The sequence below is a fragment of the uncultured Caldilinea sp. genome, assembly GCF_937128415.1.
Lineage (GTDB): Bacteria > Chloroflexota > Anaerolineae > Caldilineales > Caldilineaceae > Caldilinea.
This window is the reverse complement of record NZ_CAKZMJ010000095.1, coordinates 1-57671: the sequence shown is the minus strand read 5'-3', so window position 1 is coordinate 57671 and position 57671 is coordinate 1. Positions and strand designations below refer to the sequence as shown.

The 57671-nt window shown below is 62.2% G+C and carries 52 protein-coding genes, 1 pseudogene and 1 riboswitch (1 of these 54 running past the window's edge); of the genes and pseudogenes, 42 read left to right on the top strand and 11 right to left on the bottom strand.

The features are described from left to right. Window positions 1-368: the 5' portion of a RidA family protein gene (locus tag Q0367_RS18015; RefSeq protein WP_298983957.1), read on the bottom strand. Its footprint begins 85 nt before the window's first position; 368 of the gene's 453 nt are visible here — the first part of the coding sequence; its start codon is at window positions 366-368; the stop codon falls past the left edge of the window. 18 nt (window positions 369-386) lie between these two features. Next, window positions 387-2282: a formate--tetrahydrofolate ligase gene (locus Q0367_RS18010; protein WP_298983955.1), complete on the bottom strand. Its 1896-nt coding sequence runs from the start codon at window positions 2280-2282 to the stop codon at window positions 387-389. Between the two features lie 591 nt (window positions 2283-2873). On the opposite strand from Q0367_RS18010, the gene Q0367_RS18005 reads away from it, so the two are divergent. The 7 genes from Q0367_RS18005 to Q0367_RS17975 all read left to right on the top strand — a co-directional run bounded on the left by Q0367_RS18005 (window position 2874) and on the right by Q0367_RS17975 (window position 9205). Further along, window positions 2874-4598: a right-handed parallel beta-helix repeat-containing protein gene (locus tag Q0367_RS18005; protein ID WP_298983953.1), complete on the top strand. Its 1725-nt coding sequence runs from the start codon at window positions 2874-2876 to the stop codon at window positions 4596-4598. Between the two features lie 75 nt (window positions 4599-4673). Next, window positions 4674-5030 carry a hypothetical protein gene (locus Q0367_RS18000; RefSeq protein WP_298983951.1) on the top strand — a complete coding sequence of 119 codons (357 nt, stop codon included), beginning with the start codon at window positions 4674-4676 and terminating at the stop codon, window positions 5028-5030. A 259-nt stretch (window positions 5031-5289) separates the two neighbouring features. Continuing rightward, the gene (locus Q0367_RS17995) at window positions 5290-6372 is read left to right on the top strand and encodes a DUF4432 family protein (protein ID WP_298983949.1); all 1083 of its coding nucleotides are present in this window, start codon (window positions 5290-5292) and stop codon (window positions 6370-6372) included. Between the two features lie 132 nt (window positions 6373-6504). Further along, a complete protein-coding gene (gene aroE, locus Q0367_RS17990; RefSeq protein ID WP_298983947.1) occupies window positions 6505-7368 on the top strand; it encodes a shikimate dehydrogenase in 864 nt (287 codons plus the stop codon). A 146-nt stretch (window positions 7369-7514) separates the two neighbouring features. After that, the gene (locus Q0367_RS17985) at window positions 7515-8384 is read left to right on the top strand and encodes an intradiol ring-cleavage dioxygenase (RefSeq protein WP_298983945.1); all 870 of its coding nucleotides are present in this window, start codon (window positions 7515-7517) and stop codon (window positions 8382-8384) included. Between the two features lie 155 nt (window positions 8385-8539). Beyond that, window positions 8540-8776 (top strand): type II toxin-antitoxin system Phd/YefM family antitoxin, encoded by a 237-nt coding sequence (locus Q0367_RS17980; RefSeq protein ID WP_298983943.1) that lies wholly within the window; start codon window positions 8540-8542, stop codon window positions 8774-8776. Between the two features lie 3 nt (window positions 8777-8779). Beyond that, the gene (locus Q0367_RS17975) at window positions 8780-9205 is read left to right on the top strand and encodes a type II toxin-antitoxin system VapC family toxin (protein WP_298983941.1); all 426 of its coding nucleotides are present in this window, start codon (window positions 8780-8782) and stop codon (window positions 9203-9205) included. A gap of 77 nt (window positions 9206-9282) precedes the next feature. Here the strand turns inward: Q0367_RS17975 and Q0367_RS17970 are convergent, their stop codons facing one another. Further along, window positions 9283-10215 carry an AraC family transcriptional regulator gene (locus Q0367_RS17970; protein WP_298983939.1) on the bottom strand — a complete coding sequence of 311 codons (933 nt, stop codon included), beginning with the start codon at window positions 10213-10215 and terminating at the stop codon, window positions 9283-9285. 278 nt (window positions 10216-10493) lie between these two features. Here Q0367_RS17970 and Q0367_RS17965 point away from each other — a divergent pair, with 278 nt between their 5' ends. The 20 genes and pseudogenes from Q0367_RS17965 (at window position 10494) to Q0367_RS17865 (ending at window position 31591) form a co-directional block, all read left to right on the top strand. After that, complete coding sequence (locus tag Q0367_RS17965; RefSeq protein WP_298983937.1) at window positions 10494-10889, top strand: cupin domain-containing protein; 396 nt, start codon at window positions 10494-10496, stop codon at window positions 10887-10889. Between the two features lie 43 nt (window positions 10890-10932). Then, a pseudogene (locus tag Q0367_RS17955) lies at window positions 10933-11809 on the top strand (aldo/keto reductase). Window positions 11810-11835: 26 nt separating this feature from the next. After that, window positions 11836-12159 (top strand): carboxymuconolactone decarboxylase family protein, encoded by a 324-nt coding sequence (locus tag Q0367_RS17950; RefSeq protein ID WP_298983931.1) that lies wholly within the window; start codon window positions 11836-11838, stop codon window positions 12157-12159. Window positions 12160-12171: 12 nt separating this feature from the next. After that, window positions 12172-12918, top strand: a complete 747-nt coding sequence (locus Q0367_RS17945; RefSeq protein ID WP_297636420.1) for an SDR family oxidoreductase — start codon at window positions 12172-12174, stop codon at window positions 12916-12918. A gap of 389 nt (window positions 12919-13307) precedes the next feature. After that, window positions 13308-14276, top strand: coding sequence for an aldo/keto reductase (locus tag Q0367_RS17940; RefSeq protein ID WP_298983929.1), 969 nt, complete (start codon window positions 13308-13310; stop codon window positions 14274-14276). A 212-nt stretch (window positions 14277-14488) separates the two neighbouring features. After that, window positions 14489-15643, top strand: coding sequence for an MFS transporter (locus Q0367_RS17935; protein ID WP_298983927.1), 1155 nt, complete (start codon window positions 14489-14491; stop codon window positions 15641-15643). A gap of 56 nt (window positions 15644-15699) precedes the next feature. Next, window positions 15700-16389: a RibD family protein gene (locus Q0367_RS17930; protein WP_298983926.1), complete on the top strand. Its 690-nt coding sequence runs from the start codon at window positions 15700-15702 to the stop codon at window positions 16387-16389. A gap of 10 nt (window positions 16390-16399) precedes the next feature. Continuing rightward, a complete protein-coding gene (locus Q0367_RS17925; RefSeq protein WP_298983924.1) occupies window positions 16400-17032 on the top strand; it encodes a dihydrofolate reductase family protein in 633 nt (210 codons plus the stop codon). A gap of 22 nt (window positions 17033-17054) precedes the next feature. Further along, window positions 17055-19547, top strand: coding sequence for a family 78 glycoside hydrolase catalytic domain (locus tag Q0367_RS17920; protein ID WP_298983922.1), 2493 nt, complete (start codon window positions 17055-17057; stop codon window positions 19545-19547). 22 nt (window positions 19548-19569) lie between these two features. Then, window positions 19570-20211, top strand: coding sequence for a cyclophilin-like fold protein (locus tag Q0367_RS17915; protein WP_297636438.1), 642 nt, complete (start codon window positions 19570-19572; stop codon window positions 20209-20211). Between the two features lie 30 nt (window positions 20212-20241). Continuing rightward, the gene (locus tag Q0367_RS17910) at window positions 20242-21132 is read left to right on the top strand and encodes a TIGR03560 family F420-dependent LLM class oxidoreductase (protein WP_297636441.1); all 891 of its coding nucleotides are present in this window, start codon (window positions 20242-20244) and stop codon (window positions 21130-21132) included. 151 nt (window positions 21133-21283) lie between these two features. Next, on the top strand, window positions 21284-22321 hold the full coding sequence (locus Q0367_RS17905) for a zinc-dependent alcohol dehydrogenase family protein (protein ID WP_297636444.1): 1038 nt from the start codon (window positions 21284-21286) through the stop codon (window positions 22319-22321). 13 nt (window positions 22322-22334) lie between these two features. Continuing rightward, window positions 22335-23069 carry an SDR family NAD(P)-dependent oxidoreductase gene (locus Q0367_RS17900; protein WP_297636447.1) on the top strand — a complete coding sequence of 245 codons (735 nt, stop codon included), beginning with the start codon at window positions 22335-22337 and terminating at the stop codon, window positions 23067-23069. 611 nt (window positions 23070-23680) lie between these two features. Next, the gene (locus tag Q0367_RS17895; protein WP_297636450.1) at window positions 23681-24055 is read left to right on the top strand and encodes a DUF2255 family protein; all 375 of its coding nucleotides are present in this window, start codon (window positions 23681-23683) and stop codon (window positions 24053-24055) included. Window positions 24056-24201: 146 nt separating this feature from the next. Then, a complete protein-coding gene (locus Q0367_RS17890; RefSeq protein WP_297636453.1) occupies window positions 24202-25185 on the top strand; it encodes an aldo/keto reductase in 984 nt (327 codons plus the stop codon). Between the two features lie 103 nt (window positions 25186-25288). Next, window positions 25289-26863, top strand: a complete 1575-nt coding sequence (locus tag Q0367_RS17885; RefSeq protein WP_297636456.1) for a carboxylesterase/lipase family protein — start codon at window positions 25289-25291, stop codon at window positions 26861-26863. Between the two features lie 320 nt (window positions 26864-27183). Further along, on the top strand, window positions 27184-27837 hold the full coding sequence (locus Q0367_RS17880; protein WP_298983918.1) for an alpha/beta hydrolase: 654 nt from the start codon (window positions 27184-27186) through the stop codon (window positions 27835-27837). A gap of 54 nt (window positions 27838-27891) precedes the next feature. Beyond that, window positions 27892-29604: a CocE/NonD family hydrolase gene (locus Q0367_RS17875; RefSeq protein ID WP_297636471.1), complete on the top strand. Its 1713-nt coding sequence runs from the start codon at window positions 27892-27894 to the stop codon at window positions 29602-29604. A gap of 9 nt (window positions 29605-29613) precedes the next feature. Then, window positions 29614-30561 (top strand): DMT family transporter, encoded by a 948-nt coding sequence (locus Q0367_RS17870; protein WP_297636474.1) that lies wholly within the window; start codon window positions 29614-29616, stop codon window positions 30559-30561. Window positions 30562-30709: 148 nt separating this feature from the next. Next, complete coding sequence (locus Q0367_RS17865) at window positions 30710-31591, top strand: hypothetical protein (RefSeq protein WP_298983915.1); 882 nt, start codon at window positions 30710-30712, stop codon at window positions 31589-31591. 135 nt (window positions 31592-31726) lie between these two features. Here the strand turns inward: Q0367_RS17865 and Q0367_RS17860 are convergent, their stop codons facing one another. Continuing rightward, window positions 31727-33001 (bottom strand): hypothetical protein, encoded by a 1275-nt coding sequence (locus Q0367_RS17860; protein ID WP_298983913.1) that lies wholly within the window; start codon window positions 32999-33001, stop codon window positions 31727-31729. Window positions 33002-33365: 364 nt separating this feature from the next. Further along, window positions 33366-33525: riboswitch (cobalamin riboswitch) on the top strand. 199 nt (window positions 33526-33724) lie between these two features. Between Q0367_RS17860 and Q0367_RS17855 the strand changes: the two genes are divergently transcribed. The 15 genes from Q0367_RS17855 to Q0367_RS17785 all read left to right on the top strand — a co-directional run bounded on the left by Q0367_RS17855 (window position 33725) and on the right by Q0367_RS17785 (window position 51268). Further along, window positions 33725-34447 carry an energy-coupling factor ABC transporter permease gene (locus Q0367_RS17855; RefSeq protein ID WP_363325887.1) on the top strand — a complete coding sequence of 241 codons (723 nt, stop codon included), beginning with the start codon at window positions 33725-33727 and terminating at the stop codon, window positions 34445-34447. Continuing rightward, a complete protein-coding gene (locus Q0367_RS17850) occupies window positions 34444-34779 on the top strand; it encodes an energy-coupling factor ABC transporter substrate-binding protein (RefSeq protein WP_298983909.1) in 336 nt (111 codons plus the stop codon). Before Q0367_RS17855 ends, Q0367_RS17850 begins: the two co-directional genes overlap by 4 nt. A 48-nt stretch (window positions 34780-34827) precedes the next feature. Continuing rightward, window positions 34828-35574 (top strand): cobalt ECF transporter T component CbiQ, encoded by a 747-nt coding sequence (cbiQ, locus tag Q0367_RS17845; protein ID WP_298983907.1) that lies wholly within the window; start codon window positions 34828-34830, stop codon window positions 35572-35574. After that, the gene (locus tag Q0367_RS17840) at window positions 35571-36353 is read left to right on the top strand and encodes an energy-coupling factor ABC transporter ATP-binding protein (protein WP_298983905.1); all 783 of its coding nucleotides are present in this window, start codon (window positions 35571-35573) and stop codon (window positions 36351-36353) included. Before cbiQ ends, Q0367_RS17840 begins: the two co-directional genes overlap by 4 nt. 20 nt (window positions 36354-36373) lie before the next feature. Then, window positions 36374-37831 carry a sirohydrochlorin chelatase gene (locus tag Q0367_RS17835; protein ID WP_298983903.1) on the top strand — a complete coding sequence of 486 codons (1458 nt, stop codon included), beginning with the start codon at window positions 36374-36376 and terminating at the stop codon, window positions 37829-37831. Then, window positions 37828-38478 carry a precorrin-8X methylmutase gene (locus Q0367_RS17830; protein ID WP_297636519.1) on the top strand — a complete coding sequence of 217 codons (651 nt, stop codon included), beginning with the start codon at window positions 37828-37830 and terminating at the stop codon, window positions 38476-38478. The genes Q0367_RS17835 and Q0367_RS17830 overlap by 4 nt, the downstream gene beginning before the upstream one ends. Beyond that, on the top strand, window positions 38475-39728 hold the full coding sequence (locus tag Q0367_RS17825; protein WP_298983901.1) for a cobalt-precorrin-5B (C(1))-methyltransferase: 1254 nt from the start codon (window positions 38475-38477) through the stop codon (window positions 39726-39728). Before Q0367_RS17830 ends, Q0367_RS17825 begins: the two co-directional genes overlap by 4 nt. After that, on the top strand, window positions 39725-40942 hold the full coding sequence (gene cbiE, locus Q0367_RS17820; protein ID WP_298983899.1) for a precorrin-6y C5,15-methyltransferase (decarboxylating) subunit CbiE: 1218 nt from the start codon (window positions 39725-39727) through the stop codon (window positions 40940-40942). Before Q0367_RS17825 ends, cbiE begins: the two co-directional genes overlap by 4 nt. Then, entirely contained in the window at window positions 40939-41769 is an 831-nt protein-coding gene (gene cobI, locus Q0367_RS17815) for a precorrin-2 C(20)-methyltransferase (protein WP_298983895.1), read from the top strand. Before cbiE ends, cobI begins: the two co-directional genes overlap by 4 nt. Beyond that, entirely contained in the window at window positions 41766-43718 is a 1953-nt protein-coding gene (gene cobM / locus Q0367_RS17810; RefSeq protein ID WP_298983893.1) for a precorrin-4 C(11)-methyltransferase, read from the top strand. The genes cobI and cobM overlap by 4 nt, the downstream gene beginning before the upstream one ends. Next, the gene (cobJ, locus tag Q0367_RS17805; protein ID WP_298983890.1) at window positions 43715-45031 is read left to right on the top strand and encodes a precorrin-3B C(17)-methyltransferase; all 1317 of its coding nucleotides are present in this window, start codon (window positions 43715-43717) and stop codon (window positions 45029-45031) included. The genes cobM and cobJ overlap by 4 nt, the downstream gene beginning before the upstream one ends. Next, a complete protein-coding gene (gene cobA, locus Q0367_RS17800; RefSeq protein ID WP_298983888.1) occupies window positions 45028-45822 on the top strand; it encodes a uroporphyrinogen-III C-methyltransferase in 795 nt (264 codons plus the stop codon). The genes cobJ and cobA overlap by 4 nt, the downstream gene beginning before the upstream one ends. Before the next feature lie 4 nt (window positions 45823-45826). After that, a complete protein-coding gene (locus tag Q0367_RS17795; protein WP_298983886.1) occupies window positions 45827-48553 on the top strand; it encodes a cobyric acid synthase in 2727 nt (908 codons plus the stop codon). A 2-nt stretch (window positions 48554-48555) separates the two neighbouring features. After that, window positions 48556-49539 (top strand): adenosylcobinamide-phosphate synthase CbiB, encoded by a 984-nt coding sequence (gene cbiB / locus Q0367_RS17790; RefSeq protein ID WP_298983885.1) that lies wholly within the window; start codon window positions 48556-48558, stop codon window positions 49537-49539. Window positions 49540-49822: 283 nt separating this feature from the next. Further along, window positions 49823-51268, top strand: a complete 1446-nt coding sequence (locus Q0367_RS17785; RefSeq protein WP_298983883.1) for an anion permease — start codon at window positions 49823-49825, stop codon at window positions 51266-51268. A 100-nt stretch (window positions 51269-51368) separates the two neighbouring features. Here Q0367_RS17785 and Q0367_RS17780 read toward each other — a convergent pair whose 3' ends face one another. From Q0367_RS17780 to Q0367_RS17750, 7 genes are all read right to left on the bottom strand, one after another. Next, window positions 51369-51788, bottom strand: a complete 420-nt coding sequence (locus tag Q0367_RS17780; protein WP_298983881.1) for a secondary thiamine-phosphate synthase enzyme YjbQ — start codon at window positions 51786-51788, stop codon at window positions 51369-51371. A gap of 38 nt (window positions 51789-51826) precedes the next feature. Then, a complete protein-coding gene (locus Q0367_RS17775; protein ID WP_298983879.1) occupies window positions 51827-53281 on the bottom strand; it encodes a cell wall metabolism sensor histidine kinase WalK in 1455 nt (484 codons plus the stop codon). Then, window positions 53265-53984, bottom strand: coding sequence for a response regulator transcription factor (locus Q0367_RS17770; protein ID WP_297636557.1), 720 nt, complete (start codon window positions 53982-53984; stop codon window positions 53265-53267). Before Q0367_RS17770 ends, Q0367_RS17775 begins: the two co-directional genes overlap by 17 nt. Window positions 53985-54157: 173 nt before the next feature. Next, the gene (locus tag Q0367_RS17765; RefSeq protein ID WP_298983877.1) at window positions 54158-54730 is read right to left on the bottom strand and encodes a hypothetical protein; all 573 of its coding nucleotides are present in this window, start codon (window positions 54728-54730) and stop codon (window positions 54158-54160) included. Between the two features lie 97 nt (window positions 54731-54827). Further along, window positions 54828-55154, bottom strand: coding sequence for a hypothetical protein (locus Q0367_RS17760; protein WP_298983875.1), 327 nt, complete (start codon window positions 55152-55154; stop codon window positions 54828-54830). 440 nt (window positions 55155-55594) lie between these two features. After that, on the bottom strand, window positions 55595-57163 hold the full coding sequence (locus tag Q0367_RS17755; RefSeq protein ID WP_298983873.1) for an alkaline phosphatase: 1569 nt from the start codon (window positions 57161-57163) through the stop codon (window positions 55595-55597). Between the two features lie 185 nt (window positions 57164-57348). Further along, a partial coding sequence (locus Q0367_RS17750; RefSeq protein WP_298983871.1) for an exodeoxyribonuclease VII large subunit occupies window positions 57349-57671 on the bottom strand: 323 nt, incomplete at its 5' end.

Below are 57671 nucleotides of genomic sequence, written 5' to 3'. Positions count from 1 at the left end.
GCTTCCACCTCGACGAGCCAGAGGGGGTCGACGAAACGGCTCACCTCCACTACAGTGGAGGCCGGTCGCACGTCGCCCAAAAATTCGCCGTGAACGCGTCCCACCGCTTCCCAGTCTTCAATGTGCGTGAGAAAAACCCGGGTGCGCACGACATGCGCCAGCGAAGCGCCCGCCTGCTCCAAAGCAGCCTGAATAATCTCAAAACAGCGCCGGGCTTGGCCGGCGGCATCGCCAGGTGCGGCTACCGAGCCATCGGGTGCAATGGGCGCTGTACCGGCGACAAAGACATGCGAGCCCACCCGCACGGCGCGTGAAAAGCCGATGCGTGGTTCATAGGGACTGCCGCTGGAGATCAACTGTCGAGACATGGATCCTCCGTGGCGCAGTTACGAAAGGCCGATCACCCTTCCGGTCTCCGGATCAATATCGATGTCAAAAAAGGCTGGCCGCGCCGGCAGCCCCGGCATGGTGCTCATCGTTCCCAGCAAGGGATAGAGGAAGCCGGCGCCGACGCTGGCGCGCACCTCGCGCACGGGCACGATGAAGCCGGTCGGCGCGCCTTTCAGCTCCGGATCATGGCTGATGCTCAGGTGCGTCTTGGCCATACAGATCGGCAGTTTGTCGAAGCCGGCGCGCGTGTAAGCGGCGATCTGCTCCTCCGCCTTTGGGGAGTATTCTACGCCGGCGCCGCCATAGATCTCGCGCACGATGGTCTCGATCTTTTCTTTGATGGGCATTTCAAGCGGATAAAGAAACTGGAACTGGGACGGCTGTTGACAGGCTTCGATCACCGCTTTTCCCAGGGCGACTGCGCCGGCCCCGCCCTCCGCCCAGTGGTTGGAGGGGACGGCGTCAAGCGCGCCGGCCTCGATAGCTTTGCGTCGCACCAGCTCGATCTCGGCCTCGGTGTCGGTGTGGAAGCGGTTGATCGCCACGACGACCGGCACGCCGAAGCGCCGGGCGTTGCGCACGTGCGCCGTCAGATTGCTGCAGCCGGCTTCCAGCAATTCAAGGTTCTCCTGCGTGTAGGCGGGATCGAGCGCCTTGCCCGCCACGACTTTGGGGCCGCCGCCGTGCATTTTGAGCGCGCGCACCGTCGCCACCAGGACGACGCAATTCGGAATCAATCCGCTGTAGCGGCATTTGATATTGAAGAACTTCTCCATGCCGATGTCGGCGCCGAAGCCCGCCTCGGTGAGCACGTAGCCCTCCGGCCCGACCAGCTTGAGCGCAATCTGGTCGGCGACGATCGAGGAGTTGCCATGCGCAATGTTGGCGAAAGGCCCTGCGTGCACCAGAGCAGGCGTGCCTTCGAGCGTCTGCATCAGGTTCGGCTTGATGGCGTCTTTCATCAGCACGGCCAACGCGCCGGCGCAGCCGATGTCCTCCGCCGTCACCGGCTCTCCTTTGCGGTCGAGGCCGATCACCATGCGGCCCAGGCGCTCGCGCATGTCCTGCAGACAGGTGGTCAAGGCCAGGATCGCCATGATTTCGCTCGCCACGGTGATATCGAAGCCGGTGCAGCGCGTGCGTCCTTTCTCCTGTGGGCCCTGGCCGATCGTGATCTCGCGCAGCATGCGGTCGTTGGTGTCGATGACGCGTCGCCAGGTGATCGTCTCCGGGTCGATGTCGAGGCGCACGAAACGACTGATCTCCTCCGGCGTCAGATCGTCCGGGTTGGTTTTGTCGATGCCCAGCTTTTTCAGTCTGCGCAGCATCGTTCCGGTGAAGAAACGCTTGCCATTTTTGGGCGGGCAGAGACGCTTGAACAGCGTTGCATCGTCCATGTCCGCCTCGTGAAACATGCGGGCGTCGATGGCGGCGGCCAGGAGGTTGTTGGCGGCGGTGATGGCGTGGATGTCGCCCGTCAGGTGCAGATTGAAGTCCTCCATTGGGATAATCTGCGAGTAGCCGCCGCCGGCTGCACCGCCCTTGATGCCGAAGGTCGGCCCCTGGCTGGGTTGGCGGATGCAGGTGAAAACATTTTTGCCCAGATGCGCGCCCAGCGCCTGGCTGAGACCGACGGTGGTCGTGGTTTTGCCTTCACCGAGAGGGGTCGGCGTGATGGCGGTGACGACGATATAGTGGCCGTTCGGACGATCTTTTAATCGTTCGCGCACATCCAGCGAGACTTTCGCCTTGTACGGGCCATAGAGCTCCAACTCCTCGGCCAGGATGCCGACCTCTTCTGCGATCTGCTGGATCGGCAAAGGCGTCACCGACTGAGCGATCTCCAGATCGCTGGGCACAGGGCGTTTGAGATTGCGCAATGGATGGGGCATTCCACATCTCTCCTCGTTGAGTGTTTGCAAAGCCGGATAATTGAGTCTGGATGCGCTGTCGTTCTCTGCGAATCCAAGTTCATGCGCAGAAGTATACCAAAGCTGAAGTGCATTGCCCACGATGGGCAGTGAACAGTGCGCTCTGCGTCGTTCTCGAACACAGAGCAATAACAACTTTACAAACCCAAACGGCGCAAACGATTGCGCCCAGATGGCGTCAGCATGAATTTATTCACTGATGCTGCGCAGTTCGCTGCTGTGCTTTCTTGAATTCACCAAGACCTTGCGGGCCATCAAGAGCCTGCGGCTGCGAGCCGCAGCTACGGTGAATCCAAAAGACCTGCGGCTACGGCGCCCCTTCTCCCCCTCTCCCAGCCTTGGGAGGGGGGCCAGGGGTGAGGGTCTTCTCCCCCTCTCCCACCCTTGGGAGAGGGGCCAGAGGTGAGGGCCTCTACGGTGAACCCCAAAGACCTACGGCGCTCCCTCTTCCTACCATCTGCGTAAGGTGTATTATGCAATAGTTCCAGAATTTCTTCTTCAGTTATAATTTGACTCAGCAATCGCCCATGCAGGTGAGGAGTGTTTATAGTCATGCGAAAACCTTTGCTCCGGCCGCTCGCCGTCCTCTTTTGGGTTGTGTTTGCAGGCTGCGCCTCGCAATCCTCTTTGCCTACGCCCGTTCTCTCGTCTGCTCAACCGATGGTTTCCGCTGCTCCACCGCTGACGTTTGAACCCGTTCCCCTGCCGACGCAAGAACTGCCTGCAAGCGAACACGCCGGCGTGCAGTCGCCAGGAGAAGCGCAGGTTTATGCGCCGTTTGTGGCCCAACAAACTCCCCACACTCAGACGGCCACAAGTCTGTACGATCCTGGAACTCCTGCACTACGCGAGGTGTGGGTGGACCCTCTCCGCGGCGACGACGCCAACGATGGGACAACGCCTGCGAACGCGCTTCGCACCCTCGCCGCCGCATGGCAGGGCATCCCGATGAACGTCCCTTTGACCGAAGGGGTGCGAATCAATTTGCAACCTGGCCTTTATCCAGAGAGCGCGCTGCCGAACTACTGGGAATCGCGACAAGGGACATTCGCCGCGCCGATTTGGATTCGCGGGAACGGCAATGAGCGCGGAGAGGTCATGCTCCAGGGCAACATGAACATTTTCGACACCGATTATATCTACTTTGAAAACTTGACCATCCAATTCAAGGGCGATGTATTTCACTGTGAACAATGCAACCACGTGCTGCTCCGCAACGTCTCCTTCGATGGAGAGGGTGCGGCCCAGGAGACCGTGAAAGTGAATCAATCTCAGCACATCTACATCGAAAACAGCCATCTCGCCGGCGCATGGGACAACGTCGTTGACTTCGTGGCGGTGCAGCACGGACATCTCGTCCACAACCAGATTCACGGCGGCGGCGATTGGTGCGCCTACGTCAAAGGGGGATCGGCTTATATTCGCGTTGAAGCGAATGAGATCTACGATTGCGGCACGGGTGGATTCACTGCAGGCCAGGGGACCGGTTTTCAATTTATGACGCCTCCCTGGCTCCAATATGAAGCCTACGACGTCAAGGTTGTGAACAACCTGATCTACGACGCAGAAGGCGCCGGGTTGGGCGTCAACGGCGGCTACAACATTCTTTTGGCTTATAACACGCTCGTGCGCGTGGGCAGCCGTTCGCATATTATTGAAGTGGTCTTCGGAGGACGCTCCTGCGACGGTCAACCCGGCGATCCAGGACGCGAACGCTGTCAGCTTTATCTGGATCAAGGCGGCTGGGGAACGACTGAGATAGACAACGGCTCGAACGCCGTGGCGATCCCCAATAAAAACGTATACATCTACAACAACCTTGTATATAACCCACCGGGCCGCCAGAGCTTGTGGCAACATTTCGCCATTTACGACTCTCGGGTCAACCCAACTTCGAGCAACATCCCCCTCGCCCATGCAGATGACAATCTTCAGATCCGCGGGAATGTCCTCTGGAACGGCGACGCATCCATGCCGCTGGGCATCGAAGGCAATAGCGACGCCTGCACTTCTGACAATCTCACCTGCAACGAAAGGCAGCTGCGCGCCGACAACGCTATCAACGCTCTCCAGCCAGTTCTGGCGAACGCAGCGGCCAACGACTTCCATCCTGTTGGGGATTGGGTCCAGAATGCACCCTTGTTCAAGATTCCCAATTTCACGTGGGAGTTGAGCGTTCCGCCCGGTGAGAACAGCAATTTCGTCCTGTTCGACCGAGACGGCGTCAGCCGCGCCGAACGCGACGCTCCCGGCGCCTATGCGCCATTTTCCAGGTGACGCCGCTCTGGCCATTCGACGGAAACAAAATTGAATCTTTCTATAAGTTCTCGTCCGACAAGAAGGAGTTTCCTGATGCAATCTCGCCTGATGGTTTTTCTGAGTGCACTGGGTGGCGCAATTCTATTGGGAGCGGCGGGCTACGCCCTGGGCGCTCTCATCGGCCGATTCACCGGCGGCGGAATGGCCGACCTGGCGTTAGGCGTGGCCGGCATGATGCTGGGAATTGCTCTGGGCAACGGCCTGGGGGCCTCCTGGGCGGCGAAGCGAGAGAAGCGGGGACGCACAGCATGGGTCTTCTGGGTGCTCGGCGCGGGAGCGGTCGTCTTCGTTCTCTTGCTGGCGGAACCGCTAGGATTGAATCAACACCCGGCAGGGATGCTTGTCGCCCTGCTAGGATTTCCGGCGCTGGTGGAGGCCTTAGCGGCCTGATTCTCGCATATTTTCTTTCTATATGAGATTGTTCCTACTTGAGGTTGGCATGGCGAACAAAAGACCATCCACAAGACGGCTTACTTTCGACGCCGTGCGCTTCCACTGTCATCAAGGCGACGCATACGCATATACTCGCCTGCACGCAGTAAGTATGGTAAAGTACGTTAGAGCACGCTCCATACGGTGCGGCGCTCATAGATGAATTCCACCAGATCCCAAAAAGCTATTCCAACATCTTTTGGAGTCGAGGATTTTTATGACAACTTATTTTCATCTCACCGAATCGATGTTCGGCGAACGGGAGCGCCTTCTGGTCGAGGCCGATGCGCTGGAGGCGAGCGCCTTCCGTTTTGAAAGCGGCGTGGCGGCGCTGCGACTGCGCAACGAGTTGGGCGAGCTGGTGTTGCTGCCGTTCCAGGGCCAACAGATCTGGTCGGCCAGCTTTCGCGGGCGCAACATCACGATGCGCTCGATGTTCGACCAACCGCGGCCCACGCGCGTTTATCTGGAGACCTACGGCGGCTTTTTGCTTCACTGCGGCTTTACGGCGATGGGCGTGCCTGCCGCAGGCGACGCCCATCCGTTGCACGGCGAGCTGCCCAATGCGCCGTACAAAAGCGCCTATCTGGTCGTCGGCAAGGATGAGCGCGGCAGTTACATCGGACTCGGCGGCGTCTATCAACACACCGTCGCCTTTAGCTTCAACTATCAGGCCGAGCCGTTGGTCAAACTCTACGCCGGATCGTCGCTCTTCACCATCGACCTGAGCGTCACCAACCTCAAACGCACGCCGATGGAGTACATGTACATGGCGCACGCCAACTTCCGCCCGGTTGACAACGGCCGGCTGGTCTACAGCGCGCACTGCACGCCGACAAGCGTGCGCGTGCGTCGAAGCATCCCGTCGCACGTGCGGCCCGGCCCGGAGTACGCCGCTTTTCTAGAAGAGCTGAGCCGACACCCGGAGCGGCACAATGTGCTCAAACCAGGCCTGGCCTTTGATCCAGAGGTGGTTTTCTTTATCGACTACCTGGCCGACGCCGACGGATGGGCGCACACGATGCAGGTGCATCCTGACGGCAGCGCCGACTACATCGCCCATCGCCCTGCGGAGCTGGACAAGGGCGTGCGCTGGATCTGCCGCACCCCTGACCAGGATGCGTTGGGAATGGTGCTGCCTTCAACCGCGGAGCCGGAGGGCTACACGGCCGAGAAAGCGAAAGGCAACGTGAAGGTGCTTGGCGCAGGGGAAACCTACCGCTGCTCAATGATTGCCGGCGTGCTCACCGTTGACGAAGCGCGGGAAATGGAGCGCAAGATCGAGTCGATCCTCAGTTGACGAGAGTGCAGAAGAGCCGACAGGAAGGGTTCGACGGAAGTTAACCCTCTGCATCACCCATTTGCAAATGCATGAGAGCTGCTTTTTTGCGTCTTTGCACCTTTGCACTGAATCTATAGGAGAAACCAGACCATGGCTGAACCCAACTACATGCTGAACATCGTCGGCGTCTTCGGCTTCCCGGTGGCGGAGAATCCGACCGGCGTGATGCAAAATGCAGCGTTCCAGGCGCTTGGCCTGAACTGGCTCTATCTCAACTTCGAGGTGCGCGCAGAGCGCCTCGGCGACGCTGTGCTGGGCATGCGCGCCATGAACAACTTCCGCGGGGTCAATCTCACGATTCCCCACAAAGTGGCGGTGCTGCAATATCTGGATGAGATTGCGCCCAGCGCGCAGGTGATCGGCGCCGTCAACACGGTGCGCCGCGAAGGCGACCGGCTGATCGGCGAAAACACCGACGGCAAAGGGTTCATGCGCGCACTGGGCGACGACGCCGACATCGACGCTGCGGGGACGCACGCGGTGGTGCTCGGCGCAGGCGGCGCAGCACGCGCGATTGCCGTGGAGTTGGCCCTGGCCGGCGCGCGGCGCATCACGATCGTCAACCGCAGCCGTGAGCGCGGGGAGGCGCTTGTTCGGCTGCTTACCGAAAAGACGCCCGCGCAGGCGGAGTTCGTGCCCTGGCAGGGCGCCTATTGCGTGCCGCAAGGCGCCGACCTGCTGATCAACGCCACTTCCATCGGTCTGTTTCCCAATGTAGAGGATGCGCCGGACATCGACTACGACTCAATCTTCCCAGGTCTCATCGTCTGCGACGTGATTCCCAACCCCCCGAACACCCTCTTTTTGCGTCGCGCTGCCGAACGCGGCGCCGCTACCCTCGATGGCTTGGGTATGCTCGTCTATCAAGGCGCTATTGCCTTTAAGATGTGGACAGGGCAAGAGCCTTCCGTGGAGGTGATGCGCAGGGCGCTGGCCGCAGAATTCGGTGGATAAATAGACGCTGTGATCGCTTTTTATAATTTTTTAATGCTTTTCACATGATGAAATTACATCCAGAGGGTAAGATGGCGCCGAAGATCCGGTTAGACGATTCTTAAAGGTCAAACAGTGGAAGATTTCAAATTGTACGGAGGTCAGCTATGCAACCGCACGCTCATTTCTCTGGAGAATCTCCCCAAGATCTCTACGATCTAGGGCTGAAGGCCGACCTGGCGATGCTGAGCCAGTCGCCGATGACGCGGCGCCGAGTGCTCAGCCTGGGCCTCATGGGCGTCGCCGCGCTGCTCGCCGGTTGTGCACCCATCGGGACGCCCACGCCGCCTGCCACCCACGCCGAACCTGGCGCCTCTGAGGCCGGTGCAGCAGCAGAGTGCGTCTCCCCCATCCCACGCGAGACGGCGGGCCCCTTCCCCGGCAACGGCGCCCAAGGGCCGGCGCTCAACGTTCTCAGCCGGTCCGGCGTCGTTCGGCCCGACATCCGCACCAGCCTGGGCACCGGCAACACGGCGGAAGGAGTTCCATTGCGCCTGGAGCTAACGTTGGTGCGGGCCGGCGGCGACTGTGGGCCCTTGCCTGGCTACGCCGTCTATCTCTGGCACTGCGACGCCCAGGGGCGCTATTCCATGTACAGCCCCGGCGCGGAGGACGAGGACTATCTGCGCGGGGTGCAGGCGGCGGACGAGAACGGCGTGGTGACGTTCCTCACCGTTTTTCCCGGCTGTTACTCCGGACGATGGCCGCATTTCCACTTTGAAATTTATGCTTCGGTGGAGCAGGCGACGGGCGCCGGCAATGTGGTGCACACCTCTCAGATCGCCCTGCCGGAGGACATATGCCGGGCAGTCTACGCTGATGCTCGCTACGGCGCCAGCTTGAACAACCTTTCCAGACTCTCTCTGGAGCGCGACAGCGTCTTCAGAGATGGCTGGGAGTCGCAGATGGCCGCGGTCACCGGTTCGGTGGAAGAAGGCTTCCTGGCGCGGCTGACCGTAGGCGCACCGGTGTCGTAGGAGATTCAGCAAGTCTGCCACCTGCAGTAACTTGCCGCTCAAATTGGCGATTCCGGCGGTTGCACAAGGCCATCCCCTGGTGTACACTGATAGTGTACACTCGAAGCGTCCGCTAAGGAACTGTAGTCAGGCCGGACAAAAGTCAAGGAGGATGAATGATCAAGGTCAACGTCAAGGATCTGCGGGAACACCTTGCGGAATATATTGCACGCGTGGAGGCTGGTGAAGAGATCATCGTCACCCGGCGTGGAAAAGTAGTTGCGCAATTGATCGCCCCGGGGCGTTCACGCCCAAAATTTCCCGATTTGACGGCGTTTCGAGCCAGTATTGCTCTGCAGGGAGAGACGATGAGCGAAACCGTGGTCGCCGAACGTCGGAAAGCGCGCTATTGATGTATGATTTATCTTGACACCAGTGTGCTGGTCGCATATTACGTGCCAGAGCCCCTAAGCGACATAGCACAGGAACGCCTGCTGGCCGCCTCGGCTGTGATGGTCAGCGAGCTGGCGCAGATAGAATTTTTCAGCGCTTTGGCGCTGCGCCAACGTCTCGGCCACCTATCATTGTCTGACGCTCAACGAGTGGCCACCCTTTTTGCCGGTCATCTGGCACAGGGATTGTACATTTCTCTTCATCTGAGCAGCGCTGTCTATCAACAGGCGCAAATGTACATCAGACGCTTCGACTTGGCGGTGAAGGCGCCCGACGCGCTGCATCTTGCAACAGCAGCGTTTGCGCAGGCCCCCCTAGTCACCGCAGATCGACAATTGGCGCGCAATGCGGAGCTTCTAGACATCCCCTGCGAGTTGCTCTCACCATAACCTTACAAGGGCTACTGAGGATGGGCGGCCACAAGGCGTCTCTATGCCATCGATGGCCCCATCCCTTGTCTTTATTTTTACATCATGGTCTCGCGCAGGCGCTGCACATCGCGCAGCGGCGGCGCGCCGAAGAGGCGTTTGTATTCTCGGTTGAAGTGCGAGGCGTCCTGATAGCCCACGCGATAGGCGGCGTCGATGGCGGGGAGATTTTCTCCGATCATCAGCCGACGCGCCTCCTGCAAGCGCAGTTGTTTCTGAAATTGCAGCGGCGTCATGCCGGTGACGGCTTTGAAGTAGTGATGAAAGCCGGAGACGCTCATCCCCACCTCGCGCGCAAGCTGCTCGATGCGTAGAGGTTGGTCGAAGTTGCGCCGGATGCACTCAACCGCCCGTGCAATGTGGGGGATGGAGCCTCCCACGACCGCCAGATGGCGAAGTCTGGCTCCCTGGTCGCCCACCAGCAGTCGATAGACGATCTCCCGCACCGTCAGGGGCATTAGCACCTGCACCTCGGATGCAGGCGCCTCGGTCAGCCGCATGAGTCGCACGACCGCATCCAACAACTCCCCATCCAACAGGCTGACATCCACCGCCGAGGCTTCCGTAATCTCCGGCGCGGAGCATCCACTTTCGACCAACACGGAGCCGACCAGGGCAGGGGAAAGGTCCAGCCGCAGACTGAGATAGGGCCGCGTCGGCGTCGCCTCCAGCACCTGACTGACGCCGGGCAGGTCGACCGTCACCAGCAGATAATGATAGGGGTCATAGCGGTAATAGCGATCGCCCAAAAACAGCTCCTTGCTCCCTTGGGCGATGACGCAAAAGCCCGGCTTGTTCACACCATGACTCAGCCCCCGAATCATCGATAGACGAAACAGATGAAGCCCCGGCAAGGGCTGAATTTCGCCATCCTGGCGAATCAGTCGCGTGATGCGTTCGACCAGTTCCTCGCGATGGGCCTGGGTGTGTTGCGCCATGCGTTCCATCTGTCGATGTGGGATTGACTGCATGCTCTCTCCTCTGGCGGGTTCGCATTCCGATTCTGTAGAATTGTCTAATCTTGTTCCAAAATTATTCTATCACCCCCCATCCAACCGTGTCTATAATCGCATAAGAAAAAAACAAAGCGGCTCCTGGAAAACAATTTGCTCTACAAAGCAGGTCCCATCCGCACGGAGACGCAGAGAACACAGAGCGCTTTCCAACAAAAGCCTCTGGGCTTTCTGCGCCTCTGCGATGAAAAAATCTTTTCGCAGTGAGGTCATCAACAGACAGGAGGGAAACCCTTATGCAGATCGTCCGAAGTGGATCGCAGCCTTCCGCCAAGGGGTCGGCCGAATGGTTCACCGGCGCAGTGCGCGTCGATCCGCTCTTTCAAGCGCCGGAGCCGGCGCGCGTGCGCTGCGCCAGCGTCACCTTTGAGCCGGGCGCCCGCACCGCCTGGCATGTGCACCCCCTGGGGCAGATTCTGATTGTGACGGCCGGGTGCGGCCGTGCGCAGCGCTGGGGCGGCCCGGTGGAGGAGCTTCATCCGGGCGACGTCGTCTGGTTCGAGCCAGGGGAGAAGCACTGGCACGGCGCGTCGCCGACCACGGCCATGACGCACATCGCTATTCAAGAGGCGCTCGACGGCAAGACGGTGGAGTGGATGGAGCATGTGAACGATGAGCAATATCAAGGGTAAGAAGATCGATTAGGACTATCGGACACCGAAGAGGCGCATGAAAATGTCGATCATCCCAACTGTAACGCTAAACAATGGCGTCGAAATGCCGATTTTGGGATTCGGAGTCTTTCAGATCACCGATCCCGCAGAATGCGAGCGCTGCGTGCTGGATGCGTTGGAAGTAGGCTATCGACTCATTGACACGGCGGCCTCGTATGGCAACGAAGCCGCCGTCGGCAATGCCATCAAACGCAGCGGCGTGCCCCGCGAGGAAATTTTCGTGACGACCAAGCTGTGGATTCAGGACGCCGGCTACGAAAAGACCAAACGGGCGTTCGAGCGGTCGATGCTTCGAGCGGTCGATGCAACGGCTGCAACTGGACTATCTCGATCTCTACCTGATCCACCAGCCCTATGGTGATGTCTACGGCGCCTGGCGCGCCATGGAGGAGCTGCACCGCGAAGGACGCATCCGCGCCATCGGCGTCAGCAACTTCCACCCCGACCGGCTGATGGACCTCATTGTGCATAACGAGGTGGTTCCGGCGGTGAATCAGATCAAGTGTCATCCGTTCCACCAGCAGGTTGAGACCCAGGCGTTCCTGGAAGAGCACAAGGTGCAGCTGGAGTCATGGGGGCCGTTTGCTGAAGGCAGGAACAACATTTTTCAAAACGAGGTGCTGCGTGCGATCGCAGCGAAACATCACAAGACCGTTGCGCAGGTCATCCTCCGCTGGCTGATCCAACGTCACATCGTAGCGATCCCGAAATCGGTGCGCAAAGAGCGCATGGCGGAGAACTTCAACGTTTTCGACTTTGAACTCAGCCCGGAGGACATGGCGGCCATCGCTGCGCTAGACACCAGGACCAGCGCCTTCTTCGACCATCGCGACCCGGCCGTCGTCAAGCGTTTAAGCGAACTCCGACGTCCAACGTAAGGTTTTTCATGGAAAGGAGCCGGTAGATGCCTGAGCAAAAACAACCGACGGTTGCCCAACAGTTGGTCGGCGACTTTGCGCCGAAGTTGGCGGAGCTGACCGATGAGATCTTGTTTGGGGATGTCTGGGCGCGACCGGAGCTTGCCCCGCGCGACCGCAGCCTGGCGACGGTGGCCGCGCTGATCGCCATCGGCGCCACCGAGCAGCTTGCCGGCCACCTGCGCCGGGCGAAAGAGAACGGCCTGACGGAAAGCGAGCTGGCCGAGGTGATCATCCATCTCGCCTTCTACGCGGGTTGGCCGCGGGCGATGTCGGCCGTTCGCGTCGCCCGCGAAGTCTTCAATCGATAAGGGGCTACTCCTATGAACAATCCTATCGCAGGAAAAGTCGTCGTCATCACGGGAGCGAGCAGCGGGCTGGGCGAAGCGACCGCCCGCCTGCTCGCCGCCGAGGGAGCGTCCGTTGCACTAGGAGCGCGGCGCGGCGACCGCATCCAGGCGCTGACGGAGGAGTTGGTCGCCAACGGCGGCAGGGCGCTCGCCGTCGCAACCGATGTCACCGACTACGACCAGGTGAAACGGTTGGTCGACGCCGCCGTGCAAAGCTATGGACGGCTCGACGTCATGATCAACAACGCCGGCGTCATGCCGCACTCTCCTCTGGAGCGGCTCAAGGTCGATGACTGGAATCGCATGATCGATGTGAACATCAAGGGCGTGCTCTACGGCATCGCCGCCGCGCTCCCGTACATGCAGCAACAGAAATCCGGCCACATCATCAACGTGTCGTCGGTGGCGGGACACAAGGTGCGTCCAGGCGGGGTCGTCTACGCCGCCACCAAGACGGCGGTGCGCGTGATCTCAGAAGGGCTGCGCATGGAGGTCAAGCCCTACAACATTCGCACCACCGTCATCTCCCCCGGCGCCGTCGCCACGGAACTGCCGGAGAGCGTGACGGAGCCGGATGTAGCGGAGAACCTGCGGCGCTTCTATGCAGAGTTTGCGATTCCCGCCGACTCTTTCGCCCGCATGGTGGCCTTTGTGATCAGCCAACCGGAGGAGGTGGATGTGAACGAGATTCTGTTCCGCCCTACGCGTCAGGAGTTGTAGGCCACATTTTTGTAAGTGCGCTCGACGCCTCGGTTCTCCCTTCCGGGAAGGTTTGCAGGATCAGACAAGGATGCTGGAGGAATCGCATACCACTTTATTCTGCAACTCGCTAGACTGAACCATGGGAAACGAATTAATTTCACAGCTCGATGGACGGGCTGTGAAAAGTTCAGGGTAGGGAGGTTCACCATGGTTCCTGAAATTCAATTGATGTTGCGGGCCGAACGCGACGCTGCGATGCAACGTCGTCCCGCCTTCAAGGATTGCGGCGATTTTGCAGCGTATGAGTTGATCCGCTTTTCAGCGCCTGCAAAGCAGATCAGACAGTTTGCCGATCGTTTCAACGTCCACCATCAACCTGTGAAGATGCACCCTCAAGGAGCGCTCCAATGCAAATGCGCGTGCTAGGCAAAAGTGGACTCACCGTCTCGGCCCTCGGGCTGGGCTGTATGCGGATGAGCTTTGGCGACACACCGACCGACAAACAGGAGATGATCAATCTCATCCACGCGGCGGTGGATCGGGGCGTCACCTTCTTCGACACGGCGGAGGTCTACGGTCCGTTCACCAACGAAGAATTGGTCGGCGAGGCGCTGGAGCCGTTCAAGGGGAAAGTGGTAGTCGCCACCAAGTTCGGCTTCAAACACGACCCGGTGACAGGGCCGCACCCGACGGTGGGGCTGGACAGTCGACCGGAGCAGATCAAGCGCGTGGCCGAGGCGTCGCTCAAGCGGCTGCGCGTCGAAGCGATTGATCTGTTCTACCAGCATCGTCCCGATCCCAACGTGCCGATGGAGGATGTGGCCGGCGCGGTGCAGGATTTGATCCGAGAAGGCAAGGTCAAACACTTTGGCCTTTCCGAAGCCAGCGCAGAGCAGATTCGCCGCGCCCACGCCGTGCAGCCGGTGACGGCGCTGCAAAGCGAATATTCGATCTGGTGGAGAGCCATTGAGGAGAACGGCGTGCTGGCGACGTGTGAGGAGCTGGGCATTGGCCTGGTGCCGTACAGCCCGCTGGGCCGCGGCTACCTGACCGGCAAGATCGATGAAAACACCACCTTTGCGCCCAATGACATTCGCAGTCGCAACCCTCGCTTCACGCGTGAAGCCATTCGGGCCAATCGGGTGGTGGTCGAATTATTGGAGCGCATCGGCGCCGAGAAGGGCGCCACGCCGGCGCAGATCGCGCTGGCCTGGCTGCTGGCGCAGAAGCCCTGGATCGCGCCGATTCCCGGCTCGCGCAAGCTCGAACGGCTGGAGGAAAACCTCGGCGCACTGAATGTCCACCTGACGGCGGAAGATCTTCGCGCAATTGACTACGCAATGGCGCAGATCACCGTGGTCGGCGATCGCTACTGAGGAATGGAAAGAAAACCACTCTATCAGAGAACCTTTATGAGCAAGGTCTGGTTCATCACCGGCATGGGTTGCGGCACGTGGGTTCGAGAGCTATCAACTTCATTGGCTAGAGATGAGGCGTCGGCGTGAGTGATACAACCTCTCCTTTCAAAAACATGAATTCAGGCGCAGAAGAAGGGAAAGTGAAACCGGCTTGGGGAGCGATTTTTGCATTGACGTTTGGCGTGATTGTCTTGACAGCCGCACAAACGCTGCCGGTCAGCCTGCTGACGCCGATGGCGGCCGACCTGCACATCAGCGAGGGGCTTGCAGGGCAAACGATGACGGCCACCTCGGCGGCCGCATTCGTGACGAGTCTGGTCATCGCCTTTGCTGCACGGAGTCTGGACCGCCGCGTTCTGCTCTTGCTCCTTGCGATCCTGCAGATCGTCTCGAATCTGCTGGTCTCAGTTGCACCTAATCTGGCGCTGCTCCTGGCGGCGCGGATGTTGCTAGGCGTTGCCCTCGGCGGGACGTGGTCGTTCTGCGCGGCGGTGGCGATGCGGCTGGCGCCTGCCTCGCTCGTGCCGCGCGCACTTTCCATCATCTTTGGCGGGGGAACCATCGCCTCGATTGCCGCGGTTCCTATTGGCAGCGTTCTCGGCAGCATCATTGGCTGGCGCAGCGTCTTCCTGGGCGTTGCGGCGCTAGGCCTAGCGGCGCTGGCGTGGCAATTCGTGGCGCTGCCATCGATGCCCTCACGCGGGCGGACGCGGCTTGCCACGATGATGCATGTGTTATGGCGCCCGCAAATTCGCATGGGCATGATGGGTGTTCTTTTGTTCTTCGCCGGACATTTTGCGTATTTCACCTACCTGCGACCTTTTCTCGAAACCGTAACCGGTGTGGGTGTGCGTGAGCTTTCTTTGATTCAGCTCGGATTCGGCGTTGCAAGTGTGATAGGAACTGTCCTTGCCGGCGCCATGCTGACGCGTAACCTGCAGCTAACACTTATCCTCTTGCCGCTGTTCATGTGCGCCCTGGCAATCGGATTGACGACATTTGGCGGCGACCCGCTTGTGACGGCAGGCTTGGTGGCGCTTTGGGGATTTGCCTTCAGCATCGCACCGATCGGCTGGACCACGTGGATCACGCGCACCGTGCCTGAAGATGCTGAAAGCGGAGGTGGGCTGTTCGTCGCCACAACACAGCTGGCGATCACCCTGGGAGCGGCGGTGGGCGGCGTCGCCATCGACGCCAGCGGCGCCCTCGGTGCGATTGCCGCGAGCGCTGCTTTGCTGCTGTTTTCCCTCCCCGCAACCATCTTTGCGCTGCGAGAACGCAGCGCTTTTCCTACGCCGCGCACCGCTTCTGGTGAAGCAGCATGATAGGGGATCTGCGCTAAGGCTTGTCATAGGCGTCGATACAAATAATGAGGAGCATCATGAAACCTTATGTCATCTGCCACATGATAGCGAGCGTGGACGGACGCATCCTCCCCAATCGCTGGCATCCACCGGTGGAAGATCGGGGGATATACGAACGGCTGCACAACGAACTCGCCGGAGACGCCTGGCTGGTGGGACGGGTCACGGGGCAGGAATTCGCCCTGCGCGACGCTCCCTATCCGCCGCACACAGGAGCGCCGTTGCCACGAGAGAACTGGTTTGCCCAAGAAGAAGCCGACGCGTGGGTCGTGGTGCTCGACGTTAACGGCGAGATCGCATGGGGGCGCAGCGAAGTGGGCGGCGATCCGCTCGTCGTGGTGTTGACGCAGGCGGTTGCAGACAGCCATCTCGCCGGCCTGCGGGCGGATGGCGTCTCTTACATCTTCGCCGGGGTGCAGACGATCGACCTGACGACGGCGCTGGAGACACTGCATCGCGAGCTGGGAATTCGTCGTCTGCTTTTGGAGGGCGGGGGCGCAGCCAACGGCGCACTGCTTCAGGCGGGATTGGTCGATGAACTCAGCCTGATCCTCGCCCCTAGCGTCGATGGGACGCCAGGCGGCCCCGCCGTATTTGACATCCACGGAGAGCCGGCCGCTCTAAAGAGAATAGGCTTGGCGCTGGAAAGCTGCCAGGTGATGGAGGGCGGTCTGGTCTGGCTGCGCTATCGGTTTTCATGGAGCTAATACGAAGTTTATGAGGCCTTATGTCATCTGCCACATGACGCCAAGTGTAGATCAGCGCATTTTTCCCAACCAACGGCGTCCTCTGACTGAAGAGCATAAGGGGGGCGAGCGGCTGCCTGTCGCACTTGAGTGGGACGCCTGGCTGGTGGGACGGGTCACGGGGCAGGAATTCGCCCTGCGCGACGCTCCCTATCCGCCGCACACAGGAGCGCCGTTGCCACGAGAGAACTGGTTTGCCCAAGAAGAAGCCGACGCGTGGGTCGTGGTGCTCGACGCTAACGGCGAGATCGCATGGGGGCGCAGTGAGGTGGATGGCGATCCGCTCATTGTAGTGCTGACGCAGGCGGTTGCAGACAGCCATCTCGCCGGTCTGCGGGCGGATGGCGTCTCTTATATCTTCGCCGGGGAGCGCGAGATCAATCTAGAAGGGGTGTTGAAGACGCGGCACCGCGATCTGGGGATCCGTTGTCTGCTGCTAGACAGCGGAGATGTAATCAAGGATGCGCTGCTCCTGGCCGGTCTGGTCGATGAGATTAGCCTGTTCATTGCTCCAACCCCAGGGAGCAATCCACCCGTGTTCGACATTCACGGCGCAATGGCTGCTCTGAGCGACTGTGTGAAGAGTGTGAACGGCATGCATTGAGTTTAGAAAAGAGAGATCATCCATGTCTATCACACCTAGTGACTTTTCTGAGATTCGGTGGCGCGGTCATTGGATCTGGACGCCGGAAGAAGCGGTCAAGCCCGCTGCAGGGTTGGCGGCAGCTATCGATCCACACGCGCCGGAGCGCCATGCGCTCTTTCGCAAGCGTTTCCATCTCGACCTGGTTCCTGACCGCGCTCCGGCGCGCATCACCGCCGATTCGCGATACGTTCTGTTCGTGAATGAGCAAGAGGTCTTTCGCGGTCCCATCCGCAGTCAACCGCGACGACTGCACTATGATTTCTTCGATCTCGCCCCCCACCTTCAGCCGGGCGAAAACATTCTGGCGGTGTACGTCAAGTATTACGGCAGGCCGAATTCCTACTGGATGCCGGCCGCGCCCAATCTTACGCTGGGCAAAACCGGCGTCCTGGTCTTTGAAGCGAATCTAGGAGCAGCAGGTTGGCTGGTCAGCGATGGAAGCTGGAAAGCCAAAAATGTGGATGCATGGTCGGACGAGTGGCGCAACGACGTCGATGATCCGGTGGGCGGCGGCCTTCCTGTCGAGGTTTTCGATGCGCGACGCTTTCCTCACAGCTGGCGCGAAGCCAGGTTCGACGACAGCGCTTGGGGTGCAGCGCAGGTCATTCCCGCCATGCACATTGGAGGCTTTGCGCGAACACAGCCTCCAACCGACCCATATGGCCCGTTGCACCCTCGCCCGATCGCCAGGCTTGGCGGTCTGTTGCAGACGCCTGCTGCGATCCAGATGGAGGAGTTAAATGGCGCGGTGGACCCATCGACGGCTAGCCCCAACAAACGGGTGCGGGCCACAGCGGCGCTTCGCCCCGTGCGTTCCTCTTCTGTTGCGCACTTGCCTGTCACGGTGAATGTATTGTCCGATAAAATTGCCCGGCTAAGCCTTGATATGGGTCGCATCGTATCGGGTTTTGTCACGTTCGAGATTCAGGCGCCGGCCGGCGCCGTGCTCGATCTCGCTTATCTGGAAGAGCCGCTCATCACGCCCACCAGCAACATCGACGTTCGCTCCGGAGCGCGCTATATTGCCCGCGGAGAAAACGATCGCTTTCAAGCGTTTGAGTCAAACGGCTTTCGTTATGCCTATATCCTGGTGCATGGAGTGGAAGGCCCCGTCACGCTTCAGAGTTTCGCCGTGCAGGAGCATCTCTATCCCTGGACGGAGAGCGGAAACTTCGTCTGCGACGATGAAATGCTGAACCACATCTTTGCGGCGGGTGTGCGCACGGTGCAACTTTGCTCGCACGACGCGTTCATCGATTGTCCGACGCGCGAGCAGCGCGCCTGGGTGGGGGATGGCGTCGTCCATCAGATGGTTCATCTGGCGACAAACAGCGATTGGCGACTGGCCTGGCATTATCTGACGCTGGGCGCCTCTCCGCGATCGGACGGCATGTTGCCGATGAGCGTCGTAGGCGAGATCGAGGCCAAGGGCGCTTTCACCATTCCCGACTGGGCGCTGCACTGGATTCACGGCGTCTACAACTGCTACCGTTTCAGCGGGAACCGTGATTTCGTCGCCGGGTTGATGCCTATTGCGGAACGCATACTGCGCTGGTACGCCTCCTACCAGGCCCAGGAAGGGGTGCTCAAGGATGTAACGGAATGGAATCTGGTGGACTGGTCAAGCGTGTTGGTGAATGACACAAGCTCCCTGCTGACTGCGCTATGGGCGCGCGGTCTGCGCGAGTTCGCAGAAATGGCCGGCTGGTTGGAAGATCGAGGCCGCCAACGCTGGGCTGAAGCCCTGTACACGAGAGCGCGGATGGGCTTCGAAGTCTTTTGGGATGAAAAGCGCGGCTCCTACATCGACCACCTCGTGGATGGAGAACGGCGTCCGGAAATGAGCCAACTGGCCGGGGCTTTGGCGATCGTCTCCGGTTTGGCGCCGGCAGCCCGGTGGGGGCGAATCATCGACGTGATCACCGATCCGGAGCGATTGGTGGTGCGCTCATGGATCGGCGGCGAACAGGGAGAATATTCGCAGGAAAAAACTCAGAAGCAGCTTCAGGGAATCTATGAGATCGATTGGGACGCCGAACGGGAAATCGTGTTGGCGGAGCCGTTTATGAGCTACGTTGTGCATGACGCCGTAGCGCAAGCAGGGAAAGCCGATCTCCTGCCCGATTTACACCGCCGCTGGTCGGAGTTCCTTGTCGATGGCTACGACACGATCGGCGAGTGTTGGGGCTGGGGCACGCATGTTCACGGCTGGAGCTGCACCCCGACGCGCGATATGATCTTCTACACCCTGGGGGTGACGCCCGCAGCGCCGGGGTACACGAAAGCGCGCATCGCCCCGCGTCTGGGGCGGCTCCAGTGGGCAAAAGGGAATGTCCCGACGCCCCATGGCATGATTTCGGTCGACGCAAACCGGGAGCAGGTGGTAATTGACTCGCCGATCCCGGTTGTCTTGGATCTCGTAGGAAAACCCGTGCATGAGTTGCCGGAAGGAAGATATGAGATTGCCGTTTAGAGATTTCAGGATGAAAAAACAGATGAACGTTGATCTTCAGCTTCGCGTCGGCGCATTCGCTCTTCTCTCAATTCTCGCCGCCGCTTGCACACCTATGCCTGCATCACAGTTGGATGTTGAGACGCCAACGCCTGCAGCAACCGTGGCCGCGCCGATGGAGGCTCCTACCGTCGTCGAAGTTATCGCAGCGCCGCCGACGCCCACTTCAGCGGCGGATGCGTTGTTGACAACACCCGCAACGGAAGAATTCACGGAAGGAGAGACGCCGATGCCGGCAAACGAAGAAGCGGCAAGCACCGAAACGTCCATCCGAGTGATTTTCGGAGATACGGTGCTGACTGCACGGCTCTGGGACAACGCCACAGCGCGCGATTTGGTCGCTCAGCTTCCGCTGACGCTCACCTTCAGCGATTATGGCCGTCAGGAGAAGCTCGCAACGTTGCCGCAGAAATTGACCATGGAGGGCGTGCCCGCGGGTGATGATCCGCTGCCGGGCGACATCACCTACTATGCCCCGGCGGGTGTTCTCGTCTTCATGTACAAGGATATTGGCTACTTCACCGGCATTGTGCGGCTCGGCCAGTTCGATGACGGCGCGGACGCCATCGATGCCCTCATTCGCCAGACCGACGACTTCGTTGCGACGATTGAACTTGTAGACTGATTCCATTTCCATACGAATAGGAGAGAACCCATGTACGTTGGACTACAAATTCCCTCCTTCAAATATCCCGGCGGCGCGGCTGCGATCCGCCCCAAGCTGAAGGAGATCGTCACCACTGCGGAGGAAGCAGGATTCTACAGCCTCTGGGTGATGGATCATTTCTATCAGATCAAGGGCTTGTTCGGCGAAGCCTACACCGACCCGATGCTGGAAGCCTATGCCACCCTCGGCTATATCGCCGGGTTGACGGAGAAGGCTCACCTCGGCGTGCTGGTCACAGGCGTGATCTATCGTCATCCATCGGTTCTCTTGAAGATGATGACGACGGTGGATGTCCTCGCCGGCGGCCGCACCTATTTCGGCGTCGGCGCTGCGTGGTATGAGCAGGAGGCCAAAGGCTACGGCATTCCCTACCCTTCCACCGCCGAGCGCTTCGAACTGTTGGAGGACACGCTGAAACTGGCAAAGGCGTTGTGGTGCAGCGAGGCGACGGAGGTCTCTTTTGCAGGCAGACGCCTTTCCGCGCCGGCCATCACCAACAATCCCCGCCCGCTTTCGACCCCGCATCCGCGCATCATGGTCGGCGGCACCGGGCCCAACAAAACCTTGCGCATGGTGGCGCAATATGCCGACGCCTGTAACATCGGCGATTGGGTCGGCGTGGAGAACATGCAGAAAGCGCTCGACGATCTCAAGCGACATTGCGAGGCGCTGGGCCGCGATTACGACACGGTTGAGAAGACGTCGCTCTGCACCGTGCATCTTTCCGGCGGCGATACGGTGGAGGGCATTCTTCGTCGCATTCGGGAGCTGCGGGCGATGGGGTTCACCCACGCCATTTTCAACATGCCGGATGCCTATAAGATCACGCCGCTCGAAATCTTTGGCAAGGAGATCATCCCAGCCGCAGCCGAACTTTAGGAAGCTGGTTCAAGAGCCGCCAATTTTGACGCAGAGAGGCGCAGAGACGCGGAGATGCGCAGAGGAAAAACAGCAAGGTATGCTGGCATTTTCTGCGTTTTCTCCGCACTCCGCGCCCCTGCGTCAAGAACACTTTCTGGGAGAGAATATTATGCGCGCAACGATCATGTATGGCCCCGGCGATGTCCGGGTTGAACACGTCCCTGATTCCACTATCATCGAACCCACCGATGCGCTGGTCGTTGTCACCCACGCCGCCATCTGCGGCAGCGATCTCTGGCCCTATCGAGGGTACGGTCAATTTCGTCCGGCCGGAAACCGAATGGGGCATGAATTCATCGGCATCGTCGAGGCTGTCGGTTCGGAAGTGCGCACCCTCAAGCGCGGCGATTTTGTTGCCGCACCCTTTGCTGTGTCCGATGGCACATGCCCCTTCTGCCAGGAAGGGCTGCACACATCCTGTGTGCAGGGCAAGTTTTGGGACAATATCGACCTGGAAGGTGGGCAGGCAGAAGCGGTGCGCGTACCTCTGGCCGACGGCACGCTCTACCGCCTGCCGGTGAGGCCGGACACGGCCTTGCTGCCTTCGCTCCTGACACTTACCGACGTGATGGCGACCGGCCATCACGCTGCTGTCACGGCGCGGGTTGGTCCCGGCAAGATCGCGGCGGTGGTTGGCGATGGCGCGGTTGGACTGTGCGGGGTCATCGCCGCGCGGCGGCTTGGCGCCGAGCAGGTTATCCTGATGGGGCGCCAGCCCAAACGCCTGGAGCTGGGCAAAGCGTTCGGCGCCACCGACATCGTCACCGAACGTGGCGAGGAGGCAATCGAGAAGGTGCGCCAACTGACCGGCGGCTACGGCGCACACGCGGTGCTGGAGTGCGTCGGCGACGAGTTGGCGATGCAGACTGCGGTCAACATCGCCCGACCCGGCGGCGCAATTGGTCGCGTGGGCGTGCCTCATTATGCTGGCATCCCGCCGCTCTTCCCAACCTTCTTCAAGAATCTCACCATCAGCGGCGGCCCTGCCCCGTCGCGCGCCTACTTCGATGTCCTGATCCCCGATGTGCTGGAAGGACGGATTGAGCCGGGTCGCGTCTTCGATTTTGTCGGCGGCATCGAGAGTGTACCCGAAGGTTATCGGGCAATGGACGAACGCAGGGCAATCAAAGCCATGATCGAATTCTAGGGAGTTCATGCAGATGGCAAGAATCTTCATCACCGGCTCGGCAGACGGGCTAGGCCAATTCGCGGCGAAGGCGTTGGTCGTTCAGGGCCACGAGGTTGTCCTCCATGCGCGCAACGCCGAACGCGCCCAATATGCACATCAACAAGTTCCCGGCGCCTGGCTTGCCCTTGTGGGCGACCTGTCTGACATTGAGGCGACCAAACGCCTTGCCGACGAAGCGAACGCATTAGGACCGTTTGACGCGGTGATCCACAACGCCGGCGTCTATCAGGCGCCCTCGCGAACGGTGTTCCTCGTCAACGTCCTGGCGCCCTATCTCCTCACCTGCCTGATGCACAAACCCAGGAGGCTGATTTACCTGAGTTCAGGCATGCATTTGCAAGGGCGCGCAAATCTGGAGCAGCTCGCCAGCAATCAAAGCAGCGTCAGCTATTCCGATTCGAAACTCTATGTCACAATGCTGTGCATGGCGGCGGCGCGCAAATGGCCAGATGTATACGCCAACGCCGTCGATCCGGGCTGGGTGCCCACCAAGATGGGCGGGCCAGGTGCATCGGACGATCTTCAGCAAGGATACGAGACCCAGATGTGGCTGGCGACGAGCGATGACCGCGCCGCGCACGTGAGCGGTCGGTATTTCTATCACCGGCATGAAAGACCCTACGCTCCCCAAGCCGGCGACGTTGCGCTGCAAGAGCGGTTGCTCAACATTTGCAGAGAGATCACGGGTGTGACCTTTCCTGCGTAGGATAATCGTAGGGGCGGCTCGCAGCCGCCCATCCCCGGCCAAGCCCAAGATTGGGGGACGACGAGCGATACGCCGGAAGGGAGGCCCTCACCCCCCCAGCCCCCTCTCCCAAGGCTGGGAAAGGGGGCTGGGTTCATCGTAGGGGCGGCTCGCAGCCGCCCGTCCCCAACCAAGCACAAGGGTGGGGGACGACGAGCGATACGCCGGAGGGGAGACCCTCACCCCCCGGCCCCTCTCCCAAGGCTGGGAGAGGGGGAGAAGGGTTCATCGTAGGGGCGGCTCGCAGCCGCCCGTCCCCAACCAAGCACAAGGGTGGGGACGACGAGCGATACGCCGGAGGGGAGGCCCTCACCCCCCGGCCCCTCTCCCAAGGCTGGGAAAGGGGGCTGGGTTCATCGTAGGGGCGGCTCGCAGCCGCCCGTCCCCAACCAAGCACAAGGGTGGGGGACGACGAGCGATACGCCGGAGGGGAGGCCCTCACCCCCCAGCCCCCTCTCCCAAGGCTGGGAGAGGGGGAGCTGCGAGCCGCCCGTCCTCGGCAAATCACAAGGGTGGGGAGGACCGGTGCAACGCAGCTACGAGCTGCGTCTACATTCACAAGGAGAGATGCTATGACCACATGGACCGATGAAGAGCTCAACAAAATCGGCAATGCAGAAGAGTTAGAGATCGCCCCGCGACAACCGGATGGCAAGCTGCGCAAGCCGCTGCCTGTCTGGGTGGTGCGCGTGGGCGACAACCTCTACGTCCGCTCCTATCGTGGGCGTGCGGGCGCCTGGTTCCGCGCGGCACAGGCCACCCACGCAGGACGCATCCGGGCCGGTGGCGTCGAGACAGACGTTGTCTTCATTGAAGAAAACGATCCTGCCATCAACGACCAGATCGACGCCGCCTACCACGCCAAGTACGGTCGCTATCCGCAGTATGTGGCGCCGATGGTGACGCCAGAAGTGCGGGCGACGACGCTCAGATTGACGCCGGCTTGAATATCTACTGACCACTAGTTGACTGTTTATCTTCCCGGAAGCTCCAAAGCTTCCGGGAAGATTGCGGAGCGATATCACGCGACAACCTAGAAATCAATAAAACAAAAACTTCTAGCGAACTATAGGAAGCCAAGGAGGATAAAAGGATGGACTACGTCAAACTCGGCAACACCGGACTGGATGTTTCTCGCATCTGCCTCGGCTGCATGAGCTTTGGCAAAGCGGAAGGCTGGGTCCACAACCCATGGGCGCTGGACGAGGAGGAGAGCCGCATCATCATCAAACGGGCGCTGGAACTGGGCGTCAACTTCTTCGACACGGCCAACGTCTACGCGCGTGGCGTCAGCGAGGAGATTTTAGGACGGGCGATCCGGGACTTCGCCAATCGCGACGAGGTGGTGATCGCCACCAAGGTGCGTGGCCGGATGCACGAAGGCCCCAACGGCGAGGGGCTTTCACGCAAGGCGATCCTGAGCGAGATCGACAAAAGCCTAAAGCGCCTGGGCATGGACTACGTAGACCTCTACATCATCCACCGCTGGGACTACAACACGCCGATCGAAGAGACCATGGAAGCCCTGCACGATGTCGTCCGGGCCGGCAAGGCTCGCTACATCGGCGCCTCGGCGATGTGGGCCTGGCAATTCCAGAAGGCGCTGTACGTGGCCGAAAAGCACGGCTGGACGCGCTTCGTCTCCATGCAGAACCACTACAACCTCATCTACCGAGAAGAGGAGCGGGAGATGATGCCGCTTTGCATCGCCGAGGGGATCGCCTCGACGCCTTACAGCCCGCTGGCCTCAGGTCGCCTGGCGCGCGATTGGTCGGAAACCACGACGCGCTACGAGACCGACCCAATCGCAAAGCGTAAGTACGACGCCACCGCAGAGGCGGATCGCCGGGTGGTCGAGCGGCTGGCTGAAGTCGCCCAAAAGCGCGGCGTCCCGCGCGGGCAGATCGCCCTGGCCTGGCTCCTGCACAAGAAGCCGGTCGTGGCGCCCGTCATCGGGGCCACCAAATTGTCGCACATCGAAACGGCGGTCGAGGCGACGTCCATCCAGCTCACCGCTGAGGAGATGGCGTACATGGAGGAGCCTTATGCGCCCCACCCGATCGTCGGGCACGAGTAACCGATGAAAGCAGGTCATCGCCTTCGGCGTGAGGCGGCTGATAGAGGAAACGCGCCTCTTACGCTGTGGACGCTCTGACACAGAAAGGATAGCAACACATCTTATGACATCTCCGGTGACGACAACTGCCGGCAAGGTCTCCGGCGCGTTTGACGAAAGCATCGGCGTCTATCGCTTCCAAGGCATCCCCTTCGCCGCGCCGCCGGTCGGCGACCTGCGGTGGAAGGCGCCGCAACCTGCGCCGCGCTGGTCCGGCGTGCGTCCGGCGATCCACTTCGGGCCGCGCGCCATGCAACTGCCCGTCTTTGGCGACATGAACTTTCGCTCCGATGGGATGAGTGAGGATTGTCTCTACCTGAATGTGTGGACGCCCGAGCCCTTCCCTGCGGCGCGGCTGCCGGTGCTGGTCTATTTCTACGGCGGCGGCTTCATCGCCGGCGACGGCTCCGAGCCGCGCTATGACGGCGCACAGATGGCGCGGCGAGGCATCGTCGCCGTGACGGTGAACTACCGGCTGAACATCTTCGGCTTTTTCGCCCACCCGGAGCTGAGCGCCGAATCGCCTCAACGCTGCTCCGGCAACTACGGCCTGCTCGATCAACACGCTGCGCTGCGTTGGGTGCAGGAGAATATCGCCGCCTTTGGCGGCGACCCCGGCCGCGTGACCATCGCCGGCGAGTCGGCCGGGGCGATATCGGTCAACGCGCAGATGGTTTCTCCGCTTTCGAGGGATTTGATTGCGGGCGCCATCGGCTCAAGCGGGGGAATCGGCGCCTTGCCACCCGTTCCGCTGGAAGAGGCGGAGCAACGCTGGCTGGCCTTCGCGAAAAAACTGGGCGCTTCGTCGCTGGCGGAGCTGCGCGCTATGCCGGCGGAGAAGCTGCTCAAGGCCACCGCCAACATGACGCCGCGTGAATTCCCCATCGTGGTGGATGGGTGGTTCTTTCCTCGGTCGCCGCTGGCCATGCTCGCCGCCGGAGAGCAGGCGCGCACACCGCTGATGATCGGCTGGAATTCCGAAGAGATGAACTACCGGGCGCTGCTGGGCGAGCAGGCGCCGACGCCCGAGCACTACGCAGCGGTGGTGCGGGAACTCTACGGCGAGCAGGCCGATGAAGTGCTTAGGCTCTACCCTGGCGAGACGCCGGAGCAGGTCGAACAGTCCGCCACCGACCTGGCCGGCGACCGCTTTCTGGTCTACAGCACATGGAAATGGGCGGACGAACATCGCAAAGCCGGCTGCCCGGTCTATCGCTACTATTACGCCCATCCGCGGCCGCCGATGGTTCCGGAAATGGGCGACGCTGTGGCCGGACTGGCGGGCGGCGTGATCCGCGACTCGGACGCAGCCGCCCAGGTCATCGCCATGCCTCCGGCCAAGGGCGCCGTGCATTCCGCCGACATCGAGTACGCGATGGGCAACCTGGCGACCAATCGGGTCTACGCCTGGACGGCGGAGGACGAGCAGGTCTCGGCGCTGATGCAGGGCTATTACGCCAACTTTGTCAAAACTGGCGATCCCAACGGGTCGGGTCTGCCGACATGGCCTCGTCTGGGCGAAGGCGCAGAGGAGCAGTACATGGTCTGGGATGTGCATCCCCACGTCAGGGTGGAGCGGAACCGGGCGCGCTATGAGTTCCATGACCGGTTCTGTCAAAACCTCTCATCTCCTGCATAAATGCAAACCGAACAACGGAGACTCAGATGCTCACACAAACCATCCAGCTCTATGAAAATCGCCCCCATGTAACTCTGACAACCTATCTATGGTCTGATTCGCCGGTTCTCCAGAACGGTCGAAAGCGCCCCGCCGTCCTGATCTGTCCAGGCGGAGCGTATCTCATCTGTTCCGATCGAGAGGCTGAGCCAGTCGCGTTGCGCTTTGCCGCTATGGGATATCACGCCTTTGTGTTGCGTTATTCCACCTACAGCGAGGGTGCGCCGTTTATTTTACCTCTCAGCGGAGAAGCCCAAAACCTGCCTGTCAATCCCCAATGCGTGCATCCGGCGCCGATGCGAGATCTAGCCAAGGCATTCCTTGTCATCCGCGAACATGCTGAGAAATGGCTGGTAGACGCTGAGAAAATCATCCTCTGCGGTTTTTCGGCGGGAGCGCACAACTGCGCCATGTACGCCGTGTACTGGCACACTCCGATCATTCATGAATTTTTCGGCAAGGAGCCCGAAGCGTTCAAGCCTGCGGCGGCGATCCTGGCCTACGGACTCTACGACTATCACCTGATGATGCGCGAGCGCGCAGACCCCCTGGCTCGCGCGATTTCAGAGGCGGCGAACATCGCATTCTTCGGCGCAAAGTCGCCCACAAAAGAAATGCTCGACGCGGCCAGCCCTGCCCTTCACGTCTCAAGACATACACCGCCCATCTTTCTTTGGGCGACTGCAACAGATGAGCTGGTGCCTGTTGAAAACACCACCCGCATGGCGCATGCACTTGCCCAGGCGGGCGCACCCTTTGAGGTTCATATTTTCGAGGAAGGAAGGCATGGCTTAAGTCTGGCTAACCAGGCTTCGGCGGAATCGCTGCTGGAGATGAATCCAGACGTAGAACCCTGGATCGACCTGGCCGAAGCATGGCTCAAAAAACGCTTTGCGCTCACGCTTCCGCCCCAACCGGCCTGGCTCGGCGCTTAGGAAGAACGTCGTGAAACATAGAAGTCAAAATAAAATGCACAAAAGGGGCGAACGATGACGAAGATTCTCATCGAGAAAAACATCATGGTTCCCATGCGCGATGGCGTGCGGCTGGCGACCGACGTTTATCGGCTGGAAGGGGCGGGGCCGGTGCCCGTGCTCATGGCGCGCACCCCCTACAACAAAGACGCCATCCTCAACGGCGGCACAAACTTCGACATCTTGCGCGCCGTGCAGGCGGGCTACGTCGTTGTCGTCCAGGACGTGCGCGGCCGCTATGCGTCCGAAGGCGAGTTTAACCCCCACTTTCAAGAGACGGAGGACGGCGTCGACGCCTTCGCCTGGGCGGCCGCCCAGCCCTGGTCGAGCGGCGACATCGGAACCTTCGGCGGGTCGTATCTCGGCTGCACGCAATGGCTGCCCGCGCGCGAACAGCCGCCTGCCTTGCGCGCCATGGCGCCTGCGGTCACCTTTTCCGATTTGTACGATGGCTGTATTTACCAGGGAGGCGCCAAAGTGCTGCACGACCTCCGTTGGGTGGCGGCGGCTATCGTTCCGGCGGAAATCGAGCGCCGCGTTGCGCGCGGGGAAGCCATTGTGGAAGCTCCCCCGCTGGAAGTGGAGGCGGCGTTGCATGAACTTCCGCTGGCCTCGCACCCCTTGATCCGCAGCTACGCCGCCTTTTACCACGAATGGCTGGCGCATCCCAGCGCAGACGCCTACTGGACGCCCGCCTCGCCCCGCGCAGGCTATGACCGCATCATGGCGCCGGCGCTCAACATCGGCGGCTGGTATGACATTTTCCTATGGAGCACCCTCGAAAACTACATGGGCATGAAGCGCCGCGGCGCCACCGAAGAAGCCCGCCGCCAGCGCCTCATCATCGGCCCCTGGACGCACATGAACTTCACCGGCAGCTTCCCCGACCGCGAATTTGGCCCGGCCGCCAGCAGCGCGGCCATCGACCTGCCGGGCATTCATCTGCGCTGGTTCGACCGCTGGCTGAAAGGGGTGGACAACGGCGTTGATCAAGAGCCGCCGGTGATGATCTTCGTCATGGGCGCCGACGAATGGCGCACGGCGCCGGACTGGCCCCTCCCCGGCACGCACTATCGCCCCTACTACCTGCACAGTCGCGGCGGGGCCAATTCCCTGCGCGGGGACGGATGGCTCTCCACCGAGCCGCCGGGCGATGAGCCGTCGGATATCTACCTCTACAATCCGCTGCGGCCGGTTCCAACCGTGGGCGGGCAGGTGATCCTCCCCGGCGCCAATGCCATGGGGCCATGCGACCAACGCAAAGTCGAGCAACGCGACGATGTGCTGGTGTATGACACCCCGCCGCTGGAGCGCGCCGTCGAAGTCATCGGGCCGATTGAGCTGCGGCTCTTTGTCGCGTCTTCTGCGCCGGACACCGACTTCACGGGCAAGCTGGTGGACGTTCATCCCGATGGCCGCGCCATCATCCTGACGGAGGGCATCCTGCGGGCGCGCTATCGCAACTCGTTGACGACGCCCGAACTCCTCGAGCCAGGCGCCATTTACGAGCTGCGCCTCAACCTGTGGGCGACGGCGAATGTGTTTTTGCCCGGCCATCGCATCCGGCTGGAGGTGTCGAGCAGCAACTTTCCGCGCTTCGACCGCAATAGCAACACCGGCGGCGTCATCGCCCAAGAACCGCGCGAACGCTATCAACCGGCGGTCAATCGCATCTTTCACGACGCTGCGCATCCGTCCTGCCTGATCCTTCCCATCCTCGAGCGATGAAGGCAATCGATGAAGGCAACCATCGTGCATCGGCTCAAGTTCATATCCAATCTCAGCGACAATGTGCGGGGCGTCAGCTTTTTAACGCTGGCGCTCCTCACCATTTCCTTGCAAACCGTCGCCGTGAAGTGGATCAGCGACGACTATCCGGTCTTGCAGATCGTCCTCCTGCGCAGCCTGGCGGCCTTGCCCTTCACGTTGTTGCTCTATCGCTATGAAGGCGGACGCGGGCTGCCAAGGACGCACCAACACAGGCTTGCATTCACGCGCGGCCTCTTTCTGTTTTTCTCCTACACCACCTTCATGATGGGGCTGGCGGCGCTGCCGTTGGCCGAAGTCGGCGCCATTCGCAACTCCGGCCCGCTGATGATCACCTTCCTATCGGTCATCCTGCTGGGTGAACGCGTGGGGTGGCGTCGCTGGCTGGCGCTGCTCGTCGGCTTCCTCGGCGTGTTGCTGATCGTCCGCCCCGGCTCTACGACCTTCAATCTAGGGTCGATCTTCGTGCTGATCTCCGTCGTGCTCTATGCGCTGACCGCCATCGTCACGCGCAAGCTCCACGCCACCGACAGCAGCGCAACAATGGCCTACTCCAGCACGCTGGTCTACCTGGTCGCCGCCGCTGCGTTGGCGCCGCTGGCCGTCCTGATGGGGGAGACCCCAGACGCGCATCCAAGCATTGCCTTTCTGCTGCGCCCCTGGGCGCTGCCCACGCCCCTGGACTTCGCCATCATGGCCGGTTTGGGTGCGCTGTGGGCGGCCTGGATGTATTTCCTGGCGCGCGCCTACAGCCTGGCGCAGGCATCGGTCGCTGCGCCCTTTGAATACCTGGCCCTGCCCATCGACGCCATGTGGGGCTTCCTGATCTGGGGCGAAGTTCCCACCTGGCTGACGTGGATCGGCGCTGCGCTGACGATCGTCAGCGGGTTATATGTTTTGTATCGAGAGCGGAAGTAAACGGCCTGTCACTTACATAGGTCATCGCCTCCGGCGCGACATCGCTGTCCAACGGAACCTGCTACGAGCCGCAGCTACGTGGAAAATCAGATTATTTTGTGAATTTTCATCAATGGTGGGTGAGCAATCTCAAAGGAGATAAAAACGCATGGATATTCACACCCTACGCCGCTATATCGCCGCACGCGACGCCATCAGCATTTTAGAGACCATCGATGTGGCCACCGGCGTCCGCTCTGTCTTGAGAGAATTCGATTACGTCATCGAGGCGCCCAATTGGACGCGCGATGGTCGCTTTCTGGTCTACAACAGCGGCGGACGCCTCTACACCTATGAACTCGCCACCGGTGCGGTGACGCAAGTCGACACAGGGTTTGCCATCGACTGCAACAACGACCATGTCCTCTCGCCAGACAACACGCGGATCGCCATCAGCCATTTCACCTACGAAGATGCGTTATCGAGGATTTACATCGTGCCCTTTCACGGCGGCGAGCCAGTGCTGGTGACGGCAAATGGCCCCAGCTATCTGCACGGCTGGTCGCCCGACGGTGGCACGCTGGCGTATTGCGCCGAACGCAACGGCGACTATGACATCTACACCATCTCGGTGGACGGCGGCCCGGAAACGCAACTGACAAACTCGCCCGGCCTCGACGACGGTCCTGAATACTCCCCCGATGGTCGCTACATCTGGTTCAACTCTGTGCGCAGCGGATTGATGCAAATCTGGCGCATGGACGCCGACGGCGCCAACCCGGTGCACATGTTCCAGGAGGAGGCCAACTGCTGGTTCCCGCACGTCTCCCCGGACGGCAAATGGGTGGTCTATCTGGCGTATGACAAAGACGAGGTGGCGCCGGGCGATCATCCGGCCAACAAGCACGTGGAGCTGCGCCTGGCCCCCGCTGCCGGCGGCGCCTCGCGCACCATCGCTAAATTGTTCGGCGGACAGGGGACAATCAACGTGAATTCGTGGGCGCCCGACAGCCGCACGTTGGCGTTCGTGTCCTATCGGCTCAAGGCGTAACCAGAAACTTGCTGAAGCAACGAAATTTCAACCGCGGATGACGGTGATTCCTAGCCTCTCAAAAGACGCCACCACGGCGTCAGGCGCAAAGCGCTCGGTCACCGGGTGCGTCACCACCTCACCCTACGCACTCCATCAATTCGCTATCAGCGGCAGATGGAGACAGTGTTGGCCGGAGTCGTTCACCGGCTGCTGACAGGGAGTGGGCGTCGCTGCTGTGACCCGGTAGACGTGCACCACCGGCTCATCGCCATACTGCTCCGTGATGTAGAGCCGACCGGCGTCGGGGTCAAAGGCGGCGCCGGCGATGCTTGCACCGCCTACAGCGTCCATCTCTGTCAGCCGCCACACCGCATAGGGCTGCACCTCCCAGGGCCGCAGCTGGCCTTGCTTCACGGCCAGCAGGTCCAGGGCGTCGTAAGCCCACACCTGATGCACATAAGGATAGGCGTGAGGGCCTTTGTAGGGGTCTACAGGGTCATTGCACTCCTCGCTCGCGCCGTAACAGTAGGGGCCAATGCCATGTCTGCCGACGAAGAGCAGGCTGCGACTGCGCGGCGGGAAAGCCATGCCCACAATCTGCGTCGTAAGGTTGAAGAGGTTGTTCTGGGCGTCCTCTGGCGCGAGCGGATGCTCCAGAGGATAGTGCAACAGAGGGCTGGCAGGGGCGGGATTGCGACGGCCGACGTCCTCTGGGTCGAAGACGGAGGCGGCCGGCCCTGCCGACGTTCGGCTGATGATGGGAATGCAACACTGACCGGTGAGAGCAGGGCCGCCCAGGGACGCTTGCCATTCCTCTGGGATGATCGTCATGTAGCCGGCGACGACGCCCGCCTGTTCTCCCACCTGCTCCGGGCCGACGACGTCGCCGGTCAGCGCGAGATCCGTGCTGGAGGCGAAATGAGAGCGCGTCTGGCTGACGTCTGCGTCGTAATACCCATAGGCGGAGACGATCAGCCGTCCGCCATAGACCAGGGCGCCTCCTAAATTGGGCATGTCGTCCACGAAATCGAGCCGTCCTTCGGTCACATCGGTGCAATCCTGGCGCAGCGCAGCTGTCTCGGCGAGATGCACGGTGGAAGGGATGGCGATCTCCGCCAGACGCTGCCACCAGGCGTGGCAACCGATGAACAGGCCCGTTGAGGTCCCCTCCGTTGATCCGGATGGATTCACCGCCAGGGCGTAACCGCCCCAGGCCAGGGAATTGCCGGCGCGGTCTTCGTGAGGTGCACGAAAAGCGCCGAGATAGATGAAGTCAGAGGAGGTGATGAGAGGAAGGAGGGCTAAGGGGGCAGGGACGGTGGAACTGTCTACTAGCCGCCGACCCACGCTGACTTCCGATGCCGCGCCAGGGATGAATGTAACCGCCGCCAGCAACAAGACGGTTATTGCAACTATTTTAGGATGCATATGGGGGAGCCTTTGGAAAAGGAATGGAAAGGAATCGGCATGAAGCTATTACAACATCCTTTTCCTGACGAATCCAAAACACGAATATGTTGGCGATGAAACGATGTTTCGCAGGCAACTAATGAATCTCTCCTCGGCGACGCCTGCAAAACTCTCACCCCTGTCCCACCCACACTTTCACAAGTCTGGCTCACTGCACAGCGTCAACTCGAACTTGGCTCGCCTGGCCGACGCTCCCTCGCCTGCGCCGATAATTTGACGCTGCGACAGGCTTCAAGTAAACTGTGCTCCGTTGGGAGGCGCAGGGATGCATGCAGAAAACGCATTCCGTTGCCCCTCTCGTGGAAAAGCATCAACAATCTGTCCGTTTCTTTTTCGCTGTGGTGCGGCTGCAATCCTGAGATCCGATCAGATGCAGCCGTTAAATGCGAAGCCGGTGCAAATCCGGCGCTGCCGCGCAACTGTGATCGTGAAGGCGCTCCTTCGCGTCAGCCAGGTCGCCAGCCCAGCGAAGCCCTTGCCCCTTGCGCGCGCTGAAGGGGGAGGGCGCAGATGCGAACCATTGCATTGCAAAGAAATGTCGACCGCCCGGCTCGCCTGAGCCTGATTGTCGAGGAAAACGCCCGGCGCGCAACCGGGCGTTTTTGATTGGTCGAATGCTTTAAGCCGATCTCGCTGAAAGGAGAAACGATGATCTCGAAACCTTCGTTGCGCAGACGAACCATGCAGATCGCCACCATCACCGTCGCCTTGAGCCTTCTGGCCACGCGGCCGGCGCACGCCATGCACATCATGGAAGGATTTCTGCCGTGGCCATGGGCGCTCTTTTGGTGGCTCATGACGCTGCCCTTCTGGATTTGGGGCGTGCGCCGCCTGGTCTTCCTCATGCGCGAGCGGCCGGAGACCCGGATGATGCTCGGCGTGGCCGGCGCCTTCACCTTTGTGCTGAGCGCGCTCAAATTGCCCAGCGTGACCGGCTCCAGCAGCCATCCCACCGGCACGGGCCTGGGCGCCATCCTGTTCGGCCCTGCGGTGATGAGCGTGATCGGCTCGATCGCGCTGCTCTTTCAGGCGCTCTTGATCGCGCATGGCGGATTGACGACGCTGGGCGCCAACGCCTTCAGCATGGCCGTCGTCGGTCCGTTCGTGGCGTGGGGCGTCTGGAGAATGATGCGCAAGCGCTCGCTCTGGCTCGCCGTTTTCCTGGCCGCGGCGCTGGCGAATCTCTCCACCTACGTGGTCACGTCGGCGCAGCTTGCGCTCGCTTACCCGGATGCAACGAGCGGTTTCATCGGCGCATTGATGAAATTCGGCGCCATCTTCGCCGTGACGCAAATTCCGCTCGCCATCAGCGAAGGCATCTTGACCGTTCTGCTCTTCAACGCCTTGCAAAGCAACGCCGCCGCTGAGTTGCGCTCCTTGGGCGCGCTGGAGAATGTCGCATGAAAGACGCAAAACCTTCGACTTCGTTGAGTCCATGGATCGTTTTGACCCTGATTGCGCTCTTTGCGCTATTGACCGTCGCCCCGTTGCTCTGGCTCGAAAACTCTGAGTTTCCCGGCGCCGATGCACTCGCCGAGGAGGCCATTCAGGAGATTGCGCCCGACGTAGAGCCATGGTTTCAACCGCTGTGGGAGCCGCCGGGAAGCGAGACGGAAAGCCTGCTTTTTGCGCTGCAGGCGGCGATCGGCGCAGGCTTCATCGGTTACTTTTTCGGCTGGCAGCGAGGGCGAAAAGAGGCGGCTCCGACAGGCCGGAGGGGCGCGCCTCCGGCGTGATCGGATGGCCCGTCCGGCCACAGTCCAAACCCACGAAACACGGTTCTCATGCATCGACTCGACGCTTATGCGCACGCCAGCCGGCTGCGCCATGTGCATCCGCTGAACAAGTTCGCCTTTGCGCTGACCGTCATCGCGCTCTGTCTGGTTCTGGATCGACCGGCGGTGAGCGCGGCGGCGCTGTTGTGGATGGCGGGGCTGAGTCTGCTCTGGGGCGGTGCAACGCCTGGCTTTGTGTTGCGCCTGCTCGCAGCCGAGGGCCTTTTCCTGGCGCTCGGCGTGGTCGCCGTGGCCGTGCAAATCGGCCCGGTCGGGCAGGGAGGCGGATGGTCGGCGACGGTCACGCCCGCCTCCCTGGCGCAAGCAGGCGCGCTGCTGTTGCGCGCTTTCGCCTGCGCCAGCGCCATGAATTTTCTGGCGCTCACGACGCCGATCCTGGAGCTGGCGGCGGCAGCGCAGCGATTCCGCGCGCCGGCGGCGCTACTCGATGTGACGCTGATGATGTATCGCTCTGTGTTTTTGCTTTTGGAGACGCTGATGCGAATGCAACGCGCACAGGAAAGCCGCAATGGCTACGCCTCTTGGTCAGCGACGATGCGCAGCGCAGCGGCGTTGGGAAGCCAGTTGTTCGCCGCAAGCTGGCGCTCCGGCCAGCGCATGGAGATGGCGTTGCAGGCGCGCGGCTACGAAGGCGGCGCGCTGCCTATGCTGACGCCCGCCTACACACTCTCTCGGACCTGGCCGGCTGTAGCCTGCCTTGTCCTTGCCACCTTGCTCGGATTGGCCTGTCTATGACGACGACTTCCTTGCTTGCGTTTGAGGCGCTCCACTATCGTTATCCAGGAGCCGACGCTCCGGCGCTGCGCAGCGCCTCCCTGGAGGTGAGGGCCGGAGAAAAAATTGCGCTCATGGGGCGCAACGGCTCCGGCAAGAGCACTTTGCTGCTTCACGGCAACGGTCTCTTGCGCCCGCAGCAAGGCGTCGTCCGCTGGCAAGGGGAGGCGATCGCTTACACCAGGCCAGCGCTGCGCGCGCTGCGCAGCCGGGTGGGGCTGATCTTCCAAAACCCAGACGAGCAGCTCTTTGCCCCAACCTTGCTCCAGGACCTGGCCTTTGGCCCGTTGAATTCGGGTGCATCGGAGCAGGAGGCGCGCCAGCGGGCCGAATGGGCCGCCGCGCGCTGCCGAATCGAGCATCTGTTGGCGCAGCCGCCTCACGCCCTCAGCGGCGGGCAGAAGCTCTGCGCGGCGCTGGCGGGCGTCCTGGCGATGCGACCCGCCGTCTTGCTGGCGGATGAGGTCACGTCCGGCCTCGATCCGTGGATGCGGCGCAACGTGTTGTCGATCCTCGACGAGCACGTGGCCGAAGGAGGCGCCGTCGTGCTCTCCACGCACGAGCTGGACGTCGCCCGCCACTGGGCTGATAAAATTGCCCTCATGGAAGAAGGGTGCGTTGTGCATGTAGCCCCGCCTCGGGAATTTTTTGCTTCGCCGGCCTGGCGCGCACGCATCGGCGCCGACCTGTGGCTATTCTCCGACGCGACGCCGATGCACCACGCGCCACGCAGCACGTAACAGGTTCAAAGGGAAACGCAATGCCTGAATTTTCTCCCACCGCCCTGATTTTCATCGGCCACGGCAGCCAGGATATGGAAGGCGTCCAGGAGTTTTTTCACCTTGCTCACATCCTGCAGACGCGCGTCCCTGCAAAGCTTTACCCGTGCTTTCTGGAGTTCAGCGAGCCGCCCATCGCCGAAGCGGTGCGGCAATGTGTGGAAGCAGGCCATCGCCAGATCGTGGTGGCGCCGCTTTTCCTGGGGCCGGCGGGGCACCAGAAAAACGACATTCCCACCTTGCTCAACTGGGCGCGCGCGCGCTGGCCAGAGGTCGAATTTCGCTACGCTGCGCCCCTTGGCGTTCAGTACGCGCTGCTTCAAGCGCTGGATGACCGTTGTCGCCGCGCGCTCCAGGGCGCTGCTTCAGCGCCGGACGACTCGTCAAACGACCTTCCCGTCCGGCTGCCTCGCACCGCCATCGCGCTCATCGGTCGCGGAACCGGCGACCCCGACAGCAATAGCGACGTCGCCAAGATGGCGCGCCTCCTGGCGGAGGGATGGGGCTATGAGTGGGTGGAATATGGCTTCTACAGCATCGCCCGTCCTGGCGTCGCCGAGACGCTGGAGCGCTGCATTCACCTCGGCGCCGAACGCATCGTCGTGGCGCCATTTCTGCTCTTCACCGGCCGCATCCACCGGGGCATTCTGCGCCAGGCCAAAGCCGTGGCGGCGGCGCATCCCGACGTAGAGATGCGCTTCGCAGAGCACTTGCACAGTCACGCAGGCGTGGTGGAGGCGATCCTCCAACGCTATCGGGAAGCCGTCGAAGGAAACGCAAGCATGACTTGCGACCTGTGCAAATATCGCCATCGCATGCCCGCCTACGCCGACGATTCCGGTGCGCCTCAATCTTCCGATCACCGCCACGGCCTGCGCGGCGTCTCCCATTCCCACGGCATGGAGCGTCTGGCGGCAATCCTGCCTCCACGCTATCAGGGAGGACGCGCCGTCAGCGCGGCGCCGATGGCCGCCGCGCCGCTCGTCTACGATGCAGAAGGCCGCGTGGCCTGGGATCGCATCTGGGGCGTGGACGATCCGGAGAACCCCTTCTGCGAGCTGGCGCTGGCCGGCGGACCCCCCCATCGTGGGGAGCTGCTCGAACCCGTGGACCCTCAGGAAGCGCTCGCCGATCCGGAAGGTTGTGCGCGCGTGGCGGAAGAGATCAGCCGCGGGGTGCGCATGACCACCGGCCTGTCCACCGTTCCCTCCCGCGCGCCGGGGTGGCTGGGCATCCAATGTGCAAGTGAAGAGATGGCGATCTGGCTCTTGCGCGCCATTGTGGTGGAAAATATCGCCGTGCGACGCGAAGGCTGCGTGCTGTACGTGCCGGTCGGCCCCCGCTTCCGGCTCGAATCTGAAATCAAAAACGTGGTCACCGCCGTCGCCAAAACCTATCACTACTGGAGCGAACATTTGCGGGAGCAGGCAGCGCGATGAGTCTAACGCCCGCCGCCATCACCGAACGATCCTTCGCCATCATCCGCGAGGAGCTGGCCGCGCAGGGGCTGGTCTTCGCGCCGCCGGCCGACGTCGTGATCCATCGCATCATCCACGCCACCGCCGATTTTGATTTCGCCCGCATCACCCGCTGGAGCGAGGGCGCAATCGAGGCGGGCGTTCATGCGCTGCGACGAGGGCGCCCGATTCTGGCCGACGTTCAAATGGTGCGCGCAGGCGTCAGCGCAGAAATTGCCACGGCGATGGGCGTCTCGGTGTATTGTTTTGTCAACGAAGCGCAGGTGTGCGCCCAGGCCCGCCAGGAAAACATCACCCGCAGCGCTGCGGCCATTCGTTACGCCGCGGCGCAAGGACTGTTGGCGGGCGCGGTCGTCGCCATCGGCAACGCGCCGACCGCCCTGCTGGAAACGCTGACCTTCGTCGATCGAGGCGTGCGGCCGGCGCTGATCATCGGTGCGCCGGTCGGTTTTGTGGGGACGGCGGAGAGCAAGGCGCTGCTCACCCGCCGCACCGATGTTCCATGGATCACGACGGAAGGGCGCAAGGGCGGCTCGCCCGTAGCGGTCGCCATCGCCAATGCCCTGTTGCGGCTGGCTGCAGGCCGCACGGCCACGGAGGTCTTATGAACGACAGGGTTCCGCCGCGCAATCGGCGCAGGGGGCGCACAGGGTACACGACCGGCAGCAACGCCGCCGCCGCCGCCAAAGCAGCGACGCTGGCCCTCTTCACCCGCCGGTGGCCGGAGCAGGTCACCATCACGCTGCCCATCGGCGAAACGGCCACCATGACGCCCGTTCATCCGCGGCTGGAGGAACACAGCGCCTACTGCTGCATGGTGAAGGACGCTGGCGACGACCCCGACGTGACCCACGGCGCGCTTATTTGCGCGGAGGTGCGCATCGTCGCCGAGCCGGGCGTGCACATCGACGGCGGCGTGGGCGTCGGTCGCGTCACGCTGCCGGGGATCGGGCTGCCCGTCGGCGCTGCAGCGATCAACCCGGTGCCGCGACGCCAGATCACGGAAAACGTGCTCGACGCCGTCATCGCCGCCGCGCCCGGCGGCGCAGCATGGCTGGAGAAGCACGGGCTGGAGGTGATCATCAGCGTCCCCGACGGCGAGCGGTTGGCGCAGCGCACGCTCAACCCGCGGCTGGGCATCCTGGGCGGCATCAGCATCCTCGGCACGACGGGCAAGGTCTTCCCCTACAGCACCGCCGCCTGGCGCGCCAGCGTGGTTCAAGCGGTGGAAATGGCGGCTGCCAATCACGTTGCGCGCGTGGCGCTGGCGACCGGCGGCCGCTCCGAACGCTTCGCCATGCAGCTCTTCCCGGAGCTGCCCGAGGTCGCCTTCGTCGAGCTGAGCGTCTTCACCGGCGACGCGCTGAAAACCTGCGTCGCCATGGGCGTGCGCTCGGTCGTCTTCGTAGGCATGATCGGCAAAATGATCAAGACGGCGCAGGGACACATGCAGACCCACGTCGCCGGCAATCAGGTCGATTTTGACTTCCTGGCGCGCGTCTGTCGAGAGACGGGCGCGCCGGACGCGCTGGTGGAAGCCGTCGCCAACGCCAACACAGGACGCCATTTCCTGGAGCTCTGCCAGGCGGCGCATTTCACCGCGCCACTGCAACGCATCGCCGAGCTGGCGCTCGAAGCCTGTCTAGAATTTGTGCGTAAGCAAGGCGGCGCATTAGAGATGGAGACGATCCTGATCGACTTCAACGGCGAGGTGCTCGGCCGCGCCCGAGGCGCCATTGAATCCTCTCAGGCAGATCGGCTGTCCAGCGCTCTCCCCACTGCTCCTTTGCTGCAACGGTTGGCAGAGGATCCGACGCATGCCTACGACGACGATGAGCCGTTGGAGGACGCAGCATGAAGCGGACGCCTGTGCTGGTGGTGGGAATCCACGCCGGCGGGGTGCAGATGTTGCCGCCGACGCTGCGGGAGCGCATTGAAGCGGCGCAGGTGTTGATCGGCGGCAAACGGCACCTGGCCGCTTTCCCGGCCTTTACGGGAGAAACCATCGTCATCGCTGCGGACGCCGGTTTCGCCGTTGCGCGCGCCCGGCAGGGCTGGGAGGCAGGCGAGAGCGTGGCGGTGCTGGCCTCCGGCGACCCGCTCTGGTATGGCTTCGCCGCCACGCTGCGCAAGGCGCTGCCTCCAGAGGCGCTGGAAATTCACCCGGCGCCCGCCTCGTTTCAACTGGCCTTCGCCGCACTGGCCGAACCCTGGCACGATGCAGCGCTGCTCAGCGCGCATGGCCGACCGCTGGCCGCAATGCTTCCACAGGCGCTCGCTGCGCCTAAGGCCGCCATTCTCACCGACCCCGTGCAGACGCCGGCCGTCGTTGCACGGGCGCTGATCGCCGCCGGCATGAGCGCCGACGCCCCATGCGCCGTGTGCGAAAATCTGGGCGCAGACAACCAACGCGTGCTGCGCATGACGTTGGCGGAAGCAGCGCAACAGGAGGAGTTCGCGGCGTTGAACGTCTTCGTCGTGTGGAATCCACGCCCGCGACGGCCGCGGCCGCCCGGGCTGCCCGACGAGGCGTTCATCACGCTGGCCGGCCAAATCACCAAGCGGGAGATTCGCCTGCTCTCGCTGGCCGAACTGGCGCTCGGCGCCGATGAAGTGCTGTGGGACATTGGCGCAGGCAGCGGCGCAATCGCCATCGAGGCGGCCATCAGTCAACCCACCGCCTGCGTCTACGCGGTCGAACGCCGGCCCGAATTTTGTGCATGCATTCGGCAGAACCTTGTCCGCCTCGATGCGCCCAACGTGCAGGTTGTGGAGGGGAGCGCGCCGGAAGCCTGTCGCGACCTGCCCGATCCCGACGCCGTCTTCATCGGCGGCTCTGGCGGACGCCTGGCGGAGCTGGTCGGCATGGCGCAGGAGCGCCTGCGCCGCGGCGGGCGGTTGGTCGTCAATCTGGTCACGTTGGACAGCCTGGAGACCCTGCGGCGACTGGCGCCTGAGGCCCAGGTGGCGCTGGCGCAGATCGGCCGGGGCAAGACGATTCAATCCTCCCTGCGGCTGGAGGCTTTGAACCCGGTCTTTATCTTCACCTGGCGAAAGGCAAACGGGCAATGACAACCATGACGAAAACCTCGCTTTTAACCGCCGTCGGCCTGGGGCCGGGCGATCCGGAATGGATCACCGTCAAGGCTGTGCGCGCCATCGAACAGGCGCAGGTGGTGTTCGCGCCGCGCAGCCGCGACGGCGACGCCAGCCTGGCCCTGCGCATCGCCGAACCGTGGCTGCGGCCCGAGCAGCGCATCGTCGAGCTGGCGCTGCCGATGACGCGCGATCCCGACCTGCTGACGCCGACCTGGGAGGCCGCCGCCGATCAGATCGCAGCCGCATTGCAGCCGGGCGCGCAGGGCGTCTATCTGTTGTTAGGAGACCCGCTGCTCTACGGCACCTTCACCTACCTGTGGAGCGAGCTGGCGCAGCGCCATCCGCACGTTCAGGTCAGCGTCGTTCCCGGCGTCACCTCGTTCGCCGCCGCGGCCGCGCGTGCAGGCGTCGTGCTGGCGACCACCTCAGAGCGGGTGGCGATCCTGCCCGCCAGCTACGAGACCGACGCCGCTGTGCTGCAGCGGCTGCTGGCGGACTTTGAAACCGTGATCCTGATGAAGGTGGGCGCCGCGCTCCCTCGCGTGCTCGGCGCGCTCGAAACCTTAGGCCTGCTCGACGCCGCAGTTTACGCCGAACGCGTCGGCATGCCCGAAGAACGCATCGTCGATGATCTGCGGACGTTGCGCACCGAGACGGAGCCGCGCCCCTATCTTTCGCTCCTGATCGTGCGCCGCTCTCAACGCGCGCCCATCCGTCTGCCCGTGCAGGGGGCCTGGCCCTCGACGATTTCACCGACCTCAACTTCACCGACCTCAACAGCTTCACCGGAGTCGCTATGATTCAGGCCAGACCGGGAACCGTCTACTTCATCGGCGCAGGCCCAGGCGCAGCCGACCTCATCACCGTGCGCGGGCGCGATCTCATCGCTCAGGCCGACCTCGTGCTGTACGCCGACAGCCTGGTGACGCCGGAGGCCGTAACGGCGGCCGCGCGGCCCAATGCGCGCGTCCTCGGCTCCTCGGCGATGCATCTCGACGAAATCATGGCGCTGATGATCGACGCCGCGCGCCGCGGGGAAGTCGTCGCCCGCGTGCACAGCGGCGACCCGTCCATCTACGGCGCCATCCACGAGCAGATGGCCCGGCTGGAAGAGGCGGGCGTCCCCTACGCGATCGTCCCCGGCGTGGCCTCGGCCTTTGCCGCCGCCGCCCGCCTCGGCGTGGAGCTGACCGTGCCCGACCTGGTGCAGACGGTGATTTTGACGCGCGCAGCCGGCCGCGTGCCCATGCCGGCCGGTGAGCAACTGCGTGACCTCGCCGCGCACGGCGCAACGCTCGCCATCCATCTCAGCGTCACGCGCATCCGACAGGTGGTGGAGGAATTGCTCGCCGGCGGCGCTTACTCGCCCGCCACGCCGGCGGCAGTGGTGCATCGGGTGACCTGGCCCGACGAAAGCTACGTCCTCGGCACGCTGGCCGACATCGCCGACAAGGTGCGCGCCGCAGGTTATACGCGACAGGCGCTGATTCTCGTGACGCCGGCGCTGGACCCGACGCTCAAACAGGCGGAGCAACGCTCGGCCAGTCATCTGTATGCCCCCCACTACACCCACCGCTTTCGGAGGGCGACCGCGCGGCCAACGACTGAAGCGCCGCCGACAAATCACCCGGAGACGCCTTCGGCTTTGCCCAACCAAGGCCCGATCTGCATCGCAGTCACGCGCCGGGGCGCGGCGTTGGCGCAACGGCTGGCGACGGCGCTCGAAGGCGAAGCATGGCTGCCGCAGCGGCCAGGCGATGAACCATCGGAGCGCACGCATCGCTACGCGGGCTCCGTGCTTGCCGAAGTGCGCCGCCGTTGGCAGGAGCGACGACCGCTCCTGTTGATCATGGCGGCCGGCGTCGCCGTGCGCGCAGTGGCGCCCCTGGTGAGCGAAAAAACACACGATCCGGCTGTGCTCTGTCTGGATGAGCAGGGGCGCTTCGTGATTCCATTGCTCGGCGGTCACCAGGCCGACGCAAACCGGCTGGCGCAGCAAGTCGCCGCCATCACGGGCGGAACAGCCGTCGTCACCACCGCCAGCGACGGCCAGGGCAAGCCGGCGCTGGATCGTCTGGCGGAAGAGCTGGGCTGGCGCATCGACCCGGAGAGCGCCTTGACGCATACGATGGCCCGCTTCGTCGACGATGACCGCATCGGGCTTTGGATCGACCCGCGCATTCCCCTCGCCGAGGCGGAGCGTCTGCGCGAGCAACTCAGCGGCTGCGCCAACCTCGAGGAAATTGCAGAGCCGGAGGCGTTGAAAACGCCTGATTACGCCGCCGGGATCATCGCAACGCCCGGCCTGGTTGAAACGCAGGTGACCGCCAAAAGCCTCATCTATCGACCACCATTGCTCGTCGCCGGCATCGGCTGTCGAAAAGGAGCGACGTCGGAGGCGCTTCAACAGGCGCTCCGCATCGCCTTTGAGGAAGCCGGCCTGTCGCTGCATAGCCTGGCTGCGCTCGCCACTGCGGAGCTAAAGGCCGAAGAACCCGGTCTGCGCCGCCTGGCCGACGCCCTGCGCGCGCCGCTGCACGTGATCCCTCATCACCGGCTGCAACAGCTCGCTCCGGAGACATTCACCGCCAGCGCGGCGCAGGAAAAATTCGGGCTGCCGGGCGTGGCCGAGCCTTGCGCCATGCTGGCGGCAGGCGGGCCCTTGTTGGCGCCCAAACGCAGTTTCGAGCAATGCACGGTCGCCATTGCGTTGCGCAATCAAACAAACAGCGGAAGGGAGAATGCATGAGCGGAGCGCTCTTTTTGGTGAGCATCGGGCCGGGCGACCTGAACCATCTGACGCTGGCTGCCCAGCATCACCTGCGGGCGGCGGAGGTGGTGATCGGCTACCAATTGTATGTCGACTTGATTCGCCCGTTGCTTGCCGAGCATCAGGACGTTGTGCTCAGCCCGATGGGCGAGGAGGTCGAACGGGCGCGCACAGCCATCGAGATGGCGCGACAGGGGCGTCGCGTGGCCTTGATCAGCAGCGGGGATGTCGGCGTGTACGCCATGGCTGCGCCGGTCTTTGAGCTGTTGCGCAGCCAGAACTGGCAGGGACACGATCCGCCGGTGGTGGTGACGCCGGGCGTCAGCGCGTTCCAGGCGGTCGCTGCGCGCGTGGGCGCGGCGATCGGCCATGATTTTTGCGCCATCAGCCTGAGCGACCTGTTGACGCCCTGGCCGATCATCGAGCGCCGCATTGCCGCTGCAGCGTGGGGAGATTTCGTCATCGCCTTCTACAACCCACGCAGCAAGGAACGTTCGTGGCAGCTCGGAAGAGCCATGGAGATCTTGCGACGATTTCGCCCTCCTTCGACGCCGGTGGCGGTGGCGCGCAACATCACGCGCCGCAACGAACGCGTGCAGGTGACGACGCTGGAGGCGCTCGACGTGGAGACGGTCGATATGTTTTCGCTGGTGCTGGTCGGCAACAGCCAGAGCTTCATGGTCGCCGGCCATTTTGCCACCCCGCGCGGGTATGCGGCCGGTCACCTGGATAAGTTCGCACCGGAAGGGATCGTCGAATCCCCCAATGCGGCCAACATGACAACTGCTGGCGTTCGCTTGCTCTATCCCATCACCCTGACGCAGCTCGCAGGCGCCGCGGTCGTGGTCTGCGGGGGCGGCAAGGTGGGCGAACGCAAGGTGCGCGGGCTGCTCGACGCAGCGACGGCTGAAGGCGCTGCGCCGCGCATCCGACTGATCTCGCCGACGGCGACGGAGACCTTGCAACGATGGGCGGCGGAGGGGCGCATCGACTGGGAGGCGCGGCCCTATGCGCCGGGCGACCTGGTCGGCGCAAGGCTGGTCTTCGCCGCCACGTCGGAGCGAGCGGTCAACGCCGCCATCGCGCAGGAGGCTGCAGCGGTCGGCGCACTGTGCAACGTGGCCGACGCGCCCGAGGAAGGAGATTTTCATGTTCCGGCTGTGCTGCGCACCGAAGACGCGCTCATCGCCGTGAGCACGGGCGGCGCAGACCCACGGCGTGCAGCAGCCTGTCGCGACCAAATCGGACGATTGCTGGCGCAGGCAAGAAACCATAGAGAGGATACGGAATGACGGGAAAGGCCTATCTGGTGGGCGCCGGACCGGGACGCCCAGACCTGATTACGGTGCGCGGGCTGGAGCTGCTGCGCCGCGCCGACGTCATCCTCTACGACCGCCTGATTGCGCAAGAGCTATTGGACGAGGCGCGGCCCGACGCCGAGCGCATCTTCGTCGGCAAAGGTCGCGATTGTCACGTGGCCACGCAGGCGCAGATCAACGCATTGCTGGTGGATCGCGTGCAACGGGGCAAAATGGTGGTGCGGCTCAAAGGCGGCGATCCGCTGATCTTCGGCCAGGGCGGGGAGGAGATGGAGGCGCTGGCCGCAGCGGGGCTGACTTACGAAGTGGTGCCGGGCGTCAGCTCGGTGAACGCAGCCGCCGCCTACGCCGCCGCGCCGCTGACGAAGCGTGGGGTCGCCTCCGGCTTTGCCGTGCTCACCGGCAGCGAAGCGCCGGACAAACCGGGCAGCCAGCTGGAATGGCGCGCCCTGGCGCACGCCCCCACCCTGGTGATCCTGATGGCGATGAAAAACATCGGCTCCATCTGCCAGGCGTTGTTGGAGGCCGGTCGCTGCGCAGAGACGCCTGCGCTGGTCGTCAGTTGGGCGGGGACTCGCCGGCAACGGACGCTGCGCTCCACGCTGGCCGCGCTTCCCGCCGCGCTTCAGCACCATCCCATGCCGACGCCTGCGATCGTCCTGATCGGCGCCGCCGCTGCCTTTGCAGACCGTTTGGCCTGGTTTGAGCCCGAACGAGACGCCGCAGGCTTCGCCGGCTTTTTACCGCTCGAGGGAGAGGAGTGAACGGATGACCCGCGCGTGCGCTCCGCCCATTTACGCCCGCCTGCGTCCGGAAGCGCTGGCGACGCCGCCGACGTTCCACGGCGCCATCGACTACGCCGAGATAGAGCAGCTGGGTCTCACCCCCGACGCCGTTCTCGATTTCAGCCAAAACAGCAACCCTTTTGGCCCTTCTCCGGCCGTGCAACAGGCGTTGCAAACCATTGATCTCGCCCGTTATCCCGATCGCGAATGCAGGGCGCTGCGACGCGCCCTGGCGGACGCTCTTCGGACCACGCCGGAATCGATCCTCGTCGGCAACGGCGCATCGGAAATTCTCTGGCTGGCGGCGTTCGCCTTCCTTCGCCGGGGTGACGCTGTGCTCATTGTCGGCCCCACGTATGGCGAGTACGCGCGCGTCGCCGCGTTGATGGGCGCTACGGCTCATGAGTGGCGAGGCGAGGAGCGCAATGCGTTCACCGTTGAGCCGGAGGCAATCGAACGCCTGCTCGAACAACGCCTTCCATCTGCAGTCTTTCTGTGCAACCCCAACAACCCCACGGGTCGTTTCACGCCGGTGGAGGTTCTCCACGCATGGGCAAGGCGATGGCCGCAGACGCTCTTCATCGTCGATGAATCTTATCTGGCGTTTCTCGCTTCGCCTCGCTCCGCCTACGCCCCTGACCTGGCCAACCTTCTGATCGTGCGTTCGCTCACCAAGGAGTATGCGTTGGCGGGGCTGCGGCTCGGCTACGCCCTGGCTGCGCCAACCCTCATCGAGGCGATGCGCCGCGTGCAGCCGCCGTGGAGCGTCAACGCTCTGGCGCAGGCCGCCGGCGCCGCCGCCCTGGCCAACCTGACGCATCTGCGCGAAACGCTGGCTGCACTGCGCCTGGCAAAGGAGGAGCTGATCGCCGGACTGGAGCACGGCGGATGGCGACCGCTGCCTTCAGAGACGCATTTCATGTTGGTGCGCGTCGGGGACGGCGCTGCGTTGCGACGTCGCCTGCTTGCGCATGGCCTTCTGGTGCGCGATTGCGCCTCCTTCGGTCTCCCCGCGCACATTCGCATCGCTACACGAAAACCAGAGGAAAACCGCCGCCTGCTGAACGCGCTCGAGCAGCTTCGTCTGGAGGTGGACGGAGCAAAAACCTTCGCTGCGCCAGGCCAGGCCGCAACCACCGTCTCGGCTCCCGCCCTTGCCCTGCATAAAGGCGGCTGCCGCTCTGCGCGCGCACGCGCCTTGATGGTGTTGGGCACCCACTCCAGCGCCGGCAAGAGCCTCCTCACCACCGCCCTCTGCCGCATCCTGGCGAGGCGCGGCGTAAAGGTGGCGCCCTTCAAAGCGCAAAACATGAGCAACAACGCCGGCGTGACGCCTGAAGGCGGCGAAATGGGTCGAGCGCAGATCGTCCAGGCGGAAGCCGCCGGGATCGCCCCCCATACGGACATGAACCCGGTGTTGCTCAAGCCGGAGGCCGACCGCCGCAGTCAGATCGTCCTGAACGGCAAAGTGGCGGGGCGCATTGAGGCCGGCAACTGGTTTGCGCTCAAACAACAGCTCTGGACGGAAGTTTGCGCCGCCTATGACCGGCTGGCCAGCCGCTTTGACGTGATTGTGCTGGAAGGGGCGGGCAGTCCGGCGGAGATCAACCTTAAAGCCGGGGACATCGTCAACATGCGCATGGCGCACTACGCCGACGCCGCCTGTCTGCTGGTGGGCGACATCGATCGCGGCGGCGTCTTCGCCGCCCTGGCCGGCACGCTGTGGCTGCTCGAGCCGGAGGAGCGCAGCCGCATCCAAGGGCTGGTGATCAACAAATTCCGCGGGGATCCGGCGCTGTTGGGCGACGTCAACGCATTGCTCCGTGGAAAGACGTTCGGCGTTCCCTTGCTCGGCGTCATCCCCTACCTACCCGACCTTCTGATCCCAGATGAAGACGCCGTCTCGATTCAGCCGGACGCGTTGCATCCTTCGCCGCAGGCTGGCAATCCATCGCCGCATATCGACATCGCGGTGATCCGCCTCCCCCACATCGCCAACTTCGACGAGTTCGACCCGCTGGCCGCGGAGCCGGGGGTGCGCGTGCGCTATGTCGGCGCAGTCGAAGAACTCGGCGCGCCGCACGCCATTATCCTTCCCGGCACCAAAGCCACACTGGCCGACCTGGCGTGGCTGCGCAGCCGAGGGCTCGATCGCGCCATCACAGAAGCTGCACAGCGCACGGTCGTCGTCGGCGTCTGCGGCGGCTATCAGATGCTGGGAGAACGCGTGGACGATCCGCACGGCGTCGAAGGGCCGGTCGGCGCGTCCATGGCCGGCTTAGGCTTGCTGCCGGTCGCAACGGAATTTGCGCGCGTCAAACACACCTATCGCTCGCAGATGCGCCTGCCCGATGGCTCCCTGGTGGAAGGGTATGAGATCCACATGGGCGAGAGCGTCCGGCTCGGCGAAGCCACGCCCTTCGGCGTGATCGTGCAGCGCAACGGACAGGGGGTCGAGCTTCCCGACGGCGCGCTCAGCCAGGATGGCCGCGTTTGGGGCGTCTATCTCCATGACATCTTCGCCAACGACGCGTTTCGCCACAACTGGCTGCGCTCCTTAGGTTGGAAAGCCGCAACAGCGCCCACGACGCAGCAAACGCCGCTTGTCTCTAGCCGCGGGCGTCGCGCTCGCGAATATGACCGCCTCGCCGACGTCGTTGAAGCCGCCATCGGCTGGCCGACGATCGAGCGTTTGATCGGGGGCGGGTGACGATGGCCGTGACGACCCGCAACGGACGCGCAACCGATCGACGCTGGATGACGCTCTTGCTGGCGTTCGCCCTCGATTGGCTTTGGGGCGATCCCGGCAACCGCTGGCATCCGGTGGCGTGGATGGGGACGGCGATCGCCTGGCTGCGACGTCGCGCGCCGCGCCAGGGACGAACCGCGCCCTTTTTCTTCGGTCTCTGCCTTGCCGGAGGCGGAGCCGTACTCTCAGCCCTGATGGCGCGGAGCGTGAGTCATGCGCTTTCACGGGCGCCGACGCCGGTCGCCGCGTTGCTTGAAGCTATCTTGCTCAAGATGACCTTTTCCCTGCGCGGCCTGTTGGCGGCGGGGCGCAGCGTCGAGGCGGCGTTGGAGCGAGGAGAGCTGGAAGCGGCGCGACGGCTGCTCGCCTGGCACCTCGTCAGCCGAGACGTCAGCCGGCTCGACGCCTCGCAAGTGGCGGCGGCGACGATCGAGTCGCTGGCCGAGAACCTTTCCGACGGGACGCTGGCGCCGCTCTTCTACTACGCCCTCGCCCCCAAGGCCGAATGGGGGCTTGCGGCCGCCTACGCCTATCGCTTTTTGAACACCGCCGACGCCATGCTCGGCTATCGAGACGCCGAACGGGAATGGCTGGGCAAAGCGCCGGCGCGGCTGGACGACGTCGCCAACCTACTTCCTGCGCGCGCCACGGCGCTGCTGATCGTCGCCTGCGCTCGCATCACAGGCGGCGATGGGCGTCGCGCCTGGCGCATCTGGCGTGGCGACGCGCGTCGAACCGCCAGCCCCAACGCCGGCCACCCGATGGCGGCGATGGCCGGCGCGCTGGGGGTGGAACTGGAAAAAGTGGGTCATTACGTGTTAGGGGCGGGGCTGGCGTCTCCGCAGACGAGAGACATCGGCCGTGCGCGACGGCTGGTCGGGGTCGCCGCCGGCGTCGGTATTGGGATCATTGTGTTGATTCGCCATATTCGCAGCCATAACTCATAGATTCTCATAGACATTACGGTTGGCCCACCTTCCAAGAAAGCCTGGAGAATCCTGGAAGGCCATACTTCGCGAGAAGACTCCACCTTAACTGCGTAATCCCTATTCCTGATACTCTCAAATCTAACTTGTGAATTAAATCACAAATACACTATAATAATTTTTGAAACTATCTTTGTGCACGGTTATCGCGCAGACTACAGTTCACATATTTATCGATTATTTTATGTCAATCTATAAATCCCTTCTCAATCCACAATCTCTCTCATAGAACAAGGAGTCGCATATGAAAGCTGTTCCATGGAGAGTCGTTCTTCCCGTTCTGGTTACAATCATCATCGCCCTAATCCCGACGCCTGAAGATCTGGCACCTCATGCCTGGTATTACTTTGCAATCTTCGTCGGCGTGATTGTGGGATTGATTTTGGAGCCGCTGCCGGCAGCTGCCATTGGATTGATCGGCGTCGTGCTCATCGGCGTTTTGGGGTTGGCGTTCTCGCCGGAGCAACGCGCCGATCCTGGATTTGACCTGCCAGGCGAGACAATTAGATGGATGCTCAGCGGATTCTCCAACACCACTGTCTGGCTGATCTTTGCCGCCTTCATGTTCGCCATGGGTTATGAGAAGACCGGTCTAGGTCGTCGCGTCGCCCTTCACCTAGTGCAGCGTCTGGGAAAGCGCACGCTAGGGTTGGGTTATGCGATCACATTATCCGATTTAATTCTGGCGCCTTTCACCCCCTCAAATACGGCGCGCAGCGGCGGGACCATTTTTCCCATCATTCGCAACATCCCGGGGCTCTATGGTTCAGAACCTGGCCCCACAGCGCGTAAGATCGGAGCTTACATTATGTGGACGGCGCTGGCTGCCACTTGCGTCACCAGTTCTATGTTTCTCACAGCCCTTGCACCCAATCTGCTAGCTATCGAATTGGTCAACAAAACGGTGAATCTGCAGATCACCTGGACGCAATGGTTTGTAGGCTTTCTACCTGTGGGCGTCATCTTGTTGGCGGCGCTGCCATATCTAGTCTATAAGCTTTATCCGCCCGAAATTAAAGGAAGCTCCGAAGTGCCGGAGTGGGCTCGCCAAGAGATAGCCCAGATGGGTCGGCTTTCTCGTCAAGAGATTGTCATGGCTCTCTTGGCGCTGGTGGCGCTGGTTCTGTGGATCTTGGGTCGCGACTTCATAGACGCTACGACGGTCGCCTTGGGCGTAATTTGTCTCATGTTGATATTGAACGTGGTGAAGTGGAGCGATGTTCTTGCCAATGGACCAGCGTGGAATGTGCTGGTGTGGTTTGCGACGTTGGTCACTCTCGCCGGAGGTCTCAATCGAGTGGGCTTCATTGTCTGGTTCTCTGACCGAGCAGCAGGTTTTCTGGAAGGGCTGCCGGTGACTCTGGTCATGATCTCCCTGGTGGCGTTGTTCTTCTTCATTCATTACTTCTTCGCCAGCATCACGGCTCAAACAACTGCAGTGCTGCCTGTGATGCTGGCGGTAGGCGCGGCGGTGCCCGGAATGCCGGTGACGATGCTGGCGCTGCTTCTCTGCTACTCTTTGGGCATCATGGGCATCATTACGCCCTACGCCACCGGTCCCAGCCCCATCTACTACGGAAGCGGCTTTATTGACCGCCGCGCCTTCTGGTTGTTGGGTCTGGTTTTTGGAGTCATCTTTTTAGCCGTTCTTTTGGTGGTTGGGCTCCCTTACCTCTCCATTTTATACTGATAACGTTTTGCGTCAGCCTTGTATCTTGTGCTCATTGAGCAGAGCTGACATTTTTGACTCAGAAGGTCGCGGCGTTGGAAGGCCGACGCCGCGACGCATTTTATTCGCCGATAATTTTCACCAGCACCCGCTTCGCCCTGCGGCCGTCGAATTCGCCGTAGAAAATCTGCTCCCACGGCCCGAAGTCCAGCCGACCGTTCGTCACGGCCACGACCACTTCTCGCCCCATGATCTGACGTTTCAGATGGGCGTCGGCGTTGTCCTCGCCGGTGCGGTTGTGGCGATAGCGGCTGACGGGCTCATGCGGCGCCAGTCCTTCCAGCCACTGCTCGAAATCGTAATGCAGCCCCGGCTCGTCGTCGTTGATGAAGACCGAAGCGGTGATGTGCATGGCGTTGACCAACACCAACCCTTCCCGGACGCCGCTCTCGCGCAGGCATTCTTCGACCTGCGGCGTAATGTTGATAAAGGCGCGGCGAGTCGGGACGTGGAACCACAGTTCTTTGCGGTAGCTCTTCATGAAAAATGCTCCTATCGTCGTTATGATAAGCCTTAGAATCAAGACTGGACGCATTCCAGTGTGAACGTCACTTGCGTTCCTTTTCCAGGGGCGCTTGCGACATGCACCTGCCCACCGTGGGCATGGACAATTCCTTGGACAATGGTCAATCCCAGGCCGGCCCCCCCGCGCAGGCGCGAGCGGGAGCGATCCCCGCGATAAAACGGCGCAAAAACATGCGGCAGGTCCTCAGCGGGGATGCCCTCTCCGTCGTCCACCACCCAGACCCTCACGACCGCGCGCGTGGTCTCCCAGCCGATTTGGATGGCTTCCCCCTGCGCAGTGTGCTGCACGGCGTTGTCGAGCAGATTGAAGAGAACCTGTTTCAGGGCGTCGGGATCGGCGTTGACAACTGCAGCGCCTCCTGGCTGCAATTCAAGCCGCCGGTCTCTGGTCAACAAATGCGCCTGGGGCAGAAATTCCTCTCGGAGCCAGCGCTCTAAATCAAAGGAGGTGCGATGGAGGATAATTCCGTTCTGGAGTCGAGTCAGATCCAGCAGCTGTTCGGCCAGACGGCTCAATCGCTCTGTCTCACTGTACATGGCGCGAAGCAGACGTTTGGCGTTGGCCGGATCGTCTTGCGAGCCGCGCAGCAGCACTTCCAGGGTCCCTTTGATCGCCGTCAGAGGGGTGCGCAATTCATGGGCCGCGTCAGCGATAAAGCGTTGCTGCGCAGCAAAGGTGTTCTCGATGCGCGTGATCATGTCGTTGAAGGCGCCGGCCAGTTGAATCACTTCATCTTTGGCCTCAGCGCTTTGTAGATAGGGCAGGTTGACGCGCTCGCTGAAATCGCCGGCGGCGATGCGTCGACAGGCGTCGGTCATGCGGCGCAAGGGACGCAGCGCCGACGAGGTGAGCCAGAAGCTGCCCGCCACCCCCAGCAAAATGGTGAGCAGGCTCCCCACCAAAATTAATCTCTGTTCGCGCCACAGGAGCTGATCGACCACAGTCAAGGGCGTGTTTAGCTGCGCCACGCCGAGAATAGTGGGATGGCCGGGCTGGGGGCGCAGTGGGATCAAAAGCACCATCGTGTGCTGGTCGCCCACCATCACGGTGTAGGTGATTTCATTTTCTCCGGCGAGGGCCAGCGCCATTCGTTCGGGATCGACCGGCGCCGGAAGAGGCTCTTCGGGCAATCGGCGGCCATTCGCCAGCAGCGCGGCGTCGGAGTCCAGAATCAGAGCGGTGGTGTCGCGGGAGGTCAAATCGCGCGCCAGATTTTCCGCAATCGGATGCAACGAGGGAACGCCGGCGGCGTCGAGCGGGGCCTCGACCAGCCAGCGCTCGATGACGGGCTTGGCCTGGGCGCGCAGTCGCACTGCAGTGGTGCTGAACAGAAATGTGCGCATATCAAAATAGAAGAGCACACCGAGGCCGCTCAACAATAAAGTCAATAAAGCGACATAAAGCACGGTGAGGCGGGTGCGCAGCGAACGCTCATGCCAACGAATCATCTTCATCGGGGCGGAAACTGTAGCCCAGGCCGTAGTTGGTCCGAATCAAACGCCTGGCTCGATCGCCGATCTTTTCGCGGAGGTGATGGATGTGAACATCGACGACGTTGGTGTCGCCGACGAAATCGAACCCCCAGATGCGGTTGAGAAGCGTTTCCCTCGTAAAAACGCGGCGAGGGTGGCGCATGAACAATTCAAGAAGGGCGAATTCTTTGGGCGTCAGGTCGATCGGCTCCCCGTTTTTGTGCACCTCATAGGTGACGCTGTTGAGCACGATGCCCGCGGCCGTCACGACAGTCTGCTCCTGCGGTCGCCCGCGGCGGCGCAATACGGCGCGAATGCGCGCCAGAAGCTCCTCAAAGCTAAAGGGCTTGGTCACGTAGTCGTCTGCGCCCAGGTTCAAACCGGCGATCCGGTCGGGGATCTCGCGTTTGGCGGTCAACAGAATGATGGCGAGATCGGCATTGGCGGCGCGCAGCCGTTTACAGATCTCCAGCCCATCGAGATCGGGCAGCATTAAGTCCAGAATCACCAGATCAAACTCTTGTGCATCCAAAAGACGCAGGCCACTCCATCCGTCGCAGGCGATCTCGACCTGAAATCCCTCATAGGTCAGTCCCACGCGCAAGAATTCGGTGATTGTGTGCTCATCTTCGATGATCAGGATGCGAGCAGAGGATGCGCTGATTTCCTCAAGCGTCATAACGTCAACCCCATCAATGCTTACCGTTCTCCTGATTGTATCACACCTTATTTGGGTTGGATCGCAGCCCGGCGCAAGCCTTGCAAAAGGCGCCGACGACCTCCACAGTGCGGTGTAGAAGTCGTCGGCGCCTGGGCGTAAGAAGCAGCGCAGGTGAGAAAAATGTCGCTCAATTACGGCTGCAGCGGCGCAGGGCGCTCATATCCCGGCGCATACGGCGCAGGATGCTGACGTTCCGCTGCAGGAGGAACGGGGCGCCCATGCCGCGGCGCAGGAGGAGGCGGAGCAAGATGCTCATGTCCGGGCGCCGCCGGAGTAGGTCGCCCGTATTCCGGCATTGGGTGAGGATGGCGCGCACTGCGCGGCGCGCGCTTGTGAATCATAAGCGTCTGTCCAGCTTCGGGCACGGTGATGGTCTCCGCCTTGAGATGTGCGTCGCCTTTCGGTCCGCTTCGCCAGCACCCTGTCGCTTCAAGATAGGAGCCCACCGAAAGCACTTCGCTCACCCGCCAACCTTCGTGAGGTGGAAAGCGCACATGAACCTCGGCGTCCAACCATACGCCGTGGAGGTCTCCCTTGGAATTGTAGGAGAAACCGGTCACCTGACCTTCGATCGTGGCCGCTGTGCACTGCGCAGGGCGGGGCTTGGGCTGCCACTCCGACAATCCGGCCGCCGACAAAGGTTCTCCCCACAGGCCGATAGCCAGGAGCGCGGGCGCAAAGAATGCTGTCGCGTGTTTGAACACTTTTGCAACCTGCCTTTCTAAACGAAGTAGCTTTTAAAAACAACCAGAGCGACAGAGAAATGCCTCTGATGAACACAAACCGCACATCGTTCTTCGATCAGGAAGCGCCTGCGCGGCGCAAAATGGCTCTGCAATGCGCGATATTCACCTCGATGGGGTCGTCGAGCCAGACGATCCCGTCCGCACCTTTCGCCAAAACAGACGAAACGTCCCGCCGATAGCTACGCTTTCCCATGACAACAATCGGAGCGAAGGTGTGCAAACGAATCCATTCGACGAGGTATTGCTGCATCGCTTCCGTCAAATACACGGCGTCGATCAGGATCAGATCACACTGTTGGAGCAGATCTGCGTCAATCGTATCGCAGCAGGTCAGGTCGATGTCGATGCTTTCATAGCCGAGCGCCTCCGCAAGGCGCAGCACCCGAGTGTGACCTACGCGTGCGTATATATGCACCGATTTTCTTCGGGGGAGATGGAGACGAGCACGGGAAGACTGGGAATCACAAGCAAAATATCCACGAAACGACAAGGTTCTTCTGTGCTCCATCTGCATTGTCTCCCCCTTTCAGAAAGGCGCGTCCATGAACGCCGTAGAATGCCTCGCATTTTCCAGAAATGGTTTTGCGCTTTTCGTCTGGCAGGATAGCGAATGAGCATGAAAAACCGCCAAAGAAAAAATTAAAAAATTCTGAAGCTCTCTCTGCAGAAGGGAATATCAGCTTGCGTCGACGATGAGCAGAAAACGACAGGAAGAAAAAAGAGCGCGGGAAGGCGCCCTGCGCAGCAAAAACGCTGCGCCAGCGTCGCCGAAACCCGGCGCGCCGGCGCAGTCTATTGAGTGTAAAGTTAGAAGAACAGCAACTACTCGCCGCGCGTCGGCGCCTGCTGGCCGTAAGAAGGCGGCAGCAGCTCGCCGAAGAGCGTGGCGTACATCAGGCGATAGACGTCGGTGTTGTCGAAGCGGCTGCGGAACTCGGTGCGCAGCAGCTCGGCGTTCAGCCCTTCGGCGCGGCTGAGGATGCCGCCCGCCACGTCGTTGGTGCCCGTCCAGCCGATGGCGAAGTCCAGCTCGTTGCCAAAGGCGTCGGGCGCGGCCAGGAAGGGCTCCGTGTTTTGTCCCTCAATGCCATCCAGCGCGAAGCCCTGGTTGAGGCCAAAGCCCGTGGGATTGCCGCTGCTGGTGGTGACGCGACCGTTCTCATCCACCGGCGCAGGGCTGAAGACCTGCATGCCGCCCGCGTCGCTGTCCGCCGCCGTCAGCAGCAACGTGTTAGGATTCTCGGCGATGAACTGACGAATCACGCCGATCGTATCATCCGCCGCTTTCAGCGCGCGCAGACCGCCGATGGCGTTCGAGTTGTTGGGCAGGTTGTCGACGCTCTCGACCTCGCTGACCAGGAAGAAGGGCTTGCCCGCCGCCTCGCTGTGACGGCGCAGCAACTCCAGCGCCATCTGCGTCATTTCGGCGACGGTCGGCGGGTTGTAGCCGGGCGTCCCCGGTCGGCTGCCCCAGATGATCAGGCGACCTTCCTTTGTCCCCTTCATCGAATCATCGACCAGGCCCAGCGCAATCAGGCGCTCTTCCGTGGTGTCGTTGAAAATGTCATCGCGTGCGAAAAGCCCCAGCACCATCGGCGCATAGTCCGGCTCCGCCTGGATGCGCGCCCACAGCGCGTCGAATTCGGCGCGCGTGCGGATCACTTCGTAGCCGAGCTCGGCGGCCTCCTTGAGCAGGTTGCGGCCGTCGTCGCGCGCCGGGCCGCGACCGTTGACCTGATCGACATGCACATAGCAGTCCAGCGTAATTTCTTCTCCGCAGGCCGGCGCGTCAGAAGGCAGGAAGAATCCCTCGCCGCCGCCCAGCATCACCTTGGGCAGAGGCTCCCCTTCAAAACCGGGGCGGCCATCGATAAACTGGCGTGCAATCTCGTTGGAAAGATTGCGATTTCCCACTTCCGCCAGGAAGACGCCCGTGCCCGGCTCCGGCAGGTCGCCGTCATTGACGATGCCGACAGGCATGCCGGCCGCCGCAGCCTCGCGCATGATGCTGCCCGGATAGCCGCTGAGTGCGTTGATCGGGCGTCCCTGCGAGCCCGGCTCTTCCGGGTCGATGCCGCCGTCCTGGCCGAAGGAGCCGGGGCCGAGCACCTTGTAGCCGAAGGCGTGCACGGTGGCGCCGCCGTTGGAGGTGCCCACCAGGCGGTCGCTCATGTGGCCGCGATAGACGGCCATCTCCGGAAGCTGATCCCAGTGCAGCTCGCCGTCAGGGCCGTACCAATACATGCGGGCGGCGTTCCAGTGGTTGAGGCCGGAGCCGTCCGGGTGAAAGAAGATCACGTTGCCGGTTTGCACTGCAGGCTGACTGGAGGCCGGGACGACTGTCGTCGCCGCCAAGGCCAGGGCAAGTAATAAAGCTGCGAGTTTTCGCATGGTTTTCCTCCATTTCATCGGTTGACAGACGGACGTTCTTGCATCGCAGCCGATGCACCTTCACAGTAGGAAGGCGACGTCAACGGGGTGATAAGAGGAGATTAAAGGGATGTAAAAAATTTTGTCCAAATGGCCGGAACAGTTTGCTCTTCGCCACTCGCAGCCGCTCTCTCACTTCTCTTTGCTCACTTTTCCCTCACCTCGACGCGATACTCGCCGCGCGCCGCCCGCACAGTCAACCTCTCGCCGGCATGCACCATCGCCGGATCGATGACGACGACGCCATCCATGCGCTGCACGATGCTGTAGCCCCTGGCCAGCACGCGCAACGGATTGAGCGCTTCGAGACGCTGCTCCGCGGCGCGCAGCCGTTCGCGGCGCTGCGCCAGCGCGCGCTGCACGGCCCCATGCAGCCGACGCTCGCGCTCGTCCAAGCGCAGCCGCGCCTGATCGATCTGGCGCTGGGGATGAATGCGTTGCAGGCGCATGCGCAAGCGCTCAAAGGCTC

What these genes read in the sequence shown, in the direction of transcription:
- Q0367_RS18010 (WP_298983955.1), bottom strand. Translation starts at nt 2,282, where the DNA reads ATGCCCCATCCATTGCGCAATCTCAAACGCCCTGTGCCCAGCGATCTG.
- Q0367_RS18005 (WP_298983953.1), top strand. Translation starts at nt 2,874, where the DNA reads ATGCGAAAACCTTTGCTCCGGCCGCTCGCCGTCCTCTTTTGGGTTGTG.
- Q0367_RS18000 (WP_298983951.1), top strand. Translation starts at nt 4,674, where the DNA reads ATGCAATCTCGCCTGATGGTTTTTCTGAGTGCACTGGGTGGCGCAATT.
- Q0367_RS17995 (WP_298983949.1), top strand. Translation starts at nt 5,290, where the DNA reads ATGACAACTTATTTTCATCTCACCGAATCGATGTTCGGCGAACGGGAG.
- aroE (WP_298983947.1), top strand. Translation starts at nt 6,505, where the DNA reads ATGGCTGAACCCAACTACATGCTGAACATCGTCGGCGTCTTCGGCTTC.
- Q0367_RS17985 (WP_298983945.1), top strand. Translation starts at nt 7,515, where the DNA reads ATGCAACCGCACGCTCATTTCTCTGGAGAATCTCCCCAAGATCTCTAC.
- Q0367_RS17980 (WP_298983943.1), top strand. Translation starts at nt 8,540, where the DNA reads ATGATCAAGGTCAACGTCAAGGATCTGCGGGAACACCTTGCGGAATAT.
- Q0367_RS17975 (WP_298983941.1), top strand. Translation starts at nt 8,780, where the DNA reads ATGATTTATCTTGACACCAGTGTGCTGGTCGCATATTACGTGCCAGAG.
- Q0367_RS17970 (WP_298983939.1), bottom strand. Translation starts at nt 10,215, where the DNA reads ATGCAGTCAATCCCACATCGACAGATGGAACGCATGGCGCAACACACC.
- Q0367_RS17965 (WP_298983937.1), top strand. Translation starts at nt 10,494, where the DNA reads ATGCAGATCGTCCGAAGTGGATCGCAGCCTTCCGCCAAGGGGTCGGCC.
- Q0367_RS17950 (WP_298983931.1), top strand. Translation starts at nt 11,836, where the DNA reads ATGCCTGAGCAAAAACAACCGACGGTTGCCCAACAGTTGGTCGGCGAC.
- Q0367_RS17945 (WP_297636420.1), top strand. Translation starts at nt 12,172, where the DNA reads ATGAACAATCCTATCGCAGGAAAAGTCGTCGTCATCACGGGAGCGAGC.
- Q0367_RS17940 (WP_298983929.1), top strand. Translation starts at nt 13,308, where the DNA reads ATGCAAATGCGCGTGCTAGGCAAAAGTGGACTCACCGTCTCGGCCCTC.
- Q0367_RS17930 (WP_298983926.1), top strand. Translation starts at nt 15,700, where the DNA reads ATGAAACCTTATGTCATCTGCCACATGATAGCGAGCGTGGACGGACGC.
- Q0367_RS17925 (WP_298983924.1), top strand. Translation starts at nt 16,400, where the DNA reads ATGAGGCCTTATGTCATCTGCCACATGACGCCAAGTGTAGATCAGCGC.
- Q0367_RS17920 (WP_298983922.1), top strand. Translation starts at nt 17,055, where the DNA reads ATGTCTATCACACCTAGTGACTTTTCTGAGATTCGGTGGCGCGGTCAT.
- Q0367_RS17915 (WP_297636438.1), top strand. Translation starts at nt 19,570, where the DNA reads ATGAACGTTGATCTTCAGCTTCGCGTCGGCGCATTCGCTCTTCTCTCA.
- Q0367_RS17910 (WP_297636441.1), top strand. Translation starts at nt 20,242, where the DNA reads ATGTACGTTGGACTACAAATTCCCTCCTTCAAATATCCCGGCGGCGCG.
- Q0367_RS17905 (WP_297636444.1), top strand. Translation starts at nt 21,284, where the DNA reads ATGCGCGCAACGATCATGTATGGCCCCGGCGATGTCCGGGTTGAACAC.
- Q0367_RS17900 (WP_297636447.1), top strand. Translation starts at nt 22,335, where the DNA reads ATGGCAAGAATCTTCATCACCGGCTCGGCAGACGGGCTAGGCCAATTC.
- Q0367_RS17895 (WP_297636450.1), top strand. Translation starts at nt 23,681, where the DNA reads ATGACCACATGGACCGATGAAGAGCTCAACAAAATCGGCAATGCAGAA.
- Q0367_RS17890 (WP_297636453.1), top strand. Translation starts at nt 24,202, where the DNA reads ATGGACTACGTCAAACTCGGCAACACCGGACTGGATGTTTCTCGCATC.
- Q0367_RS17885 (WP_297636456.1), top strand. Translation starts at nt 25,289, where the DNA reads ATGACATCTCCGGTGACGACAACTGCCGGCAAGGTCTCCGGCGCGTTT.
- Q0367_RS17875 (WP_297636471.1), top strand. Translation starts at nt 27,892, where the DNA reads ATGACGAAGATTCTCATCGAGAAAAACATCATGGTTCCCATGCGCGAT.
- Q0367_RS17870 (WP_297636474.1), top strand. Translation starts at nt 29,614, where the DNA reads ATGAAGGCAACCATCGTGCATCGGCTCAAGTTCATATCCAATCTCAGC.
- Q0367_RS17865 (WP_298983915.1), top strand. Translation starts at nt 30,710, where the DNA reads ATGGATATTCACACCCTACGCCGCTATATCGCCGCACGCGACGCCATC.
- Q0367_RS17860 (WP_298983913.1), bottom strand. Translation starts at nt 33,001, where the DNA reads ATGCATCCTAAAATAGTTGCAATAACCGTCTTGTTGCTGGCGGCGGTT.
- Q0367_RS17855 (WP_363325887.1), top strand. Translation starts at nt 33,725, where the DNA reads ATGCAGATCGCCACCATCACCGTCGCCTTGAGCCTTCTGGCCACGCGG.
- Q0367_RS17850 (WP_298983909.1), top strand. Translation starts at nt 34,444, where the DNA reads ATGAAAGACGCAAAACCTTCGACTTCGTTGAGTCCATGGATCGTTTTG.
- cbiQ (WP_298983907.1), top strand. Translation starts at nt 34,828, where the DNA reads ATGCATCGACTCGACGCTTATGCGCACGCCAGCCGGCTGCGCCATGTG.
- Q0367_RS17840 (WP_298983905.1), top strand. Translation starts at nt 35,571, where the DNA reads ATGACGACGACTTCCTTGCTTGCGTTTGAGGCGCTCCACTATCGTTAT.
- Q0367_RS17835 (WP_298983903.1), top strand. Translation starts at nt 36,374, where the DNA reads ATGCCTGAATTTTCTCCCACCGCCCTGATTTTCATCGGCCACGGCAGC.
- Q0367_RS17830 (WP_297636519.1), top strand. Translation starts at nt 37,828, where the DNA reads ATGAGTCTAACGCCCGCCGCCATCACCGAACGATCCTTCGCCATCATC.
- Q0367_RS17825 (WP_298983901.1), top strand. Translation starts at nt 38,475, where the DNA reads ATGAACGACAGGGTTCCGCCGCGCAATCGGCGCAGGGGGCGCACAGGG.
- cbiE (WP_298983899.1), top strand. Translation starts at nt 39,725, where the DNA reads ATGAAGCGGACGCCTGTGCTGGTGGTGGGAATCCACGCCGGCGGGGTG.
- cobI (WP_298983895.1), top strand. Translation starts at nt 40,939, where the DNA reads ATGACAACCATGACGAAAACCTCGCTTTTAACCGCCGTCGGCCTGGGG.
- cobM (WP_298983893.1), top strand. Translation starts at nt 41,766, where the DNA reads ATGATTCAGGCCAGACCGGGAACCGTCTACTTCATCGGCGCAGGCCCA.
- cobJ (WP_298983890.1), top strand. Translation starts at nt 43,715, where the DNA reads ATGAGCGGAGCGCTCTTTTTGGTGAGCATCGGGCCGGGCGACCTGAAC.
- cobA (WP_298983888.1), top strand. Translation starts at nt 45,028, where the DNA reads ATGACGGGAAAGGCCTATCTGGTGGGCGCCGGACCGGGACGCCCAGAC.
- Q0367_RS17795 (WP_298983886.1), top strand. Translation starts at nt 45,827, where the DNA reads ATGACCCGCGCGTGCGCTCCGCCCATTTACGCCCGCCTGCGTCCGGAA.
- cbiB (WP_298983885.1), top strand. Translation starts at nt 48,556, where the DNA reads ATGGCCGTGACGACCCGCAACGGACGCGCAACCGATCGACGCTGGATG.
- Q0367_RS17785 (WP_298983883.1), top strand. Translation starts at nt 49,823, where the DNA reads ATGAAAGCTGTTCCATGGAGAGTCGTTCTTCCCGTTCTGGTTACAATC.
- Q0367_RS17780 (WP_298983881.1), bottom strand. Translation starts at nt 51,788, where the DNA reads ATGAAGAGCTACCGCAAAGAACTGTGGTTCCACGTCCCGACTCGCCGC.
- Q0367_RS17775 (WP_298983879.1), bottom strand. Translation starts at nt 53,281, where the DNA reads ATGATTCGTTGGCATGAGCGTTCGCTGCGCACCCGCCTCACCGTGCTT.
- Q0367_RS17770 (WP_297636557.1), bottom strand. Translation starts at nt 53,984, where the DNA reads ATGACGCTTGAGGAAATCAGCGCATCCTCTGCTCGCATCCTGATCATC.
- Q0367_RS17755 (WP_298983873.1), bottom strand. Translation starts at nt 57,163, where the DNA reads ATGCGAAAACTCGCAGCTTTATTACTTGCCCTGGCCTTGGCGGCGACG.